Raw genomic sequence first — 55429 nt, 5'->3', positions numbered from 1 at the left:
CGGTGCCGACGGTGAGGAGTGTGCGGCCCGCGAGCGTGGTGCCGTGAGCATGTGAGTTCGCGGCACTCGCGATCTCGCTCGTTGCGCCGGTGAGCGGGTCGAGCCGCACCACGACCTCCCCCTGATAGGGCAGCAAGATGCTTCCGAAATTGGCCCCTGGCGTGGTGTCGACCGCGCCGTAGTGGGGTTTCTCCCACGAGGCCAGCCCGCCTTCGGTGCCGAACGGCGCCACCTCGTGCTGCGTCACGGCCAGAGTGTCCGCAGCGACCACGGAGACCGTGAAGCTGTCGTGGTCGACCGTCGCTGCCCAGGCGCCGTCTGGCGCAACGAGCACGTCGAAGGGGCGCAAACCAACGGGCGCCGATCCAATGAACTTCGCATCGGCAGTGTCAAAGGCCTCCAGAAAGAACGCGCCATCGCCGCTGGTCACCGCGACGTAGACCCGGCTGCCGTCGGGTGACACGGCGAGCCCGAGCCCGCCCGGGCGGTATTCGCCGGTCGCACGCTCACTCGTAGGGTGCAGGTATGGCACGAGGTCCGTGCGTACTCCCTGCACGAGGTCGACCACGGCGAGCCCCTCCGCGGTCGCAGCGTAACCGGTCGTCCCGTGCACCCCGACGCCCCAGGGGGCCGCGCCGACGGTGATCGTGCGGGCTGCCTGTTCTGTGGCGTTCTGCGCCGGATCGACAATCGCGATCTCATCGCCGCGCGCGAGCGAGACCAACAGCAGCGCTGCCGCTGGTGGCTCGACGGGTTCGGGAGCAGGGACGGGGGCGGGTTTCGGAGCCGTTTGCGGTGTGACCTGACTTTGCTTCGCCGCACACCCCGCGAGGCCCATCGCGATGAGCACAGGGAGCGCGAGGGCTGCCCGGCGACTCAACTGGGCGCGCTTCGCGTGAGTTGGAGGCTTCATCGCCCCAGTCTCGGGGGCGCGGCTGCGGTAACCCTGAGTCCCCAACAATGAACGGACAGCGCGCCGGAGGCATCCGTTGCCCCAAGCCACAGCGAGGCGCGGTAACTTAGGGGGGTGACTACTTCGAGGGTGTTTGTCGGGCGTCTCGCTGGCCGAGGCGTCTTTGATCCGGTGGGCGACCGAATCGGCAAGGTAAGAGACGTGCTGGTGGTCTTCCGCGCCTCCGGCGCACCCCGCGTCGTGGGGCTTATCGTCGAGATCCCCGGCAAACGCCGCGTGTTCGTGCCCATCAGTCGCGTCACCTCAATCGGCTCGGGCCAGGTCATCACGACCGGCCTCATCAACGTGCGCCGATTCGAGCAGCGGGGCGGCGAGACACGCATGATCGCGGAACTCATCGGCCGCGAGGTGCACCTGGGCGCCACGCGCCCGGGCGAGCCCGCCGCTCAGGCCCGCATCGAAGACGCGGCTATCGAGCGCAGCCGCACCGGCGAGTGGCTCGTCAGCGAGCTGTTCGTGAAACTGCACCGCGCCGCGACCCCGTTCGCGCGCGCCGAGTCGCGCATCGTGCAGTGGTCTGACGTACGCTTGCCGAGCGCAACCCCCGGCTCGCACTCCGCGGAGCTCCTGATCCAAACCCTGGTCGACCTCAAACCCGTTGACCTCGCCGAGGCGCTGCTCGAACTGCAGCAGCCCCGCATGCTCGAGGTGATCGGCGAACTCTCCGATGACCGTGTCGCAGATGCCCTCGAAGAGATGACCGAGCACGACCAGCTCGCGCTCCTCGCGCTCCTCCCCCAAGAGCGCACGGCCGACATCTTTGATCGCATGGAGCCCGACGACGCGGCAGACCTCATTGCGGCGCTCCCCACTGCCACCGGCATCGAGCTCCTCGATCTGATGGAGCCGGAGGAAGCCGAGGACGTGCGCCGGCTGCTCGAGTACGACGCCGACACTGCGGGTGGTCTCATGAGCCCGTCGCCCATCGTGCTGTCGGGTGAATCGAGCGTCGCCGAAGGGCTCGCCATGATTCGGCGGGCCGAGATTCCGCCGGCGATGGCCTCAGCCGTGTACGTGACCAACCCTCCCTACGAGACGCCCACGGGCGAGTATCTCGGCATGGCCCACTTCCAGCGCATGCTGCGGTTTCCGCCCCATGAGCGCCTGTCGGCCCTCATCGACACCGAGATTGAGGCGGTATCGGTGCACTCGAGCGCGGCCGAGGTGTCGCGTCGCTTGGCCAGCTACGACCTCGTCGCGATGCCAGTCGTCGACGACCAGGGTCGACTCGTCGGCGTCGTCACAGTCGACGATGTGCTCGATCACCTCCTCCCCGACGATTGGCGCCACGCGGACGACGAATCCGATACGCACAGCGCCTTCGGCTCGCCCGCGCAGAAGGGCCGTGCACTATGAGCTTCTTCAAGCGCCCCGGCGCGCTCGATGCGCCACGCTCCACCAGCGTGCGTACCCCGCGCGGCGGCTCCGGCAACGCCAGCACCAATGAACGCTTTGGCCGCTGGACCGAGAGCATTGCCCGCGGCATGGGAACTCCCTGGTTTCTCCTGTTCCTGACGCTCGTGTGTGTGGCCTGGCTCCTCTGGAACACGATTGGCCCCGAAGAGTTTCGGTTTGACTCAGCAGCGCTCGGGTTCACCGCACTCACCCTCATCCTGTCGCTGCAGGCCTCCTACGCAGCCCCGATGATCCTGCTCGCGCAGAACCGGCAAGACGACCGCGACCGCGTGCAGATCGAGCAGGATCGGCAGCGCGCCGAACGCAACCTGGCCGACACCGAGTTCCTCGCGCGCGAGGTCGTCGCGCTGCGGCTCGCGCTCAAGGACTTGCCGGATCGCGATTTCGTACGGGCGGAGCTCAAGGCGCTGCTCGCTGAACTGGCCGATGATCCGGATCAACACCCGAACCACGAACCACGAACTGCCCGCAAGGCCCCCGGCGCTTCAGCCGCAGAAGGAACCGATGTCGCACCCCACTAAGGACGCAATTCTCGAGTCGCTCGCGCGCGTGCAGGATCCCGAGATCCTGCGCCCCATCACGGAGCTCGGCATGGTGGGCGACATTGCCGTCGATGACGAGGGGCGTGCACGCGTCGCCATTAGCCTGACGATCGCGGGGTGCCCCGCCGCACGCCGAATTGAGGCCGACGTCACCGCCGCGGTGGCGGGAACCCCCGGGGTGACCGAGACGACCGTCGACGTGGGAGTCATGACCCCCACCGAGCGGCGTGCCTTCGTCGAGCTCGTGCGTGGCGACCGGGCGACCAAGCCCCAACAGTTTGGCCCCGACTCGCTCACGCGCGTGATTCTGGTGACGAGCGGCAAGGGTGGAGTGGGTAAGTCGTCCCTTACCGCGGGTCTCGCGGTGGCGCTCGCCGCGCAGGGGCTGCGCGTCGGGCTCGTGGACGCAGACGTGTTCGGCTTTTCGATCCCCGGCATCATGGGCTTGAGCCGTGACGGCCAGGTGGCACAGCCCAGCCGCGTCGACGACATGATCGTGCCGCCCGTGGCGCACGGCGTCAAGGTGATTTCCATTGGCATGTTCCTGGGCGACGCCGACCCACGCACCACCGCCGTGTCGTGGCGCGGGCCCATGCTGCACCGCACCATCGAGCAGTTCTTGCGCGATGTGTGGTTCGGCGACCTCGACGTGCTATTGCTCGATCTACCGCCTGGCACGGGCGACATCGCTATCAGCGTGGGGCAGTTGCTACCGCAGGCCGAAGTGCTCGTCGTGACGACGCCGCAGGAGGCCGCCGCCGACGTGGCCGTGCGCAGCGCTCTCGTGGCACGGCAGACCGGGCAGCGGGTCATCGGGGTCATCGAGAACATGGCTGGCCTCGTGCAGCCTGACGGGAGCATCATCGATGTGTTTGGGTCGGGCGGAGGCAAACTCGTTACCGAGCGGCTGCACGACGAAGCTCACCCGGCGGTGCCGCTGCTGGGAAGTGTACCGCTCAGCCCCGCATTTCGTGAGGCGGGCGATGCCGGGGAACCGGCGGTGCTCACCCTCCCAGAGGACCCCGCCGCGCGGGCGGTGCTCGAGATCGCGAAGGGACTCAGCGCTTCACCTCGCGGGCTTGCGGGCCGAAAGCTAGGCCTCAGCGTCCGGTAACATTCCGGCGAGGATCGGCTCCTCAATGGGCCGAGCGGGGGCGAACAAGAAGCCCTGAAACGCGTCGACCCCGATGACCCGCAACGTCTCAAATTGCGCCTCGGTTTCGACCCCCTCCGCGACGACCTGCAGCCCAAATGTACGTCCGAGATCGACGATGGTCCGCGTGACCGCAACTGCTCGCGGGTCGTTTGCCACACTCGAGACAAACGACCGGTCGATCTTGAGCTGCTGCACGGGCAGATCGCGCAGGTAGCTGAGCGACGAGTACCCCGTCCCAAAGTCATCGAGCGACGCCGTCACGCCGGCGCTGAGCAGTGACCGCAAGAGTTCGGCTGTCGATTCAACGTCTCGGTGCCAGGTGCTCTCGGTCAGCTCGACCTGCAGGCTACCGGGCGCGAGACCGTAGTGTTCGACGCGTTCGCGCAGCCGCTTGGCAAATCCCGCGGTGCGAATCTCGTGCTCGCTTAGGTTAACCGACAGGGTGATGCCAGCCGTGCTCGGGCATTTCTGCCATGCCTGGAGTGTTGCGCAAGCACGATCAAGCACCCACGCCCCGACATCGACAACGCGGCCCGACTGTTCGGCGAGCGGAATGAACTCGTCGGGCATCAGGAGCCCCCGCTCGGGATGCAGCCAGCGCACGAGCGCCTCTACGCCGACTACGCGGCGATCCGCGTCCACGATCGGCTGCGCGTGTAGGCGAAGCTGCCCCATTTTCACGGCCTGCCGCAGCTCGTGACCGAACTGCGCGCGGTCCTGCGCCTGCACCAGCATGGACTCAGTGAACTGCCTGACCCGGTGCAGTCCGCCAGCCCGCACTGCGCTCTTGCGTGCAACATCGGCTCGCTTGAGCACTTCATCCGCCTGCCCAGCGCCAAATATGCCCTGCGCAGCAAATACGTGACAGCTGAACACCACAAAACCAATACTGACCGAGACCTCAATACTTACCCCAGGTCCCAGGTCAATGGGCCCCGAGAAGGACTGCCGAATCCGCTCCGCTACCTCTGCGCAGGCGCGCGAGGCACACGCTTCTGAGCCGCCAGCGTCGGGCAACAGCACGCCGAAGGTGTGCGCGTCGACACGTCCAACGAGCGACTGATCCCCCGTAAGCGCGCGCAACCGCGCCGAGGCCACCGCCAACAGTTCGTCACCCACTGCGAATCCGAACGCGTCGTTGACTGTCGCGTGCTCGTCAATACTCACCGAAAGGAATCCACAGTTTTTCGGGGGCGAGCTTCGATCCGCAGATTCAAGGATGGTGCGCAGCAGCGCGCCACGGTTCGGCAGCCCCGTTACGGTATCGATGTGAGCGAGCCGATAGATCTCTCGCTCGTTCGCGGCGTGCCGCAGCGTTGGCTCGATCCGGATCGCGACGTAACGTTCGGGGAGCCCATCGGGCCCGATCGTGGGGACGATCGTGACATCCTCCCAGAACTCGCTGCCGTCCTTGGCGCGATTGCACATATTCGCCCGCCAGGTGCCGCCGCTGGCGAGGATCTCGCGCATCTCGGCAAAGAATGCGGGGTGGTGGATCCCCGATTCGAGCTTCTCGTGGGTTTCACCGATGAGCTCGGCGCGGGAGTAGCCGCTTCGCTCGCAGAAGCAATCGTTGACGAACGTGATGATTCCGTCGAGATCGGTGACCGAAACTCCCGTGCGGTCAGACACCACACTGCGCACAGCATCAACCACCGCTGCCTGGGCTTCCGGCGGTGTCTGCTGGGCATCGTCGCGCATTACTTCTGGATACTCCGGGTCATGTCGCTTCCTCGTCGTAGCGCAGGCTGCCATCGCCGGCGCGTGCCTCGCGTTCGCGACGGGCCTCGGCCACCCGCTCTTTGCGGGCTTCGGCCCGCGCTTCACGCTCGTCCTCGACGAGGGCGTCACGAATGATGCGACGGGGGTCATACTGACGGGGATCCAGCTGACGCCAATCGACCTCGTCAAACTCGGGGCCCATCTCGTCGCGCAGTCGATCCTTCGCGCCGTCGGCCATGTGTTTCACACCGCGTACGAGCTCGCCGAGCTTCTTGGCGTACCCGGGAATCCGCTCGGGGCCCAGCACAAACATGGCGATCACCATGATCACCAAAATCTTGTCAAATGTGAGGCCCAGCACCCTGCCATCGTAGCGCGCCGCGCCCGTGAGGAAGAATGCCACGCGCACATGTGCAGGAACCTCTACTCTAGAAACGAATGCACCTCCGCGCGCGACTCCGGGTCACGCGCCGTCACTCGGCGGTGCGAGAAAGAACCGGAGGGCCCCACGTGAGCAAGATCGTGCGCAACTGGCAGTTTGCCGAGCAGTACCCGGCAGAAACTGACGCAACCATCGCTGCGCGCCGCCTGTCGCTCGAGCTGGGGATCGAGCCGGTGAGCCGGTCAGTCGCGGCCCACCTCTCGGGCTATGCCACCGTAATGCAGGCGCGCGCGATCTGCGAGATCGGCACCGGAGTCGGGGTGAGTGGCCTATCGCTGCTTCGTCATGCACCCCAGGCGACCCTCACCTCTATCGAGATCGAGCCCGAGCACCTACGCGAGGCCCGCGCAACGTTTGCGAACGCCGGGGTCGCGGCTTCCAGGCTCCGCCTCATCGAGGGTGATGCGCGCCACGTGATGCCGCGCCTCAACCTCGCGGCATACGACATCGTGCTCGTCGACGCGAACCCCGCTCAGATCCTGGAGCATTTCGAGTACGCACTGGGCGTTGTGCGCCCGGGTGGGCTGGTGGCAGTTCCCAGCGCATTTGCGCACGGCCGCGTGCCGGATCCCGCCTCGCGTGATGCAGAGACACAGGCCATGCGTGACTTGCTCGCCATCGTGGCAGAGTCCCCCGCCATCGCCCCCGCGCTGTCACCCGCTGGCGACGGGCTGCTCACGCTCGTGCGGCTCGAAGGCTAGCCTCGGCGCGAGTCAGTCTCCGCAAACGAAAGGGCCCGGGATTCCACGAATCCCGGGCCCTTCGTTGTTCGCAGTACTAGCCGTCAAGCACTGCGGCGAGCACGTCACGCAGCTCGGCTGCTTCTTCATTGTTGACCGAGACTACAAGACGCCCTCCGCCTTCAAGTGGTACACGCACGACGATCAGTCGGCTCTCACGCACCGCTTCCATGGGTCCGTCCCCGGTCCTCGGTTTCATTGCAGCCATGACGCCTCCTCGCATTGTTGGTGGTTCGTACCCAGTTTATCGGGCACGCATGACATCGCCGAACCAACGGCGAGTCTATTTCGTAAAACTACGGTGTCGCCCGAGCAAGCGTGCCATAGAATTCCTCGCTTTAGCGGTCGAGGTGCCGCTCTGGCGACCCGATGTAGAGCTGCTGCGGTCGACCGATCTTCGTCTGGGGATCCAGGCGAGCCTCGCGCCACTGGGCGATCCAGCCGGGGAGCCGGCCGATCGCGAATAGCACCGTAAACATGCGAGTGGGGAAGCCCATCGCCTTATAGATCACACCGGTGTAGAAGTCGACGTTCGGGTAGAGCTTGCGCTCCTTGAAGTAGTCGTCCTCAAGGGCGATCTGCTCCAGCTCCTGCGCGAGTCCGAGCAGCGGATCGCTGACTCCCAGCTCCTCGAGGACCTTGCCAGCGCTCTCGCGCACGATGCGGGCACGGGGGTCGTAGTTCTTGTAGACGCGGTGCCCGAAGCCCATGAGCTTGACGCCGTCTTCCTTGCGCTTGACCTTCTCAACGAACGTCTCAACACTCTGACCCGAGTCGCGAATCTGTGCGAGCATGTCGAGCACGGCCTCGTTTGCGCCGCCGTGCAGCGGGCCCGAGAGCGCGTTAATGCCAGCCGACACCGACGAGAACATGTTGGCGCCGGTGGAACCCACCAGACGCACGGTCGACGTCGATGCATTCTGCTCGTGATCCGCGTGCAGAATGAGCAGCTTGTCGAGAGCGTCCACAAGCACGGGGTTCATCTCGTACTTCTCGGCCTTGTTGCCGAAGTTGAGGCGCAAGAAGTTTTCAACGAAGCTGAGCTCGTTGTCGGGGTACAAGAACGCCTGGCCCACCGACTTCTTGTGCGCGTATGCCGCGAGCACCGGTAGCTTCGCCAGCAGGCGAATCGTGTTGACCTCGACAAACTCGGGCACGTTCGTGTCGAGCGAGTCCTCGTAATAGGTCGACATCGTCTGCAAGCCGCCCGAGAGCACCGCCATCGGGTGTGCCGTGTGGGGCACCGCCTCGAAGTAGTACCGCATGTCCTCGTGCAGCAGCGTGTGCCGGCGAATCTCGGTGTTAAACGCCTCGAGCTCGGTCTCCGTCGGCAGCTCGCCGTAAATGAGCAGGTACGCGACCTCCATGAAAGTGGAGTGCCGGGCAAGCTCTTCAATCGGGTAACCGCGGTAGCGCAGAATGCCCTGCTCACCATCGATGTACGTGATCTCAGACTTGGTCGATGCGGTATTTACGAAGCCGTAGTCAAGCGCGGTCAGTCCGCTTTGCCGAGTGAGCGTCGTCACGTCAATCGCTGACGTCCCGCTTACCGATTTCACGATCGGCAGCTCGGCGGAACCGCCCGGGAACGTCAGCTTCGCTGCGGCCGCACCCTGGCCCTGAGTCGATTCGGTCACGTCGTCTCCTCGTGAGGTCTCATGTCGGCTCGCCGTCGGGTGTGACGGCGGCCTTGCTTACACACTATCGGTTCCCTGAAGAGCCGGTGGACACTGCTGGATACAGCCGGTCCGCACCCCAGGTTATCTTGACGTCAAACAAAATGCGATTTCGTGACGACGGCGGTGCGTCTGCACACACCGCCGTAACACGCGCTCTTCAGCGGGCTTTGCTTAGTCGCCCTGGGGTGGCAGTACTGCGATGACGGGGTGGTCAAACGCGTACGGCCCCACCTTTGCGGCGCCGCCAGGCGAGCCGATCTCGTCGAAGAACTCGACGTTTGCCTTGTAATAGTCGGCCCATTCGCTCGGCAGGTCGTCCTCGTAGTAGATGGCTTCGACCGGGCACACCGGCTCGCACGCGCCACAGTCCACGCACTCGTCGGGGTGAATGTACAACGCACGTTCGCCCTCGTAGATGCAGTCAACCGGGCACTCGTCTACACATGCGCGATCCTTGACGTCCACGCATGGAAGAGCGATTACATAGGTCATGGCGCCCGCCTTTCACTCGGAGCGCGGAGCCTTATCCGCGCGCTCGTCCATCCTACTCTTGGCGCTCCTCCGAGCCTGACCTCCCGGGGTGGCGCGTCGGAATCACGGTGGTTACGGCGGGCACCTCGGGCATGAGCGTCGCAATCACTCCGGTGTCCCCCTCGCGGGGCAGCATGCCAGCAGACAGTCCCGTGAACGGACCGAGGTTGGGCCCGTGGTCGGCGAGTCGAACCGATACGGGCGCACCAGGCGCGACCTGCACGGGCTCCCCGCGCACCTCCACCGTCACTGCAGCGTCGCCGCTGCGCACGGCAAACTCGATGTACTCCCGCGTCAGCGTCACCCGCAGCCGCGCGCCACGCCACGCGAGCGAGAACTCCAGGGCGTTCCAGTGCTGCGGCAGCCTCGGGTCAAAGGCGAGCTTTCGGCCCGCATCGCGCATTCCCGCGAATCCCTGCACCAGCATCATCCAGACCCCGCCCGTCGACGCAACATGCACGCCGTCCGCCGAGTTGTGATGCAGGTCGTCGAGATCGACACGGAGCGAATGATCGAAGTATCGGTAGGCCAGGTCGGGGTAGCCCACCTCGGCGGCCATGATGGACTGCACCACCCCCGACAGGGTCGAGTCCCCCGTGGTGAGGGCGTCATAGTATTCAAAGTCACGCTGCTTCTCAGCTCGCCCAAACTCGTCGCTCGCGAGCAGCAGTGCAAGCACAACATCGGCCTGCTTCAACACCTGGAATCGGTAGATCACGAGCGGGTGAAAATGCAGCAGCAGTGGCTTCTGCTCGGGCGGCGTCGCCGCGAGGTCCCACACCTCGCGCTCGAGGAAGTGGGCGTCCTGCGGATGAATGCGGCGTTCATCTGAGTAGGGAATGGACATTCCACGCGCGGCTTCCTCCCAATCTGACACCTCGAACGTTTCAATACCGAGCCTCGTCGCGAGCAGCGCATAGGCCTCGGGCGCTTCCGCCGCCAGGCTCCGCACGACCTCGGCCGCGTAGCGCAGGTTAAACCGCGCCATCGTATTGGTGAACAGGTTGTCGTTCACAACCGTCGTGTACTCATCGGGTCCGGTGACGCCGTGGATGTGAAACTTGGCTTCGCCGCCCGGGTCAGTGCGCCAGAAGCCGAGCGAGTGCCACAACCGGGCCGTTTCAATCGCAATGTCGCAGGCCCCCGTCACGAGGTATTCGAGGTCCTCTGTCGCTGCGATGTATCGTGCGAGCGCGAAGGTGATGTCGGCGTTGATGTGGTACTGCGCGGTACCCGCCGCATAGTAGGCGCTCGCTTCCTCACCGTTAATCGTGCGCCAGGGAAACAGTGCCCCGTCTTCGTTGAGCGTCGTCGCCCGCTTTCGAGCAAGCGGCAGCATCTGCTCGCGCGAGCGCAGTGCGTTGCGCGCCCACAACGGCGTCGTATACGTGAGAAACGGAAGCACGTAGATCTCTGAATCCCAGAAATAGTGCCCGCTGTATCCCGAGCCGCTCAGCCCCTTCGCCGCTATGCCCCGCCCATCGGCCCGAGCCGAGGCCTGAGCAAGCTGGAAGAGGTTCCAGCGCACCGCCTGCTGGATGCCCGGCTCGGCGTCAACACGCACGTCGCTACGGTCCCAGAAGTCATCGAGGAACTTCCGCTGGGCGTCCCACCGGTGCTCGGGATCCTCGGCTCGCGCCTGCGCCAGCGTGTGCGCGCATCGATCGACGAGCTCCGACAGGGCGGCTGTGTCCGAGGAATGGTAGGCCACCGTCTTCACCAGTTTTACAGTGGCGCCCGCGCGCGCCACCCCCTGAAACACGTGCCGCACACGATCCGGCGCACGCTCAACACTGCGCCGCCAGGCGTCCGCCTCCACGGGATCCCCGGGGTCAAACTCGTGGTCAACGCCCACGCCGAGCCCGATCCCCGACATGGCCGCCCGGTAGCTCACGATGCTCCGGTCGCCCACATGCTCGGCGGGGCCGGCGTGCAGAATTCGCTCGGTGAGGTGCTCGCTCTTGCGCGGATCCGTGATGCCCTCTGCTGGCTCGGGCTGCTCGGTGCGCACGCGCCCCAGATCATGCCGGTTGATGAGCAAGCTCGAGACCGTCAGCTCCGCGTCGGCGTCGAGCACGGTGATCCGCATCTCCAGGGTCATGAGGTGCCGGGAGGCAAACGACACCATGCGTCGGGTCTCGACCCGCACCCGTTTGCCAGTCGGCGTCAGCCACAGCAGCGAGCGGGTCAGCGTGCCCGAGCGGAGATCGAGAATGCGAGTGACGTCGAGGATGTCGGCCGACCGCAGGTTGAGCCGCTCATCGTCGACGTAGATGCGGATGGTCTTCGCGTCGGGGGCATTGATGATCGTCTGCCCCTGCTCCGCAAACCCGTAGGCATTCTCAGCGTGCTGAATCTGCCAGGTCTCATGAAACCCGTTAATGAACGTGCCGTGGCTGCCCAGCGGCAGCCCCTCCTCATGGTTGCCACGCACCCCGAGATACCCGTTGCCGAGCGCAAGCAGGGTTTCATCTTGGCCCGCGAGATCCGGATCAATACCGTGCAGCACGAGCCGCCACGGATCGTCCCCAAAATCGCGCCTCAGCTCATTGATCGGGCCCCCAAAGGTCTCCGCATTCATGCTGCAAGCTCCTCGAGATCGGCGACGACGACGTGGGCGCCCGCGCGTTCGAGCGCAGACCGGCCGGCCCCGCGATCCACCCCGACGACGAGACCGAAGTTGCCCGCACGGGCGGCCGTAACCCCCGATTCTGCGTCCTCGTACACCACGATCTGAGCCGGCGCGAAGCCGAGCAGCTCGGCCCCTCTCACGAACGTGTCGGGCGAGGGCTTGCCCGGCAGTCCCTCGGCGGCGGCCCGTTCACCGTCAACGATGGCGCCGAAACGCTCGTGGATGCCTGCGGCACGCAACACCTGCTCGGCGTTGCGAGAGCTCGAGACAATGCCAAGAGGCTTGCCGGCCAGGGCGAGCTGATGCAGCAGCACGAGCGAGCCGGGGTACGCCTCGATGCCGTCGCGCTCGAGCACCGCACCGAACCGCTCGTTCTTCAGGTTACCCAGCCCCATGATGCTGTGCAGGCCGGTGTCTCCCGGCTCGCCGTCGGGGAGCTCGATGCCGCGGGCGGCGAGCAGCGTCGCAACCCCCGCGAACCTGGGCAGACCGTCGAGGTACGAGAAGTACTCGTCCTCCCGATACGGTGCGAGCCCAAGCGTGTTGAAGAGTTCATTAAAGGTCTCACGCCAAGCGCGCCGGTGCAGCACGACCGTGGGCGTAATGACCCCGTCGAGATCGAAGAGGTGGGCATCAAACCGGTCAATCACAGAAGGTCCTCCTGAAGTCATTTTTGAGATCCAGCGAGCATGGCATTCACAAAGTAACGCTGAAACGCGAAGAACACGATGAGTGGAACGATCATTGACAGGAACGCCCCAGCCGAGAGCACGTCGATGTTCGCACCGAACTGCCGCAACTGCGATTGAATCGCCACGGTCAACGGTTGAGACTCCGAGTTCGTGAAGATCAGCGCCACGAGCATGTCGTTCCAGGTCCACAGAAACTGGAAGATGGCGAGCGACGCTATCGCGGGCAGCGCGAGCGGCAGCATGATGCGGCCAAAGATGACCCACTCGGGGGCCCCATCGATGCGAGCGGCCTCGAGTAGCTCGTCGGGCACTTGCGTAAAGAAGTTGCGCAGCAGAAATATCGCAAAGGGCAACCCGAAGGCGGTGTGAAACAGAACCACGCCGAGCACACTGCCGAAGATACCGAGCGAGCCAAAAAGCCTGGCGAGCGGAATCAGGGCGACCTGCACGGGCACTGCCAGCAGCACGATCACGGCGATAAACAGCCAGTCTCGACCCGGAAAGTGCAGCCAGGCGAACGCGTACGCCGCGAGCGCCCCGATCAGGACCACGAGAATCGTGGCGGGGACCGCGATGACGATCGTGTTCCAGAACGAGCCCGTGATCGTGGGGTTCTGCAGCAGGTTGGCGTAATTCTGGAGGGTGAGCTCTGCCGGCTTCGTCAGCACTGTCCACCACCCGCTCGAAGCGTTGTCGGCGCCGCTGCGAAATGACGTGAGCAGCAGCCCGAGAGTGGGCACGAGCCAGAACACGGCCACGAGCGCCAACACGATGTTTACGAAGCCCCGGCTCGCAGCGCCCGCGATGCGGGCACTGACCGAGCGTTTCTGAAGTGTCATCGCCTCCGCTCCTCCTTAAACCTGCGCACGTTGATAATCATCGACGGCAGCACGAGCACCAGCAGCAAGATCGCCAGCGCGGACCCGAGGCCCTGGTTGGCTCCTCCACCGAAGGAGACCGTCCACATCTCGACCGCAATCACGTTCGCGGCGGGTTTGGACGCGCCCGGCGGAATCACGTAGACCAGGTCAAAGATCTTGAGCACGTTGATGATGAGCGTGACGAGCACGACGACGAGCACCGGCGACAGAAGCGGCGCCGTGATGCGGCTAAACACCTGCCACTCGTTGGCGCCATCGGTGCGGGCCGCCTCCTGCAGTGACCGGTCAATGGCAGAGAGCCCCGAAGCGATCATCACCATAGCGAACCCGGCCCAGATCCAGATGTACGACATGATGACGACGACGTTGATGAACGTTGAGCTGAGCCACGAGACCCCCTGCGGGCCAGAGCTAAAGTTCGAGGCGGGCAGCGCCACGCGGTAGGACTCCCCCGCGGTGAGGCCCTCGATGACATACTCACCACCGGCGCCGGTCGTCGCGTAGCCCCGGATCGAGCCGTCCTCGGCCACGGCGTCGACGCGCACTCCCGGGAGCCCCTTCTTCCCCGGTTCGAGCGCACCGTCGGTGCCGCCGCCGCCGCGCACCACGTCGAGGAACACGGTGCCGGTGATCTGCGTATCCCCGGCCTGCGGGGCGGGCGTGGCATCGCTCGCCTGATCCGGTACCTCGCTCTGCTTGATCCCAGTGAGCGGAAAGTTCTGAGCGCCGCCAGCCGTGACAGCCGCCGTACCAAACACAATGCCACCGTCAACCTCGAGCCCCTGGTCTGGTCTGGGTTTGGCCCCGGGGTAGCTGGCGGTGTCGCTAAAGACGCTCTGGGCACCCACGATTGCGGCGTTGACGACGCCGAGCTGCGGGCTCTCCTGAAACATGCCGCGAAAGATCACTCCCGCGGCGAGCATGGAGATCGCCATCGGCATGAACACGATGAGCCGAAACGCGGTCTTCCATCCCAGCTTCTCGACCAGCACCGCCAGAATCAGGCCGATGATGGTGACCGTGACGGGCGCGACCAGCACCCACATGAGGTTGTTCCGAATGGCCGTGAACGTCGTGTCGTTGGTGAACATCGTGACGTAGTTGTTCCACCCCACGAACGCGGTGCCTCCCTTGTCATAGAAGGAACGCACCACCGTATAGACGATGGGATACGCAACGAAGGCCCCGAGAAACACGATTGCGGGGCCCAGAAACGAGGCGATGACGAGCCAACGCCCCCACCGGCCGCGGCCGTGCACGCTGCGTGCACGGCCGCGAACAGCGATGGGAACGGTTTGGGTGCGGCTCATGGCGCTGCTAGTACGCCGCCACGGCTGCCGCTTCGAGCCGATCCGCCGTGCCGTCAATGTCGGAGGGATCCTGGTAGAACTTGATCATCTCCTGCCAAAAGCCCTGACCGGGGGTGCCACCAAACGCACTCGGGGTGAGGTCAGACATGTCGAACCTGAAATCCTCGGCGCCGGTGAGCGCTTCGGCAATCTGGCGTGCGGTGTCGTCAGGGTACAGGGCCGTGTCGACCGAGTTGTTGGGCGAGGTGAGGCCTCCTAGCGGCACCCACACGTCGGCCGATTCGGGAGACGCGAGGAAGTTCATGAGCGAGGTCGTGGCCGCGCCATCATCGAACTGAATCGCGACGTCACCGCCGCCCACCACCGAGGGACCCGATCCGTTGATGGACGGGAAGTCGAAGAACAGGGCGTTCTCGCCGACGACTGAGTTTCCATCGGCCGTAATGTTACCCGCGACGAAGTCCCCCTCGTACACCGTCGAGGCCTTCGGGTCGGCCCCAAATACCTCGGTCACGCTGGTCGGGAAGTCCCGTTGATCGCCGCCCGGCTGCACCAGATCGGTGCCCCACAGGCTTGCGAGCACCTTCAGGGCCTCCTTCACCGAGTCGTCGGTCCAGGGGATCTCGTGATTGGTGAGCTGGTCATACTTCTCGGCCCCGGCGGTACGCAGGTACACGTTCTCGAACCAGTCCGTCAGCGGCCAGCCCACGTCTGCGCCGACTGACACACCGTAGAATCCCGCATCCGTCACCAGCTTCATCTGGTCGAGGAATCCGTCCCAGTCCTTGGGCGCGGTGGCACCGACCTCATCGTAAATGTCGGCGTTGTACCAAACGGTCGACTTGTTGGCCGCCTTAAACCACACACCGTAGAGGTCGCCATCGACCGTGCCGAGGTCAACCCACGACTTCGAGTAGTTTTCGCCCACGGTGTCGGCCACCGACTGGTCGACCGCCACGATGCTGCCGTCCTTTGCGAGCGACTGCATCAGCGCAGGCTGCCCGACGATAGCGACGTTGGGCGGCGCACCACCCTCAAGCTGACCGCTGATGTACGTGGGGCCGTTGTCGCCGAAGCTCGTGTAGTTGACCTTGGCGCCGGTCTCGTCTTCAAACGCCTTCAACACGGCCTCGAAGTTCTTCTGCTCGTCACCAGACCAGGCCGCCGCGACCTCCAACGTTTCACCAGCGAGCGCCTGATCACCCGACGACGCATCGCCACCGCCGGAATCACCGCCGCCAGAGGAACATCCGGTGATCAGAAGCGCAGCAGCGGCAACCCCCGCTGCCGCTCGCAAAGCACGCTTCGCCCCGCTCGTCCGGTAAGAAGTGAATCGCTGAGAACTCATCCTGCACTCCATTCATCCGATACTGCGTAGTCGCAGGCACGGCTCCCTGAGCCGTGCCCCTCGGGCGACGTCACTTGGCTGCGCGCGGGTGGAGCTTGCGCGGTGAAGCGTCGGCGCCTCTGATTGCGAGGCTACGCGCACGTCGGCGGGCCTTACAAGTCTTGTGCGATGCCCTGCAATGCGATACGGACGCTACTTAAGCCCCGGTCAACAACCCATTACTGGCGACCACGACCGCCACGACCGCGGCGGCCCAGCTCGCACCGAGCAGGATCGGGCCGAGCGGCACACTCGACCGGCGCCGCATCAGCGCGACGACTCCCGTGAGGGCGAGCGCGCCACAGACGAGCAGTGCGAATGCCACCGGACCGGCCACCGGATCCGCCCATACGGCGAGAAAGGCCGCCGCAGGCGTGAGTTTCACGTCGCCCCCGCCGACCGAGTTCGGGGCACACCACCAGGCGAACAGCATGACCCCGGTGAGGGCGGCAGTCGCCGCGAGGCTCCAGCCCAGCCGGGCGGCACTGCCCCACACGAGTGAGACCGCGGCGAGCGGCAGCACGAGCCCGAGCGTGGCGAGCGCGACGACCGGGTTCGGCAGGCGTCGCTCGCGCACATCGGTGAGGCAGAGCCATACCGTGCAGCCCCCAAAAATGGCCAGCGCGACCGCCATCGCGACGATACCCGCCAGCGGGGTGTGCAACCACGGGGGCGCTCCAAATTTCAGCACCGCTAACACCGGGGACAGCAGCAGGCCGCCCGCCGCGCCAAGCAGCACGAGCCGGGCGGCGCCTGGGCGCCGGTCGGTGAGCGCGGCCCACTCGGCCGCAAGCCCCCTCGATCCGGCCCCCAAGCGTTCTGCCCCGACCCGTGCTGACTACAGCGCTGCCGCTAGGGCGTGACTTCCGTGCCGATGCCGTGCTCCGTGAAGATCTCGAGCAGCACCGAGTGCGGTTCGCGGCCATCGATGATGGCCGCCTTCGAAACGCCCCCGCGCACCGCGTCGAGGCACGCGCGCATCTTCGGAATCATGCCCGATTCGAGGCTCGGCAGCATGTCCTCGAGCTCGGCCGTGCTGAGCGACGAGACGAGCGAGTCGCGGTCGGGCCAGTTGGCGTAGAGCCCCGCGACGTCGGTAAGAATGACGAGCTTCTCAGCTCCCAGCGCTGCCGCGAGCGCGCCAGCCGCCGCGTCGGCATTCACGTTGAGGGAGTCACCCGGGCGATCGCGGTCGGGCGCGATCGACGAGACCACGGGAATGAGCCCGGCATCGAGCAGCGCGAGCACCGGTTCGACGCGCACGTCGACGACGTCGCCCACAAGGCCGAGGTCGACCATCTCGCCGTCGACCAAGATCGGGTCGCGACGGCGGCCCACGAAGAGCCCCGCGTCCTCCCCCGTCGTGCCCGCGGCGAGCGGGCCGTGAGCATTGATCTCGTCGATGAGCTCGGGGTTCACCTTGCCAGTGAGCACCATGCGTACGACGTCCATCGCCTCGGGAGTAGTGACCCGGTAGCCACCCTTGAACTCACTCTCGATGCCGAGCCGTGCGAGCATCGCATTGATCTGCGGGCCGCCGCCGTGCACGATGACCGGGCGAATGCCCGTGTGCCGCAGGTAGACGACGTCTTCGGCGAACGCTTTGAGCAGCGCTTCGTCGACCATCGCGTTGCCGCCAAACTTGATGACCATGATGCGGTCACGAAACTTTTTCAGCCACGGCAGCGACTCAATGAGAACCTGCGCTTTGGCCTTCGCCTCGGCGTGATCCAGGGTGTGGGTAGTGGTGCTCATGCCGCTCCTAGCTCGAGTACGCGCTGTTTTCGTGCACGTACTCCTTGGTGAGGTCGTTCGTGCGAATCGTCGCGGTGGCGTCACCGGCGAACAGGTTGATCTCGACGTGTGTGCGACGCGGCGTGAGGTCACAGTCGGTGACGGGGCGGTCGGGGGCACCCGCGTGGCACAGACGCACACCATTGAACGAAACGTCAACCTGGTACGGGTCGAAGGCTGCCTCGGTGGTGCCGATTGCGGCGAGCACGCGGCCCCAGTTGGGATCGTTGCCAAAGATGGCGGTCTTGAACAGGTTGTTGCGGGCCACCGACCGGCCCACCTCGACGGCGTCTGCGACGCTCGCAGCGCCCAACACCTCAATGTCGATGTTGTGGCTTGCGCCCTCGGCATCGGCCTGCAGCTGCGCCGCGAGGCTGCTGCACACGTCGGCGACGGCCGCCGCGAACTCGGCTTCGTCGGGCGTCACGCCCGAGGCGCCGCTCGCGAGCAGGGTGACCTGGTCGTTGGTCGACATGCAGCCATCGGAGTCGAGGCGGTCAAAGCTCGACCCGGTCGCGCCGCGCAGCGCGCGGTCGAGTGCTGCGTCATCGAGCACCGCGTCGGTCGTGATCACGACGAGCATCGTCGCGAGCCCGGGGGCTAGCATGCCGGCCCCCTTGGCCATGGCGCCAATCGTCCAGCCCGTCCCCTCGTGCAGGGCGGTCTTCTCGACCGTGTCGGTCGTGAGGATCGCTGCGGGAGCGGTCGTGTCGTCTGCGGCGAGCGCGGCGGTAAGCTGCGGGACGTTCAGCACGATCTTGTCGCGGAACGCCTGGTCGCCCGTGCCGATGAGGCCGGTCGAGCACACGAGCACGTTTTCTGCGCCATCCACCGACCCGTCGAGCTCGCGCGCGACGGCCTCTGCGGTGAGGCGCGTCGTCTCATATCCGAAATCACCCGTAAAGCAGTTGGCGCCCCCCGAGTTCAAGACGATCGCGCGAGCGGGGCCGTTCTGGGCAACCTTGCGGCTCCAGAGAATGGGGTTGGCCTGCGCGCGGTTCGTGGTGAATACCACCGCGCTCGCGGGGGCGGGCCCATCGTTGACGACGAGCGCGAGGTCGGGCTTGCCGGTGCTCTTGAGGCCGACGGCGATGCCTGCCGAGCGGAAGCCCTTCGGGGTGGTGACGGTCACGATGCTTCTTTCTCTGAATGCTGCGAGGGTGCTGTTCTTCGGGGCGGCGGTGCCGGATCGGGGCCCGCGGCCCCGGGGTTCCTTACGGCGCGACGCCGTTGACGCCGAGCCCCGTGGTCTCGGGCAGGCCGAGCGCGATGTTCGCCGACTGGATCGCGGCACCGGCCGTGCCCTTGGCGAGGTTGTCGAGCGCCGCGACGACGACCACGCGGCCCGCGGCCTCATCGACGGCGACACCCATGAGGCAGGTGTTCGCCCCCAGGGTGTCGGCGGTGCGCGGGTACACGCCCTCGGGCAGCACGTGCACGAAGGGTTCGTCGGCGTAGGCCTCTTCCCACGCGGCGCGCACCTGTGCGGCGGTCGTGCCGGGGGTGAGCCGCGCGGTCGAGGTCGCGAGGATGCCGCGACTCATGGGCACGAGCACGGGCGTGAAGCTGATTGTCGGATCGACCCGGGCGCCGGCGTTGCGCAGTCCCTGCTGGATCTCGGGGATGTGGCGGTGCGTACCGCCGACTGCGTAGGGGTTGGCGGTGCCCATCAGCTCGGCACCGAGCAGGTGGGTCTTCGCTGCCTTGCCCGCTCCCGAGGGGCCGACCGCGAGCACCGAGACGATGTCCTCGGCCTCGATCACACCGGCCGCGATGCCGGGGGCAAGCGAGAGCGCGACGGTCGACGCGTTGCAGCCCGGGGCCGCGATGTGGGTCGCGCCTACGAGCAGGTCGCGCTGCTTGTGCTGCGCTCCCGCTGCGCCCGATGCGGGCTGCGCTGATCCGGATCGAAGGAGCTCGGGCACGCCGTAGCTCCACGCTTCGTGGTGTTCGCCGCCGTAGAACGCGGCCCAGTCGTCACTCGATTCGAGGCGGTGATCGGCCCCGCAGTCGACCGCGAGGCGCACGTTCTTGAGCTGCGCGGTGAGCGCGCCCGAGGCGCCATGGGGCAGCGCGAAGAACACGATGTCGTGGCCGTCGAGCACCTCGGGGGTCGTGGCCCCGAGCGTCAGGTGCGCGAGCGATCGCAGGTGCGGCTGCGACTCGATGAGCGGGTGCCCCGCGCTGGAGTGCCCGGTCACCGTCTTGATCTCGAACTCGGGATGGGCCGCGAGCAGTCGCAGCAGCTCGCCTCCCGCGTACCCCGAGGCTCCCGCAACCGCAACGCTGTAAGTCATCGACACACCCTTCGTTCTCGCGGGCTCTCAAGCGGCCCGCGCACACGCAACTCTCCCTATTCTGGCACTTCAGCGCCGTAAGGATAGAACCCGGGGCTCGATGGGCGAGCTACGGGCCGCGCCAAGCCATTGGGTGCGACGGGTCAAGATCCGGATCAATATGGCACCGGGGATACCGAAATGACGAGTCCACACGATAATTACGCGATTACCGTATGGACTCGTTATTTCGATATCACTTGAACCGCCGCGTGACCGACCGGACCACGCCTACCGGTGCTTAAAATCAGCAGCGCGCTTCTCGGCGAAGGCGCGCATGCCCTCCTTCTGGTCCTCCGTTGCGAACGACGCGGCGAAGGCCTGACGTTCGAAGCGCAGCCCCTCGCTCAGCGGCATTTCTTGCGCTGCCTGCAGCGCATCCTTCGCGGCGTACACCGCGGGCAGCGACTTCGAGGCAATCGTGTCGGCAACCTTTGCGGCCTCCACGAGCAGCTCGGCCGCCGGCACGACGCGCGACACGAGGCCCGAGCGTTCGGCCTCCTCGGCACCCATCATGCGCCCCGTGAGCACCATCTCGGCCGCCTTGTACTTGCCGATCGCGCGCGGTAGCCGCTGCGATCCGCCGAAGCCCGGCAGCACGCCGAGGTTAATCTCGGGCTGCCCAAACTTTGCGGTGTCGGCCGCCAGAATGATGTCGCACATCATCGCGAGCTCGCAGCCACCGCCGAGCGCGAAGCCCGAAACCGCTGCGATCACGGGGGTGCGCAGGCGCTCGAATCCGCCCCAAGACGGAAACGGGCCACCGAGGTACATGTCGGAGTAGCCCAACTCGGCCATCTCCTTGATGTCGGCGCCCGCGGCGAACGCGCGCTCCGATCCGGTAATCACGATCGCACCGATCTCGGGGTCTGCGTCGAATGCGAGCGCCGCCTCGATGAGCTCCCGCACCAGCTCACCGTTCAGCGCGTTGAGCGCCTCGGGGCGGTTCAGGGTGATGGTCGCGACGCGGCCTCGCGTTTCGGTAATGATGCTGGTGTAGTCAGTCATGTCGGTCCTCTCTGACGGCAGTCCGTTCTGCCCCAACGCTATCGTGCGTCACGCCCCGTCGACGTGCCGCTCATCCACACCGCTGTAGGCCGACAACGGCCTGATCAGAGCGTTCGACGCTGCCTGCTCCATGATGTGCGCCGTCCAGCCAGTGACACGCGAGGCAATGAACAGCGGCGTGAAGATCTCGGTGTCGAAGCCGAGCAGGTGGTAGGCGGGGCCCGACGGGTAGTCGAGGTTGGGGTAGATGCCCTTGCGAGACACGAACTCGCGCTCGAGTTCCGTGTAGAGCGCGGCGAGGTCGTCGCGGCCCGACTCCTTGAGCAGCACGTCGAGCGCCGCCTTCATTGTAGGTACCCGCGAGTCGCCGTGCTTGTAGACGCGGTGCCCAAAACCCATGATCTTTCGCTTCTCGGCGAGCGCCTGGTCCAGCCAGGGACCCACGCGGTCGGCCGAACCGATCTCGGTCATGATGTGCATCACGGCTTCGTTTGCGCCGCCGTGCAGCGGCCCCTTGAGCGCGCCGATTCCGCCCACGACTGCCGAGTACAGGTCGGAGGTGGTCGAGGCGATCACGCGCGCGGTGAATGTCGAGGCGTTGAACGAATGCTCGGCGTAGAGCACCATCGATACTCGAAACACGTCGATGGCAGCCTGCGATGGCAGCTCACCAAAGGTCATCCAGAGGAAGTTGGCCGAGTAGTCGAGGTCGTCGCGCGGTTCGATGAGCGCGAGCCCCCGCCTGCGCCGCTGCACCGCCGCCACAAGGGTGGGCAACTGCGCGAACAAATACATCGAACGCCCCAGGTCGAGGGTCTGGTCCGTCCAGCCGCCTGGCCGGTCGAGCGTGTCGTCGAATGTACCGAGCTGGCTGACCGCGGTGCGCACGATGTCCATCGGGTGCGCCGTCACCGGCATCGTGTCGAGCAGTGCGACCGTGCGCGCGTCGAGCGGGCGCAGCGCGCGCTCCCGCCGCTGGAACTCGGCGAGCTTCTCGGGCGTCGGCAACTCCCCCCACCACAGCAGGTAGGCGACGGCCTCGAAAGGTTGGCTCGCCGCCAGCTCCTGCACCGGGTAGCCCCGATACAGCAGGCTGTTGGTTTCGGGGTTGACCTTCGAGATCGCGGTGTAGTCGACAACAACACCCGCGAGGCCCTTGTGAATGTCTTGCGTGGTCTCGTCCATGATTGCTCCTTTGCAAAGGCGAGTGGGGCGAGTTTACCGCTGCACCTCGAAGTTGAACACGTTGGTGTCAAAGCTGTTGTACGACGCGTAGTCGACGAGGTCGTAGAGATCGGCGCGGTGCTGCATCTCGTCGAGCTTGCCGGTGAGGGTGCCCGCGCTGTTGAGCTCGTCGAGGGCACGATCGGTCGCGCCCATCGCGATGCGCAGCATCGATACCGGCCAGATGACGATGTTGATGCCCACGTCGGCGAGCTGTTGCACTGAGAACAGCTCGCTCTTGCCGAACTCGGTCATGTTCGCGAGGATCGGCACTTCGAGCGCATTTCGCATGGCCTCAAACTCGGCGAGCGTGCGCATGGCCTCGGGGAAGATCGAGTCGGCGCCGGCGTCGACGAGCGCCTTCGCACGGTCGATCGCCAGGCGCAGCCCGCCCTCCCCCGGTTCGGTCGCGCGAATGTCGGTGCGCGCCATGATGAGGAAGTTGGGGTCGCGGCGGGCGTCGACGGCGGCGCGAATGCGTTTCAACGCGGTGCCCTCGTCGACGACTGCCTTGCCGTCGAGGTGGCCACAGCGCTTGGGGTTGACCTGGTCTTCGATGTGGGCACCGGCGAGGCCCGCGTCCTCGAGCTCCTGGATCGTGCGGGCCACGTTCATCGGCTCACCGAAGCCGGTATCGGCGTCGATGATGGCGGGCAGATCGGTCATGCGCGCGATCTGCTTGCCGCGGCCGGCCACCTCGGTGAGTGTCGTGAGCCCAATGTCGGGCAGGCCGAGATCTGCCGACAGCACGGCGCCCGAGATGTAGACGCCATCGAAGCCCTTCTGCTCGATGAGGCGGGCCGATAGCGGGTTGAAGGCACCGGGGAGCCGCAGCAGTTCGCCGCTTGCGAGCCGTTCTCTGAGGGCGCGGCGCTTCGCCTCGGCGGTGGTGTGTGCGTACAGCATCAGAAGAGTCCCTTCGGGCCAGCCGACGGGTCGATGAGGCCCGGTCGCGCCACGATATTGAGTTCGCGTACCTCGTCGCTCGTCAGCTCGGGTAGGCGCTGCACGAGGTCGAGGAATCGTTTGGTCTCGGCGGGCTCGAGCACCGGCTCGGCGAGCAGGCGAAACTTCGCGATGTAGTGCTCGCGCACAAACGGCCGCGCTCCAAGCGGGTGTGCATCGGCAACAGCGATCTCATCGGTGATCGTTGATCCATCGACGAGGGTGATCTCGACGCGTCCGCCGAACGCCTTCTCTGCGGGGTCCTCGGAGTGGTATCGACGCGTCCATTCGAGATCCTCTGCCGTCGTGACCTTGTGCCACAGCGCGACCGTGTCGGCGCGCCCCGCTCGCTCGGGGGTGTAGGAATCGACGTGGTGCCAGCCGCCGTCTTGCAGCGCGACCGCGAAGATGTACGGGATCGAGTGGTCGAGGGTCTCGCGCGTGGCCGTCGGGTCATACTTCTGCGGATCGTTTGCCCCCGAACCGATCACGTTGTGCGTGTGGTGGCTCGTATGGATCACGATGCCGGCGACGTTTGTGGGGTCTACCAACTCGGGGTGGGCCCCGTGCAGCTTGCGGGCCAGGTCGATGAGCGCCTGGGCCTGGTACTCGGCCGAGTGCTCCTTCGTGTACGAATCGAGAATCGCGCGCTTCGCCTCGCCTGCCGCGGGCAGCGGCACGTCGTAGGAGGCGCCGGGCCCGTCGAGCAGCCACGCGATCACCCCGTCTTCCCCCTCGTAGATGGGGCTCGGCGAGGTCTGGCCGCGCATCGCGCGATCCACCGCCTCGACCGCCATCTTGCCCGCGAATGCCGGGGCGTGCGCCTTCCACGTCGAAATCTCGCCCTTGCGGCTCTGTCGCGTGGTCGTCGTCGTGTGCAGCCCCTGGCTCACGGCCTGGTAGATGGTCTCGACATCGAGCCCGAGCATGGTGCCGATGCCCGCCGCGGCGGACGGCCCGATGTGCGCGATGTGGTCGATCTTGTGCTTGTGCAGGCAGATCGACCGCACGAGGTCCATTTGGATCTCGTATCCCGTCGCGATGCCGCGCATGAGCGCGAGCCCGTCGGCCCCGACGTGCTGGGCGACCGCGAGGATCGGCGGAATGTTATCGGCCGGGTGCGAGTACTCGGCCGCAAGAAAGGTGTCGTGATAGTCCAGCTCGCGCACCGCGACGCCGTTGGTCCAGGCCGCCCACTCGGGGCTCGAGCGGTGAGCCTCCCGGGATCCATCGAGGCCAAAGATGGTTGATCCGGATCCCCCGCGCGAAATTGGGTGCGCGAGCGCCTGGGCGCGCGAAGCCACGATTGGCCCCCGGGCGAGCGAGGCCGCGGCAACCGCCGCGTTGTCGATGATGCGGTTGATGATCATGTCGGCGACGTCGGCGTCGACGGCCACGGGGTCGGCGGCGACCTCAGCGATCTTCCAGGCGAGCTGGTCTTCTTTGGCCAGGGGTTCCTCGCTCTTGTAGACCCGAACGTGGTGCAATACGGTCATTTCGTTCCTTCCGAGGGCGGGGATGGGACAGGCTGCGCGATCGAGCGCAGGATCGCGTCGAGAGCGTTGTGCAGGTGCACATGGGTCGCGTGTGCGGCAAGCTCAGCATTGCCCGCGGCGATGGCAGAGGCGATGAGCGCGTGCTCGCGCACCGAGGCGCTCAGCCGGTCGCGGTTGTCGCGGGCGAGGCTGCGGGCGCGCATAAGGTGGGTGCGCACGGTGCGCAGCGCCTGGGTGAGATAAGCGTTGTTCGCAGCGACGTCGAGCGCGGCGTCGAAGCGGGCGATGAGAGCATAATAGGCGTCGGTGTCGGAGCCCCCGGCCTCGGGCCGAGCGGTCTCGAAATCGGCCGCAAGCTCCGCAAATACTGCCGGATCGCCCCGCCGTGCCGCCGCGCGTGCAGCGGATTCCTCGAGGGCCCTGCGGGCTTCAAACAGGTCGCGAATGTCGTGGGCATCGAACCCCGCGACGACGAGCACGCGGGGTGACTGCTGGCGCACGAGGCCATCGGCGAGGAGCCGCGAGATCGCCTCGCGCATGGGCGTGCGGCTGACGCCGAGGCGTTCGGCCTGCTCCACCTCACCCACGACGGCGCCGGGCGCAAGCCCTCCCTGCTGGATCTGCTCCAGCAGGGAGGCATACGCCCGGTCACTGGCTCGCACGGGTGCACCACTCATACCGCTAGCGTATACATAAGGCGCAGAGTTTTGCAATCATTTCGCGAATCTTGCGCCCAATGCATACGTTACAGCTGGGCCCAGGCCAATCTATAGTTCTGCGATGATGATCTTCTTCATCTGCAGCATGCGCTCGAACGCGCCCTCGTGTTGCATCAGCTCCCCCATATTGGCGGGCACGATCTGCCAGCTCAAACCGAACTTGTCAGCGAGCCAGCCGCACTGTTCAGCTTCGGGCACGGCCGAGAGCACGCCCCACAACCGGTCAATCTCGGCCTGGTCGGCGCACCGCACCTCGAGCGAGACACCACAGGTGAATGAAAAGTCCTGCTCGACAGCGGAGTCCATGACCGCGAACCATTGATCACCGATGCGAAACTCACCAAACATGAGCGCACCCTCGGCCGCGGGCCCAGTGGCCTCGGGATAGGGGGCGGTCATGCCCGGAGCGGCGTCCTCAAACACCGAGGTGTAGTACGTAAGTGCCTCCGCGGCCTTGTCCTGCACGGGACCGCCAAACATGAGACACGGGACGACAAAGGGCCGCGGGTCGCCGTCGGGGTCGGTCAGTATGAGCTGCCAACTCACGCCATACCGGTCTTCGACCCAGCCGTAGCGCTGACTGAATGGGTACTCGTCAAGCGGCATCATGACTTTGCCGCCCACGCTGAGGGCATTCCAGGCCGCATCGAGTGCTGTAGATGCCGCGTCGGCACCGCCGAACAGCGCCGGGTCATAGTTCAGCATGAACGATACCGAGGGATTCGGGCTGAACTCATCGCCAGCATTCACCAGCACAATTCGCGTGGAGTTTCCCGCCGGATCCGGAATATCCACGGCCACGGTCAGCGCGGCCCCTGCGAAGTCACGCTGAAAGTCCAGCAGACCGGTTTCGGGGTAGCGGGATTCGACCTCCATTGAGGCCCCAGGAAAGGCGGCTGCATAAAAGTTGCCCGCCTCTTCGGCTAGGCGGGTGTTCCAGATATTTGCGACGATCTTTTGCATGATTCCTCCAGCAATCGGCTGTGTCTGCACGTCCATTCGCGAAGGCCTCGTCACCGTCGCGTCCGCTGCCCAGAATACTCTCGCGAGGCGCGGAAGAAAATCCCCTGTCCCCCTTGTCTCGGCGCGCATTCAGGCGCACACTGGGATGCATTTATTCTGCGCATACTGCAGTCCACGAAACGAAAGATGGGGAGTCATCATGACACTTCGCTTGAACCCGTACCTCAATTTTCACGGCCAGGCGCGTGCCGCCCTTGAGCATTATCACGGGGTGCTCGGAGGCAAACTCGAGATCATGCGCTACGACTCGATCCCGGGAATGATGGGGGCAGACGACGAGGGCGACAAGGTGATGCACGGCCAGCTAGAAACCAATGACGGGCTCACGCTCATGGCGGCCGATTACCCCGCGTCAATGGAGGCAGCCCCTGACGCCTCGGTGGGCGGGCATTCGGTGTGCGTATCGGGCGACGATCTGGGCCGTGTGCAGGCGATCTGGGACGGCCTCGTCGAGGGTGGAGAAGTTCGCGAGCCGCTTGCACAGGCGCCGTGGGGCGACACCTTTGGCATGCTTACCGACCGATTCGGGGTGCCGTGTATGTTTAGCTGCTCACCACCGGCGCCAGCGGAGTAGCCAGAGCCAGAGCCAGCGCTGGCTCGTGTCTTAGCGTGCCGCTTCTAGCCACGTCTCAAACGTCACATCGTCAAGCTGGGCCGCGGGGCCAGGCAGAATAGATCCGTCACGCAGTCCCCTGCCGAACCGACCAGGCAAGGGAAGCTCCAGCACTCGACGAGCGTCGGCGCGGGCACCCATGAGTTCACGCAGCAGGTCGGCGATCCCTCGCTCGTGCGGCCCAGCAATCTCGTGAACCCCGTGCGCCTCGTGATTGCCCGCCACCGCGGAGCGAGCCAGCCGCAGCAATTCGGCCGCCACCGACGCCGCCGCAATCGGTTGGGACCGGACCTTGGGCGCCACGACCCACGGCCCAAACGGCCGGGCGACCTGCTCGGCAAACTCAAAAAACTGGGTGGCCCGCAGGATCGTCCACTCGGCCATGGCCGCCGCCACCAGGTCTTCCTGGGCCCGTTTCCCCGCGTAGTACCCTGTGTTGATCTTCGCCGCCCCCACGATGGACAGCGCCACGTGGTGTCCCACCCCCGCGTCTTCCTCGGCGTTGAGCAGGTTGGTGGTGACCCGCTCAAAGAACGCGACGGGGCCGCCGTGGTCACCCTTGCCCGGGCCCGACACGTCGATCACCACGTCTACCGCGGCGAGGTTCAGCCCCTCACCGCTCACAAGGTCGATGCCGTGTGACCGTGCCAGGACAACCACGTCGTCGCCGGCCAGCCGCGCGAGCCGATCCACGTGACGCCCCACAACTCCGGTTCCACCCGCAATGGCGATTCTCATGCCCTCAGCGTACGCCCGCACGCGAGGCCGTCAAGAAATGCGGGAGCTCGGCAATGCTGATCCGGATCAAAAAGACCCGGGCGCCCCGCCCTGAATGATCAGAGAACGGGAGCGCCCGGGTCTTCAGCCGTGCGTTAGTCGCGCAGGTGCGCGCCGAACGCCATTTCGGCGGCAGCGACGCCCGCGAGCTTCGCCTCGCTGGCTTCTTCGGCCTTGAGCGTGCGATCGTTCGCGCGGAACAGCAGCGCGAAGGTGAGGGCCTTCTGGCCCTCCTCGACGCCCTGGCCGCGGTAATCGTCCACGATGTGGGCTTCCTCGAGCAGCTCACCCGCGCCTGCCGTCACCACGGCGAGCACGTCGCCCGCGGGCACGTCTACAGCCACGACGAGCGTGAGGTCCTGCGTTGCGGCCGGGTAGGTCGACAGCTGGGCAGTCTCGGGCACGCGCGGGGCGAGCTCGATGATGCGCTCAAGATTCAGCTCAAATGCGACGGCGCGACCGGGCAGGTGGTGTGCCGCGACGAGCTCGGGCAGCAGCTCACCGGCAACCCCAACGACCTCGAGGCCGCCGTCTTCGCCGTCGGCGTCACGGGTGACGCGCACAGCCAGCTCGGCGGTGCGACCCGGGTGGAACGCGCGATGCGTCCCCTGCGTCACCACGAGCTCCGCCGAAACCGACTGAGCAACCTCGCGGGCCGCATCGAGTGCGTCGGCCCAGTCGTACTCACGAGCAGCCTCGCCCGGCTGCTTCGCGATCACGTCGCCGAGCAGCAGCCCGGCGGCGCGGCGCGGCTGCGCCGGGATCGATGCGTTCAGCGCGGCCAGCGTCTCCTCCGAGGGGCGCTCACCCAGCGGCGGAACCGTCTCGGTGCCCAGCTCGGCATCGCCCGTCATCGGCTCGAACACCGAGCCGAACTCGACGAGCGCGAGGTCGGTGATGCCGCGTGACACGCTGCGCTGAGCTGCGGTGACGAGGCCGGGCAGCAGCGAACGGCGCAGGAACGGCGTCTGGCCGTCGAGCGGGTTGGCGAGCCGGATCGCGTCGACCGCGGCGGGCTCGGCAGCATCTGCGGCCGGGGCCTCTGCGCCGGCACCGAACGCCTCGAGCTGCGCGCGCGACACGAACGGGTAGCTCTGCACCTCGTTGAGGCCAGCAGCGGTGATCGTGTTCGCCGCGCGGCGGCGCAGGCGCTGCTCACGCGTGAGACCGCGGCCAGCCGGAGCGACGGGCAGCACCGAGGGGATGCGATCGTAGCCGACGATGCGGGCGATCTCCTCGATCAGGTCAGCGGGGCGCGTGAGGTCCGAGCGCCAGCTCGGCGCAGTGACGACGAGCTCGCGGTCGGCGGCACCGTCGGCGACCGTGCACCCGATGGTTTCGAGGGCCGCACGCGACTCCTCATCGGTGTAGTCGGCACCCATGAGACCATTCACGCGAGCGAGCGGCAGCATCACGGTGACGGGCTCCCACGGCGCGACGATGTCGCTGCCGAGGGTGTCGGCGGTACCGCCAGCGAGCGAGACGAGCAGGTCGACCATGCGCTGCGCAGCTGCTGCCGCCACGAGCGGGTCAACGCCGCGCTCGAAGCGCTTCGATGCCTCGCTCGGCAGCTTGTGGCGACGCGAGGTGCGGGCGATCGACACGGGGTCGAATGTGGCGGCCTCGATGAGGATGTCGGTCGTGTCGTCGGTTGTCTTGGTCGACTCGCCGCCCATGACGCCGGCCAGGCCAATGGCGCCCGACTCGTCAGCGATCACGAGGTCCTCAGCATGCAGCGTGCGCTCTTGCTCGTCGAGCGTGAGCAGCGTCTCGCCTGCGGCCGCGCGGCGCACTGTGATGCCGCCGGTGAGCTTCGCGAGGTCGTAGGAGTGCAGCGGCTGGCCGAGCTCCATCATCACGTAGTTCGAGATATCGACGGGCAGTGACAGCGCACGAACGCCGGCAAGCTGCAGGCGGGCCACCATCCATGCGGGCGTGGGGCGGGTCGCGTCGATGCCGCGCACGACGCGGGTGATGAAACCGGTGGCTCCGTCGCGGCCGCGAATCGGCGCCTCATCGGCGAGCGCAACGGGGAAGCCCGAGGCGGGGGTCACCGTTACGGCCCGAGCCGGGTCCGCGAACGCTGCGCCGGTCGAATGCGAGTACTCGCGGGCCACACCGCGCACCGAGAACGCGTAGCCGCGATCCGGAGTCACGTTGATCTCTACCGCCGTATCCGAGAGACCCAACAGCGCTTTGGCGTCGGTGCCGATCTCGGGGTCGAGGCCGAGCGCCCCGAGCACGATGATGCCGTCGTGCTCGTCGCCGAGCGACAGCTCGCGTGCCGAGGCGATCATGCCGTCGGACACGTGGCCGTACGTCTTGCGGGCCGAGATCTCGAAGCCGCCGGGCAGCACGGCGCCGGGCAGCGAGACGACGACCTTATCGCCGGGGCCAAAGTTGTGTGCGCCACAGACGATACCGCGCACGTCCTCGCCGCCATCAGCAGCGAGAGCGCCCGGGGCGGCAACGCGCACCTGGCACCAGTTGATCGTCTTGCCGTTCGAGTGTTCCTCGGGCTCTGCCGAGATCACCTCGCCCACGACGACGGGACCGGTCACGTCGAAGCGACGGATGGACTCCTCCTCGAAGCCCACGCGCACGAGATCCGCGTGTACCTGCTCGGGGGTGACGCCCTCGGGGAGCGTCGCGAACTCGCCGAGCCAGCTGAGTGGAACGCGCATTAGACCAGTCCTCCGAACTGACGGTTGAAGCGCACATCGCCCTCAACCATGTCTCTCATATCGTTAATGTCGTGGCGGAACTGGAGCGTACGCTCGATCCCCATGCCAAACGCAAAGCCCTGGTACTCCTCGGGATCGATGCCCGCGGCGGCCAACACCTTGGGGTCGACCATGCCGCAGCCACCCCACTCGACCCAGCGAGCGCCGCCCTTGGCGTTAGGCTGCCAAACGTCCATCTCGGCCGAAGGCTCGGTGAACGGGAAGAAGTTGGGGCGCAGACGAATCTTCGCCTCTTCGCCAAACATCTGGCGAGCGAAGTGCTCAAGCGTGCCGCGCAGGTGCGCCATCGTGAGGCCGCGATCAATAGCGATGCCCTCGATCTGGCTGAACACGGGCGTGTGGGTCGCGTCGAGCTCGTCGGTGCGGAACGTGCGGCCCGGGGCCACGACATACACGGGCAGCTCACGGCCCAGCAGCGACCGGATCTGCACGGGCGACGTGTGCGTGCGCATCAGCAGGTGGCGGTCTGCGGGCTCCACGAAGAACGTGTCCTGCATCGCGCGCGCCGGGTGATCGGGGTCAAAGCCGAGGGCATCAAAATTGAACCACTCGTGCTCGAGCTCGGGGCCCTCCGCGATCTCCCAACCCATGCCAATAAAGACATCGTTGGCTTCGTCCTGCAGCTGCGCAAGCGGGTGGCGGTTGCCGGTGCGGCGGCGCACAGGGGCGGCCGTCACGTCGACGGTCTCGGCAACGAGACGCGCTGCAGCCTCGGCCGCTGCGACCTCGGCCTCGCGGGCCTTGTACGCGCCCTCGACGCGGCCGCGGGCCTGGCCCATGACCTTGCCGGTTTCTGCCTTCTCTGCCTTCGGCACCTGACGCATGAGCGCGTTCAGCTGAGCGATGGCAGAGCCCTCGCCCGAGTGCTGCGCACGCGCTGCCTTCAGCTCTGCGACAGTGCCCGCCGCGGCAAACGCGGCGAGTGCTGCCTGGACGGCGGCGTCAGCCGCTTCCTGGGTGATCGGATTCGACTCCGCTGGCCTATTCGATTCGCTCTCTGACACGAGATCTCATCTTAGTCGGTGCGGCTGGGCCCCGCGGTCGGCAACGCGAGCCCGGGCGGTGCCTGCGCTCAGACCGGGGGCCGGATCGCCCGCACCAGATTCACTATCAGTTCGTCTGCGGCCTCGGCCAGGCTGGGCTGCGGGCGCTGCGGTTGCTCCGTCTCGTCCTCGCCCCACGCGCGGTCGAGTGCTGCGGCGAGCGCACCGGGGACCCGGATCGCGTGCCGCCGCCCGTCGATCTCCAGGGTGCACGGCACCCATGCGGGGCGCTCGGTGGTTTCGCGCGCGGCTTGCGACTGCGCTGCAGGCCACGCGCCATCGCGACCACCGGCGGCCTCGTGTACCCATTCAAATCTGACGGGATCGCCCGGGGCAAGCTGGCCGGCGAGGTCGAGGTCGGCGTCGACGACGACCCCGATGACCGGGTATCCGCCGGTGACGGGGTGGTCGGCGAGGAAGAGAACGGGTTGGCCGTCGGGCGGCACCTGCAGTGCACCGCGCACCATCCCCTCGCTCGGGAGTTCGGACTCCGAATGTTCGGTGTCGCGCTCAATCGCGGGCCCCGTCAGCCGCGCTCCCACCCGATCGGACTGCGCAGTCACCGTCCAGGCAGCTTGGCTGAGGGTGTGCAGCGCGTCGGGCGCGAACCAGTCGTCGCGCGGCCCCGGGAGCACGCGCAGCACCGTGGTGGTTGCTCCGGGATTCTGCAGTTCTGAGGTGTCGTTCACTTCGTCATGGGCGCCCGTGGCTGCCTCGTTCGCCGGAGCCGTTGGCCCGTCGATGTTGCCCACGTACAGCGCATCGCCCGTGGTAAGACGGCGCGGGCCGATGCCCGAGAGCGTGTCGGATGAACGGCTGCCCAGCCAGCTTCGTTGCGCGCTGAGGTTTGCTTGAGCACCAACGCCGAGCACCCCGCCGCGCACGGCGAGGTAGTCGCGCATCCCCGGGCCCGTGTGCGTCAGGACGATGCACTGCCCGGGCAATAGGTCGATGGCCGTGGCTGCAGGAACGCTCCTGTGCGCCTCCGCGTCGTGGATTTCGAGGGTCACCGCACTGCCAGCAACGGCGACGGTGACGGTGCGCTCCACGCGGAGCTCGAGCCCGCCCGCCACGACCTCAAGCGCGGCAAAGCCCGAGGCAGATCCCCCGGCAGCGTTCACGGACGGACCGGCTGATTCCCCGCCGACCGCTGTGTCCTGCGACGGAGGGTTACCCACCGCCGCGTTGGCGCGGGCATAGGCAGCCCGATCCATCGGTCCTGATGCGGTGACACCGACCGAACGATACCCGGCGCGGCCGTCGTCCTGGATCAGCGTCTGCAATCCGGGTCGTGTGACCGTGAGCGCCGGTTCTGCTGGTGTTGACCCTGCGTCGGCTGTGTCTGCGCCGCCGGTATCCCCTCCCGACGCGATCACGCTCGCGCTCCCGATGGCACGCACCTGCTCGCGCATGGCGCGAAACCGCACGGCGTCGCCGGGACGCACCAGGGCAGGCTCTTCTCGGTCGAGGTTCCACAGCTCAGCATTGGTGCGGCCGATCAGCTGCCACCCGCCGGGCGAGGCCGCCGGATACACCGCCGCAAACTCGCCCGCGAGGGCAACAGATCCCGCGGTAACCCGCTCACGCGGGGCGTCCAACCTGGGCAGCCGGTACGGCCAGTCCTCGGCCGACAGGTACATGAACCCGGGCGCGAACCCGCCGAACGCTGCCCGCCAGGCGGCCGCCCCGTGGGCCGCAACCACGGCTTCACGACTCATCCCGAGGAGCCCGGCAACCCGTGACAGGTCTTCGCCGTCGTAGGCCACATCAATGTCGACCGTGCGTGGCTGAGTCACCGCGCCGGGGCGGTGTGCGGGGATGGCACCGGGTTTGGTGATTTGTTCCACCTCGCCTACGCCGCGCTCCCGCACCCAGGTGAGCACGCTCTGCACGCCCAGCCAGTCGTCACTACACACGAGCACGGTGCGGGCGGCGGGCACCGTCTCGGTGACGCCGGTGAGCCGCCCCGCGGCGAGCGCGCCCTGAACCGCCCGGGCCACCGCGTTGATCTCACCGGGGCTCACACCGACACACTCGATTAACACGGCGCGGTCGCCCATCAGTCGGGCATGCATCGTGCCGAGCATCTCAAACCCGCGCATCTCTAGCCCCGGGCACGCACGGCAACGCCCGACGCGGCGAGGGCCGCGCGGATCTCACCCGCGAGTTCGACCGCACCCCGTGTGTCACCGTGCAGGCAGATACTCTCTGCGGCCACCGCAATCTCGGCTCCGCCCTCGGCGACGACCGTGCCCGTCGTGGCGATCCGGATCGCCTGCACGATCGCGTCGTCCCGGCCCAGCACCGCCCCGGCTTGGGACCGCGGCACCAAGGTGCCGTCGGCGCGATACTCGCGGTCGGCAAAGCCCTCGGCGATGGTGATGACGCCGGCCTCGCTCGCAAGCCTCGCGGCGAGCGATCCGGCCTGCACCATGAGGGGCAGCTCGGTGGCGACGGCCGCCCGTACGACCGCGCCCGCCTGCCCCGCGTGGTGCGCAAGCGCGTTGTACAGCGCACCGTGCGGTTTGATGTAGCGTACCTCGGTTCCGGCGGCTGCGGCGAGCGCACGCAGTGCCCCCACCTGGTAGATCGTTTCAGCCTCGAGCTCGGCAATGTCGTAGTCGATGAAGCGGCGGCCGAAGCCCGCGAGGTCACGGTACCCAGGGTGTGCGCCGATCGTGACGTTGTGCTTGGCAGCGATGCGGCAAGTCCGCAAGATCCCAGCGGGGTCACCGGCGTGAAAGCCGCAGGCTACATTGGCGCTCGTGACGTGCTCGAGGATCGCCTCATCGTCGCCCATCTTCCAGGCACCAAATGACTCGCCCAGATCGGCGTTCAGATCGATCGCGGGCATCACGCGCCTCCTTCATCGGTTTTCTCGAGGCTACCCCAACCTGTATCGCTCTCAGGTTTCTCGTCAGTAGGATGGATCACATGGAGAGCAAGGTGGCGCGGCGAACGGCCGCGCCCGCAATGGGCCGCGGCGTGCGCACGGCTCGTGGCGCGGCGATCTCCATCGCCGCCACGCTGCTTGCCGCTACGTCGCACGCGCTCGCCGGGGGTCAGGTCACCGTATTCTCGGTGTTCGCGACCGCCGTCTTTGCCCTGCCCCTGACCATGGCTCTGGTCGGGCGCAAACCCGCACTGTGGCGTTTGACCATCGCTGTGAGCGTCGCCCAGCTCGTCTACCACTGGTGCTTCGCAGGCCTCGGACTCTTCTCGGAGCGCGGAAATCTTTCGGCGCCCGCCCCGCTGCATGCAATGCATTTGGCTCAGCTCGAATCGTTTGTGCCGGATCTCGCCACGGCCGCCACCGCGAGCGCAGCAATGTGGCTCAGTCACGCCGCAGCAGCGGTGCTGACGATTGCCCTGCTTTATCGCGGCGAGGTCGCATACCGCCTGCTTGCGCAGATCATACGCCGGGTACTCCCCCGTCTGCGCTTCGCGGTTGTTGCCGTACCCCGACCGATCTCGATCCTCCCGGTCATCAGGGTTCTCGCCTCACCGCAGCTTGCACAGCTCACTCCGATCTCCCATCGCGGCCCGCCTGCAGTGTCTTTCACCTACTCCATCTAAGTAAGTAATTTCGGCGACCCCAGCGTCGCCACTGCAGAAAGACACTCATGCATACCCATGCGCAGGCAAACCCTTTTCGCTCCCGCGTAGTCGCGATCACCGTCGCGGTCGTCGCCTTCTGCGCAGTCATGTTGGGCGCGGCCACCCCCGCGTTCGCCCATGATCAGCTCGTTGGCACCGAGGTCATCTCGGGTACCGACGGCAAAGCACAGGCCGTACAACTCTCGTTCAACAACAAGCTGATCGAGCTGGGCGCCGAGTTTGTGATCGTCGATGCGGCTGGCACCAGCGTTACGGACGGCACCCCCGAGATCTCGGGCATGGACGTGCGGCAGGCGGTCCAGGCCGGACTCGCCCCCGGCGTGTACAACGTCGCGTGGCACGTGGTGTCGAGCGACGGCCACCCGATCGAGGGCGCGTTTGGCCTCGAGATTGCAGCCGACGGCTCGGGCATGGCCATCGACGCGGCCACCAATGAGCCCGATCCGCAGCACGCAGAAGACGAGAGCGTGACCGAGGGCAAGGCCCCGGCCGAGGGCCTCAGTACTGGCGCGATCATCGCGATCAGTGTGGGCGGCGTTCTGGTGCTGGTCGGCGCGATCGTCACGATCATTGTCGGGCAGCGCCGTCGCGCGCAGGGTATGCAGTAACTCCGAAAAGGACAGCAATGAACATCTTTACCCACAACAACTCTGCCCGTTTCTCGCGTTCGGCTCGCAATGTGGCCGCCACGGCAGGCATTCTGCTCGCGGCTCCCCTGCTGCTCACTGCGTGCTCGTCGGCGCCCTCAGCACCCGCCGCCGCAGAGCAGTCCTCGCAGCAACACCACGGCGAGGCTGGCGTACATCTTATGGATGGCTGGGCCAAGGCCGGCGAGATCGACGGCATGACGGGCTTCTTTGGCACCATCAGCAACCCGGGCGATACTGACCTCACCATTACGGGGCTTTCCTCTGACGCCGCTGGCGTTGCGGAACTACACGAGGTCACGTCGGCAGGCGTGATGCAGCAGATTGAGGGCGACGTGGTCGTTCCCGCGGGTGGTTCGTTTGAACTCGCACCGGGAGCAAACCACATCATGCTCATGGAGCTCAATCAGAACCTGCTCGCGGGCGACGAGGTGACGGTCACTGTCTCGTTTAACGACGGTTCAAGCGTCGACCTGACCGCCCTCGTAAAGGACTACTCGGGCGCAAACGAGGACTACGGCGACATTTCGCACGAGGGTCACGATGCAGAGGCCGATACCGGCGGCACGGAATCTCACGATGGCGGGCACTAACCTTCCCGAACCTCCGCAGGGCTCAGAGGCCCCACCTCGCCGCCTGGCCCGCCGCTCGCTTCTTGCGGGCGGCGGGCTCGGCCTGGGCCTTGGCGCGCTGCTCGGGGCCGGCGGGGCCTGGGGCGCGACTTCACTTCGTGCCACCCAGGCCGCAGCTGACGCTCCTGGCTCCGATGCTGCGCTTGAAGCTGTCCCGTCCCAGGGCATCGACGGGCACCTGCCCGGGTTCGGTGGCGAATCACTTCCCTGCCACGGTAACCACCAGGCAGGAATCACATCGGTCCCGTCGGCAAGCGTGCAGTACTCCGCATTCCGGCTGCGCCCCGAGACCGATGCTGCCGCACTCAAACGCATGTTCCGCGTGCTCACGGGCGACATTGAGGGCCTCACCTCGGGGTTCAGCCCCCTCGCTGATCCCGAGCCCGAGCTCGCGGCTCGCCCGGCGCGGCTGTCCGTGACCGTCGGTGTGGGCAGCAAGGTGGCGAAGCTCGCCGGGCGCGAGGCGCCCGAGTGGCTGGCCCCGCTGCCCAAGTTCACCCTCGATGAGCTCGGCGGTGGCTACGACGGCGGTGACCTGCTGATCGTGCTGCAAGCCGACGACCCCACGCCGATCTCGCACGCCGCGCGCATGCTCGGGCGCGATCTCGCGAGCTTCGTCGAGCCTCTCTGGGTGCAGCGCGGGTTCACTCGCGCGCGCGGAGCAGAGGCCGACGGCACGACCATGCGCAACCTCATGGGGCAGATCGATGGCACGGTCAACCCGGCTCCCGGCGCCGACGATTTCGACGGCCTCGTGTGGCTCGGTGAGGATGCGACGTGGCTCGCGGGCGGCAGCGCATTTGTGTTGCGTCGCATCAGGATGGAGCTCGATACCTGGGACATGGTCGACCGACCGGGTCGCGAGGCTTCGATGGGACGCAGGCTCGCCGATGGTTCGCCACTGAGCGCTCCCGCCGAGGGTGCCTCCGAGCACACTCCCGCCGATTTTGAGGCGAAGAATACGCTCGGACTCTCGAGCATCGGCATGGCGGCACACATTCGGCGCGCGCACTCCACCGATCCTGGGGAGCGCATCTACCGTCGCGCGTCAAACTACGATGACGGCACCGAAGCGGGTCTGCTCTTCGGCTGCTACCAGACTGACCCGCGCAAGCAGTTCGTCCCCATCCAGCAGCGCCTCGATGAGGCCGACCTGCTCAACGAGTGGGTCACCCACACCGGCTCGGCGGTATTTGCGATGTTGCCCGGGTTCTCCCCCGGCGGCATGCTGGGCGAGACACTGTTCACCTAGGCGAGGGCGGGTCCGGATCGTGTTGATCCGGCCCCGCCCTTCTTTCGACCTATCTAGGCCGCGATGCGGGCGTCTTCGTGCGCCGCCGCGATCCGTGCCCTGATTTCTGCGTCTTCGAATCTGCCACCGAAGATCTCGCTCCCGGGCTCCAGCTCAACCCCGAGCGCGAGCGGCGATGCCGCGGTTACATCGAAGCCGAAGCTCGTCACGATGTCGGCAACGACCTCGGCGGCGGCCGGGTCGTCTGACACCGCCGCGAGGCCGCGGCGATCGGGCGCCCCGATCAGCCGCGCATCCGCCTCCATCTCGTGGTACCCGATGTGATTGAGCGCCTTCACCACGCGTGCTCCCGTAAGTTGGCCCGCGACCACGGCGCTCGTCGAGGAACTCCCACCGAACACCTCGGGTAGCCCTCCGTCGGTGGGTTCCCAGTGGTTCATCGCGTCGACAACGATGCGCCCTTCAAACATCACCGGGTCAAGCGATTCGAGCTTCGGCAGTGGGATCGCTAGGATCACCAGGTCGCTTTCGGCTACGGCGTTTGCCGCGGTGTCGACGTGCGCCCCGGGTGCCATCACTTCGACGATGAACTGTACGGGTTCGGGTGATCCGGAACCCGCGAGCGTGACTTCATGACCGCCCGCCAGTGCGGCCCGCGCAATCGCGGTGCCGACCTTACCGACCCCCAGGATCGCGATCCGGCTCACGACTGCGCTCCGGTCGCACGCCCCGAATCCAGCGGGTTCGGCACGGCCTCGGGTTCGGCCCCGAGCGCGGCGTCGACGAGCGGCTTCACCCGAGTACCCAGTAGCTCGATCGACTTCAGCAGGTCCTTCTGCGCGAGGCCCAGGAAGTCCATCTGCAGGAACTGGCGCGTGTGGCCCATCGCGCTGTGCAGCCGGATGATGCGGTTCGCAATCTCCTCGGGGCCTCCCACAAACAGCGCCCCATGCTGTGCCTCGACCTCGTAGTGCTCGCGCTGCGGCGGTGCGAATCCTCGACGCTTACCAATATCGGACATGCTGCGGTGCCAGGTGGGCCAGAATGTGTCGCGCGCGGCCTCACTGGTTTCGTTGATGAAACCCGGGTTGGCAACCGAAATCATGGGCGTGCGATCTGTTGCCGGCCCAGCGTCCCAGGCCCGCCGGTACAGGTCAGCGAGAGCTTTGAAACGCACCGGGTCCCCGCCGATGATGCCATAGGACACGGGGAGCTGTAGCTGCCCGGCGCGCACGGTCGAGGCCGGGCTGCCGCCAGTGCCGAGCCAGATGGGCAGCGAGCCCCGGTCAGGGCGGGGCACCACGAGCTGTTCATCAAGCGGCGCACGCATGGTGCCATTCCAGGTCACCGTGGCCGAGCTATTGACCGCGAGCAGCAGCTCCAGCTTTTCGGCGTACAGCTGGTCGTAGTCTTCCAACTGGTAGCCAAACAGCGGGTATGACTCGATCGCAGAGCCACGCCCCGCGATAATCTCGGCCCGTCCCCCTGAGATTGCGTCAAGTGTGGCGTACTGCTGGAACACCCGAACCGGGTCGTCGGTACTCAACACGGTCACCGCACTGCCGAGGCGAATGCGCTTCGTGCGTGCGGCAGCGGCAGCGAGCAGGACGGACCCCGCGGAGGCGGGCATTTCTTGAGTGTGGTGCTCACCGATGCCAAAAAACTCGAGCCCTACCTGATCGGCGAGCTCGATCGCCTCAAGCAGATCACGCTGCGCCTGGGCGGTGGTGACGAAATCGTTCGTGGCCGGATCGATGGCCAGGTTTCCAAAGCTGTAGACACCAAGTTGCATGTGCTAATTCCTTCGAGAGTTTGGGTGATGGTTCTACTCTCTCGGGTGCCACACCGTCGGGCAACACGCAGGTAACTCACTTACCATTGGTTAGCATGAGCGCATCGTATTCCACCACCGCTACCGAGGTCCAAGCCCACTCGATTGACGATGCGGAGTGCCGCCTGTTTCGCGAGGCCGCCGAGCTCGCGGGCAAGAAGTGGACCGCCGCCATCCTGCTCGCCCTCGCACGCGGTGCCGAGCGGTTCTCCGAGATCGCCACAAGCATCGACGGCATCTCGGACCGGCTGCTTTCCGCCAGACTCCGAGAGCTTGAGACGCAGGGCCTCGTCGGGCGAATCGTCATCCCGACCACACCGGTGCAGATTCGCTATACGCTCACCCCGACGGGTTCAGACCTCATTCGCATCCTGCACCCGCTCGTGCAGTGGGCCAAGCGATCCGGCGCCCGCGCGGAGGCGTGAGACTCACTGTGCGCTGAACACGGGCGAGCGTTAGGCGCGCTGCGCGAACGCGGTCTCGTAGAGCAGCACGCTCGCGGCGGTCGCGAGATTTAGCGACTCTGCCGCGCCATAGATGGGCAGCTTGACCGCGCGCCCGATGAGCTCGCGATCCTGCTCCGTCAACCCACGCGCCTCATTGCCAAACACCCAGGCCACCGGGGCCGCCAGCACGCCCTCAGCCCGGGCCTCAAGCAGGTCGCCGCCGCGCACGTCAGCGGCGAGCGGGGTAACACCGGCCGCCTGGGCCGCCTCGATGACCTCATCGAGCGAGGCAGCCACTGCGACGGGAAGATGAAACAGCGACCCCGTAGTCGAGCGCACGACCTTGGGGTGGAACGGATCGATCGACTCCCCCGCGAACACAACCGCGTCGGCGCCCGCGGCATCGGCCGCCCGCAGCACCGCGCCCGCGTTGCCGGGGTCACGCACCTCGTGCATCACCGCGACAAGCTTCGCGCCCGAGAACGCCGTTTCGAGCGGGGTCTCCCAGGTGCGCGCAACGGCGACGACCCCCTGCGGGTGCACGGTCTCACACATGGCAGCCAGCACCGCGTCAGTGACGCGCTCGAGCGGAACGCCTCCGTCATACGAGAGCTCATCAATCTCGTCCTGCCAGGATTCGTATCCAGTCGTCGCATACACGACATCGGCGAGCTCAGGCCGGTGCGCGAGGAGCTCGCGCACCGCCTGAGGCCCCTCTACAACAAAGCGCCCCTGGGCAACCCGCTCCTTCTTGCGCGAGAGAGCCGCCGCACGCTTCACGCGGGTGGCTTTGACGTTAGACAGGATCTCTTCGTTCACCCGTCAAGCCTATGCCACCGTCGCCCGACTTTTCGTGCGAACGCCATCCCTCGCTACTGGACGGACCAGCCACCGTCAGACGGCAGAATCGCCCCGTTGATGTTCACCCCATCATCGCTCAGCAAGAACGTGATTGAGGCTGCCAGCTGCGCGGCGGTTGCGACCGTGGGGATCGCGGACTGGAAAGGGTGCAGCCGCGCGCTGCCCTCCTCGGAAACGTGCGCCGGGAACGGAATACCGGTCGCGACGCCACCCGGCGCCACCGCGTTGACCCGAATTCCCTGCTTGGCGTACATGAATGCGGCGCTTCGCGTGAGGCCCACGACGCCGTGCTTCGAGACGGTGTAGGCCTTACCCGAGGCGTTACCACGAATGCCCGCCTCCGAGGCGACGTTGACGATAGCCCCCTTCCCAGCCTCAAGCATGCCCGGAACGACCGCGCGGGTGAGCTTGAATACCCCAGTGAGGTTGATACCGATGACCCGATCCCAGATCGCGTCGCTTGTTTCGTGGATCGGAGAAAAGTCGTCGTTGACGCCGGCGACGTTCGCGAGGCCGTCGATCGGGCCACCCACTGCCGCAATCACCCGGTCAATGTCGCCCTCGTTCGTGACGTCCGCCGCCACAGGCACAACCGACCCTGCGGGAGCCTGCTGGGCGAAAGCCTCAAGCTTTTCGGCCGAGATGTCGACCGCGACCACCTTGCCGCCCTCGCGAGCGATGCGCGAGGCCGTCGCCTGGCCGATTCCGCTCGCGGCACCGGTGACCACAATGGTCTTTCCGTCGAAGCGCCCAACAACAATCGTCTCTTGCCAGCCGGTGGCCGCATCGTCCTCGGGAATTTCCCCGCCATTGACCGATCGCACCAACCCGTCGATGACCGACTGCGGCATTTCACCCTGGCTCAGCGCAACCATCTGCTGGAGTGGCAGCGCCCGAACGGGAGTCAGCGAACTCGGGTCGGAACCCGACGCCGCGAGCAGCCCACCCAGGGCTTCGGCCCCGCGGGGGTCATCCAGCCAGTCGCCAATGGTGCTGTTTGCAGTGAGTGAAGCCATGGTGTCTCCCTAACTCGGTGGCATCGAGCCTGTTCTCGAGGCCAATACACCCGCAGACTACTCCGACAGGTGTCGGAGAAGCTAGGCGTCCGAGTGCGCCCGGGGCGAACTGGCAGAATCAAAGCATGGATCCACGCGCAGAACACACTCGGGCTGCTCTCTTTGATGCCGTCCTAAGCCTCGCCGCCCGGCGCCCGATCAACGAAATTCCGGTTACCCAGATCGTGGCCGCGGCTGGCGTGAACCGGAGCAGCTTCTACCAGCACTTCCCTGATCGCGAGGAGCTACTCGCGAGCGCCCTCGAGAACCTCGAGACGAACGCGGCCCGCATTCAGGACCCGATTCGCACCGAGAACCCCACGGCGGGGCCTCCCGCAGAGCTCACTCGCTTCGCGAAGCACTTCGCGGATCATGCTGATCTCTACCGCCAGGCGCTCAGCCCGCACGGCTCGTCCCGCGTGGCTGGCCGCGTGCGGGCCCGCACCATCGCACTCGTGCGGGAGGGCATCGAGCTCTCGGGCCTGCAGACCGACAACCGAGTACCGCTCGACATCGAGGCCGCCGGAACTGCCGGCGCGCTCCTCGGAGTAATCGAGGCGTGGCTCGCGCAGGATCCTCGTGCATCCCACGAGACCGCCGCTGCATGGATGTGGCAGATTCTCGCCCCGCAGGCATCCGGATCCGACCCCGCGCAGTAACAGGACCGCGCCCGCGAAACACAAAAGAACCCCCGCACCCAAAGGTGCGGGGGTTCTTTCAGAAGTGCGAGTTACGCAGCCTTCGGCGCCGACGTGTCAGCGGGAAGAGCCTTCTTGGCAACCTCAACGAGGGTTGCGAACGTCTTGGGCTCGTTGGTAGCCAGCTCCGAGAGCATGCGGCGGTCAACGCCAACGCCAGCCAGCGCGAGGCCCTGGATGAAGCGGTTGTAGGTCAGGCCGTTTGCACGTGCACCAGCGTTGATGCGCTGGATCCACAGGCGACGGAAATCGCCCTTCTTCTTGCGGCGATCGTTGAACGCGTACTCGTATGAGTGAACGAGCTGTTCCTTGGCCTTGCGGTACAGGCGTGAACGCTGTCCGCGGTAGCCCTCGGCGCGCTCAAGGATTACGCGACGCTTCTTGTGGGCGTTGACGGCCCGCTTTACTCTTGCCATTTCAGTTCTTCCTTACAAAAATTCTCGGTAAAAGGTGTGCTCGTGTGGCTTAGTGGCCGAGGAGCTTCATTGCCTGCTTGGCGTCACCCTTGGAGAGCATCTGATCGGCTCCCAGCGCACGCTTCCGACGCGAGGACTTTACCTCGAGGTTGTGGCGCAGGCCGGCGCGCTGCTTCTTCAGCTTGCCCGATCCGGTCAGCTTGAAGCGCTTCTTGGCACCCGAGTGGGTCTTCTGCTTAGGCATCAATTTCTCCTTGATTGTGTGCGCGCCCGGGGGCCGCGTCTTTGTACGGCGTCAGAAACGCCGAAGCTTATTCGTCCGAAGACTTTTCGGCCTTACGAGTGGCCTTTTCCTCTGCACGGCGGGCGTTCTGCTCTGCCTTTGCTTCGGACTTGTTCTTGTGAGGCGCAATCACCATCACCATGTTGCGGCCGTCGATGCGGGGCGTCGATTCGACGACACCGAACTCGGCTACTGCCTCAGCGAACTGCTGCAGCAGACGAACACCCATCTCGGGGCGTGACTGCTCACGACCGCGGAACAGGATCATGGCCTTAACCTTGTCACCCTGCTCGAGGAAGCCGATAGCGCGCTTCGTCTTGGTTTCGTAGTCGTGCTTATCGATCTTCAAGCGGAAGCGAACTTCCTTGAGGACGGTGTTCGCCTGGTTGCGGCGAGCTTCCTTCTGCTTCTGGGCTGCCTCGTACTTGTACTTGCCGAAGTCCATGATCTTTGCCACGGGGGGCTTAGAGTTCGGGGCAACCTCGACGAGATCGAGATCGGCGTCGGCCGCTAGGCGTAGCGCAGTATCAATCGGCACGACACCGACCTGCTCGCCACTGGGACCAACCAGTCGCACCTCGGGGACGCGGATTCTGTCATTCGTACGGGGATCGCTGATCGCCGGCTCCTCTACTCTCGATGATGGGGACTTCGTCTGAAGCATCGGAGGAGGGTTCGGGGCAGCGCAAGCGCATTCCCACACCCTGATAGCTGCCGTGAACGGCGGGGTGCCAACTACCCGGTAACCTAGTAATGGTGCCGGGTGGGAGTATCTCCTCTTCCGATATCTCGGCGCAAGCCGAGAACCGAACCAATCGTAGCACAGAATTAGCTACACAGAACCAGCTTTGACAGTCAGGACAACATGAGCGAGCAGACCGCAGACCTTCCCCAGGGCGACGAGAATGTGGCACAGGCCACCCGTGACATCGCCGACGTCGCAGCCGTTGAGGTCATCACCACCGCATGCGTGCACCTGCTGAGTGCCGCTGCCGTCAAGGTGGGCCTCGCCGATGACCCCGAGTCGCAGATCGACCTTGATGAGGCACGCAAGCTGATCAACGCCCTTGCTGGCCTGATCACCGCAGCAGCCCCCGAGGTCAGCGACATGCACGCGCGCAGCCTGCGCGACGGCCTGCGCTCGGTACAGCTGGCGTTCCGTGAGGCTTCGGCAATCCCCGACCCGATCGGCAAGGGCCCGGGCGAGAAGTACACGGGCCCCGTCAACTAACCCCTCCAGCTCTATCCCCCCGCGCACTCGCGAGATCGGCACATGTCTCCGTCACACGATCCTTTACCGCGCCGCGCGGGCGCCGCGGCCGGCCTTCGAGATTCTCTCGGGGTCGGCCTCGGCATTTTCCCCTTGGGCATTGCCCTCGGAATTCTTGTCATTCAGGCGGGACTTCCCTGGTGGCTCGCCCCGGCCCTCTCGATTGGTATCTTCGCGGGATCTGTCGAGCTGCTCCTGGTCAGCATGCTCGCCGCCGCGACTCCGCTCGTGACGATCGCCGCGACCGTGTTCGCCGTGAACTTTCGGCACGTATTCTACGCGTTCTCGTTTCCGCTTTCGCGGGTGCGACCGGGTCTACCCCGGGCGTACTCCATCTACGCAATGATCGACGAGGCCTACGCCACCTATGTGCTGATGGATCCGGATCGCCTGAGCTCAGCCCGCATGGTAACCGGCCAGCTCGCGATGCAGCTCTATTGGGTGCTCGGCGGCTTCGTCGGCATCATGATTGCGAACGTGCTCCCTGCCCCCATTGAGGGCTTTGAGTTTGCACTCGTGGCGCTCTTCGTGGTGATGTCGATGGATGCGATTCGCGGCAAGCGCGAGCTCCCATCGGCCTTGCTGGCTTGCCTCGCTGTCACGGTTGCAATACTGGTCGCTGGCGACAATGCGCTGCTGGTCGCGCTTGCGCTGTACTCCGGGCTACTGGGGCTGCGCTATTTCCTCACCAAGCGAACCACGGACACTGCGGAGGAGGGCGAGCGTGCCTAGCACCGAATATCTAATCGCGGGCGTCGTCGTCGCGGGCCTCATCACCCTGGCGCTGCGCGCACTCCCGTTTGCGGCGCTCAAACCGCTGCGCAAATCTAAGCTCGTGCAGGCGCTCGGGCGCTGGATGCCCGCTGGCATCCTCGTTATCCTCGCCGTCGTCGTACTGCGCGATCAGCTCATATCGCAGCAGGGCCGGGTGTGGCCGGTGCTCGTCGCGACCGCGATCACGGCCCTCGCTCACTTGCTCTCAAAGCGACGCGCGCTCGTGAGCATCGCGGCTGGCACCGCCTGCTACGTGCTGCTGCTCAACTTTTTCTAGCCGGATCGACCCCAACCGCAGCATACATATGCTCGCCGGTTGCGGGCATGTCGACGCCTTCGAACGCCATCGGCAGCCCCTGCCCGGTCCACGGCGACGCGCGGTCCATGAGTTGCGCGTGCACGTGCGGTTCGGTGCTATTGCCTGAGTTGCCACAGCGCGCGATCAGCTGACCGGCTCGCACCCGGTCGCCGACGCGCACCGCGAGCGATCCGCGCTGCAGGTGCCCAACGACTGCGAATTCCCCGCCATCGCTCCGGATCGTGACATGGTTGCCGACAATGAACCCCGGGCCACCGATCTCACGAATGACCCCCTCACACATCAGATACAGGAGCGCAAGGATGTTCGACCGCGACCTGTGGTCGCGTCGCCAGTCGCTCGCACGCACGACTTCCCCCGACACCATGGCGCGCACGGGCTGCCCGAATGCAGGGAAGGTACTCGGCTCGCGCATCGCGGGCCTACCGCCAAATGGGGGCCGCACGATGCCGATGGATTCAGTGCCGTCACCCCCGCTCTCAGGTTCGTAAACGAGGTCAACCGCGTAGGCCTGGCCATACATTCTGACACCGTGACTCGGCACCTTGGTGGCGGGGCTATTCACCGCGAGCCAGCGGCCTGTGACCGGAGCGGTGAGTGTGACGGAATCACAGATAGGCACTAACCTCGCGCCGAAGAAGATCAGCGCGAGCGCGATGGCCCCGACAGTCAGCCCCGTGAACGCGAGTGCGCCGCGCGCGCCACTCAGCAACTCGCCGGCAGGAAGACGAGCGGTGAGCGCCACCGTCACCAGCATCGCTGCCGCGGCGAAATAGAGCAGACCCCGCAGTCGGTAGGCAACCAGCAGCGCAGCCTTCATTGCTCGATTCACCGTTCAACCCCCACTACGCAGGCGAGCAACGGCACGATGCGGGCAGCCGGGATCTCGTAGCTGCCGCGCCCACTCTGGCGCACCCAGCCGGCCGCGACGAGTTGGCGCAGATGGTGGTGCAGTTGACCTGTAGTACCGAGGCCGTCGATCGCAGCCAAGTCAGCCGTCGCTTGGACGCCGTTCAGCATATGGCGCAGCAGCTCGATGCGCACAGGGTGGGCAAGCGCACCAAACACCGCCGCGCGGTCACTCCAGTCGGCATCGAGCAGCCCGGCAGCGTCCGCGCCCTGCTGCCACGCGACAGGGGCACCGCCGGGCAACGTCAGCGACCCTATGAGCATTACCGCGCCGCCACTCTCAGAAGCGACATCCGCAAGCCTGGTTTGGAGCCCCTCAAGCGCCCAGAACGCCTCCTCGGGCAGCGCGCCGCGCTCGGGCGCCGCACGGGGGCGATCCAACACTTCCCCTGCGGCCCACCCCTCGAGCATCGCCACCCTCCCGGCGAGCGCTTGCAATTCGCGTCGCAACTGCGACAGTTCATCAGCCATACTCTGATTGTACGTTAGTACGCACTTTTAAACCAAGATCTCATGAGCCGCCGTCGGCTCCCCCGAGATGTGCTTACAGCATCAGGGGCACATCTCCACCCTGTCGCGCGCCGCGCCACAGGTCGACGTTGACGTCCAGCCCGTCGAGGATGCGCTCGATCTCGGCGATCTCGTCTGCGCTGAGCTCGAGCTTCTCGAGTGCCCGCCAGTTCTCGTCCAGCTGCGACACCCGGCTCGACCCGATCACGAGGCTCGATACGCGTGCGTCACGCAGCGCCCACACGAGCGCGAGCTGCGCGAGTGACTGGCCACGGTTCTCGGCCACCGCCGCGAGCGCACGCAGGCGGTCCCGCAGTTCGTCGGTCAATACCTCGTTGCTAAACGAGCTCGGGCCGGCGCCGCGCGCGCCCTCGGGCACGCCGTCGAGGTACTTGTTCGTGAGCATGCCCTGAGCGAGCGCGGTGAACCCGATGATGCCGAAGCCCTGATCCGCGGCGACGTCGAGCAGCCCCTCGGTCTCAATCCAACGGTTCAGCATGTTGTACGAGGGCTGGTGGATCGTGATGGGCGTACCCAGGTCTCGCATCAGCTGCGCCAGCTCGCGGCTCGCATCGGCGCCGTAGGAGGACATGCCGATGTAGTGTGCGCGCCCCGTGCGCACAATGTGGTCCAGAGCCCGGGCCGTTTCCTCGAGCGGCACCCGGGGATCCGGACGGTGCGTGTAGAACACATCGACGTTGTCGACCCCGAGCCGCTCGAGCGAGCGATCGAGGCTCGTGATCAGGTGCTTGCGGCTGGCACCGGCGCCGTGATGACCGGGCCACATGTCCCAGCCAGCCTTGGTCGAGATGAGAATCTCATCGCGGTGCGCCGCGAGATCGCTCGCGAGGATCTCGCCGAAGTTGCGCTCGGCCGAGCCGTAGGGCGGGCCGTAATTGTTGGCGAGGTCGAAGTGGAAGATTCCGCGGTCGAACGCTCCCGTGATGATCTCGCGCTGCGTTTCGCGCGGCCGGTCATCGCCGAAGTTCTGCCACAGGCCGAGCGACAACAGGGGTAGGTGCAGTCCGCTCTGGCCAACACGACGTACATCAGTCCGCTGGGGGTAGGGGCGGGGGTCATCAATCTGGCTCATGGGTTGAGCTTAGCCGAGCGGTGTGGGGCACTGCCATGCCATGCCATGCACCGCTCCGCCCCAGCTTGCCGCCCGCGTGCCGTTAGGCTTCGGCGGGTTCCCCCGGAGCATCCTCGCCGCCCTCCGGGTAATGCGCCACCTCGGTTTGCTTGGACAGGAAAATCGCGCTCGCGATCAGCCCACCCCAGATCACCGTGAGCGCAATGACCAAGAACGTAATCGCGATCGGAGTCATCGTGCACCACCTTCGGTCTCAGTCTTCGTGCCGACCGCGCGCTCGCCCGGCACTGGGGGCCAGGGCGTAAAGCGGTCGGGGTTGTAGCGCCAGGGACTCATTGTGAGCAGCACCGATGCGATGATCATCACCGCGACGGAGCCCCAGCCGACGATCAGCAGGTAGAGCTGGTCGTAGCCGCCGTAGGGCTCGTTGACGAGGCCTACGATCGTGGCGATGAGCATGTAGCCCAGCACGAGGGGCCCGAGCACCGACACGAAGAAAATCCAGCCGCGGCCGACCTTAAACGTCGACAGCGCGCTCAGGTGGCCCGACAGTTCGGTTCCCGCACGCCTGATCCACATCACCGTAATCGTCACGACGACGGCGGAAGCGACAATACCAATGTTGTTGGCCCAGTTATCGATGGTGTCGAGCGCGGTGAGCCCCGAGCTGGTGCCAAACATCACAATCGAGATGACTGCGAGCACACCGCCGAGGCCGTACACGGCCTGCTTGCGGGTGAGCCCGAACTTGTCGATCACGCCGGCGAGGATGACCTCCATGATCGAGATCATCGAGGTGAGGCCCGCGAGCACTAGCGCGCCGAAGAACAGCGCACCGAAGGCTTGTCCCCCCGGCATCTCGCTCGCGATCGCCGGGAAGGTCATGAAGGCGAGCCCCACCCCCGTGAGCCCCTCGAGCTGGTCGACCGCAACTCCCTGCTGATACGCGAAGAAGCCGAGCGTCGCGAACACACCAATGCCAGCGAGAATCTCGAACGATGAGTTCGCGAAGGCCACGACGAGGCCGGGTGCCGTCAAGTTTGAGCGACGCTTGCGGTAGGAGGAGTATGTCATCATGATGCCGAATGCGACCGACAGCGAGAAGAAGATCTGGCTGTAAGCGGCCACCCACACTCCAGGGTCCGCGAGGGCAGCAAAGTCGGGGGTGAACAGGGCGTTCAAGCCGTCCGCTGCGCCGGGCAGGAACAGCGCGCGCACGACGAGAGCAACAAAGCCCACGATGAGCAGCGGGATCGCGATCATGTTCAGACGCTGCACGCCCTTCACCACGCCGGCTCCCAGCACGATGAGTGCGATGATCCACATGAGCACGAGCGGAATGAGCACGGCCGGCACAAACTCGAGCGTGAACGGTGAGGCCGAGGTTTGCAGGTATTCACCGGTGAAGTAGCCTGCGGCGTCGTCGCCCCACTTCAGATCGAAGGAGAACACGAAGTAGCTCGATGCCCACGCGAGCACTGCGGCGTAGTAGATCGCGATAAAAACGCAGATCATCACCTGGAACCAGCCGATGCCCTCGCCAAGCTTGCCTGCGAGACGCCTCAGCGCGAGTGGTGCGGAGCCTCTGAATCGGTGTCCGATCGCGTAGTCGAGGAACAGGATGGGGATACCTGCGGTGAGCAGCGCCACGATGTAAGGGATGAGAAATGCGCCTCCGCCGTTCTCATACGCCACCCCGGGGAATCGCCAAATATTGCCGAGGCCCACCGCCGAGCCAATGGCTGAGACGATGAAGCCGATCTGGCCCGTCCATTCGGCGCGCTGCGGCGCCTGCGGAGTCGTTGAGGTTTGCGCCACGTATCTGCTCCTTACCGGATGATCCGGGTTTTGATATCACAAGATGGTAGCAGCCGCAAGAGGTCCTCAGGCGCGCGCAGCGCCGGGGAGGAGGGGGTGCACCCGAAGCGAATCGACGCGCTCGGCGATCACCCGTTCACTCGCCCACACCTGTTGGAGGCGCCCCAGGAGCGCGTCGAGCTCGGGTCGAGAGAGGTCACGCGCGATCCGGATCCTGACATCGACCTCGGGGGCGGCGAGCGTGCCTGCCAGATCGGCGGGGGCGATCCAGATGCGCACGACATCGACTTCTGCCTCTGCCGAGGATTCAAAGGCCGTGGCTACCTCAGGGTCGGCCCAGGCAGGCACGTAAGACTCCCCCAGTGCGAGGGCAGCGAGGGCCGGTCGACGTACGCCGTAAACGAGATCGGGGCTGCCGGCGTCGAGCACGATCATGTCGTGTTCCTCCTGCGCAGCCGCCACCGCCGCCTGCGGGGCGGGCACCGGAATGGGGCGTGCCGTGTCATTCCAGCCTGACATCGCGGCGACCGAGCTAAACACGGGCAGCACGCTGCGTCCATCGGGTGCGGCGACCGCAACGATCGAGAGTTCCTGTGACTTCTCGACGATCTTGCCGTCGGGTGTCATCCCCAGATCACCGGCTTCGGCGAGCATGGGAACGAGCACGCGCGAAGTGGCGAGCGCAGCGATCACCGCTGTGTGCGCGTTGGCGAGCCGAGCGACAGCATCCCAGTGTGCTTCGGCGGTGGGGGCCGCCGAAGCCTCCGCCGCAATAGCGCGCAGTGCGGCTACCGCGGCGGTCAGCTCTGCGGAGGCTTCGCCCGAGTCTCCCTCAAACGCGGTCTCGTGATGATCAAACGTGCGGCCAGCCCAGGGGAAACCCGCCGAGTCGGCCGCTCCCCCCGGTACCAGGCTCTCAGGGACGCCCGTAGAGCGCGGAGAGTCGCCGGTCGATGGAAGTCGCTTGATCGCCACGTCTAACGCCTAGTTCGAAGCGACGTCGAGGGCCGCGGGCAGCGTGAATGCGCCGTCGTACAACGCCTTGCCGATGATCGCACCCTCGACACCGTGCGACACGAGCTCGCGCAGCGCCGCGAGATCATCGAGGCTCGAGATACCGCCCGAGGCCACGACGGGACGATCGGTGTGACGGCAGACCTCGCGCAGCAGGTCAACGTTCGGGCCGCGCATCGTCCCATCCTTGGTGACGTCGGTGACGACGTAGCGGGAGCAACCGGCCTCCTCGAGGCGTGCGAGCACGTCCCAGATGTTACCCGCATCCTCAGTCCAGCCGCGCGTAGCGAGGATCTCGCCGCGCACGTCGAGGCCCACCGCGATCTGCTCGCCGTAGCGGGCAATGACCGCACGGGTCCACTCGGGGTTCTCGAGGGCGGCGGTGCCCAGGTTTACGCGGCGCGCACCCATCTCGAGCGCGGCTTCGAGACTTGCATCGTCTCGGATGCCGCCCGAGAACTCGATGTTCACGTTGCCCGCGCGACGAATGATCTTCTTCGCTACAGCAACGTTTGATCCGCGCCCAAAGGCCGCATCGAGGTCGACGAGGTGGATCCATTCGGCGCCCTGTTCGATCCAATCCATGGCGGCGTCAACGGGGCTGCCATAGTTGGTCTCGGTGCCAGCCTCGCCCTGGGTCAGGCGCACGGCCTTGCCGTCGACCATGTCGATCGCGGGTAGCAACTGCAGCTTCGGGCTCTCGGCCAACTCGATCATTTCGAAAACTCTCCTCGTGAGTGGTGTGGTGCCCGCGCATCATGGCGGGCGCGACTAGTTAGAGCGTCGCGATCCAGTTGCGCAGCAACTGAATGCCCGCTTCGCCCGACTTCTCGGGGTGAAACTGAGTGGTGGTCAGCGGGCCGTTCTCGACGGCCGCTACAAACCGTTCGCCATGCTCGGCCCAGGTCACGCGCGGACGTGTAGTCTCGCCGCGCCCTTCGATCGACCATTCGGTCGCGCCGCAGCTGTGCACGAAATAAAACCGCTCGTGGCGGATCCCGCGAAAGAGCACCGAATCCTCGGGGGCGTCAACCGTATTCCACCCCATGTGGGGCAGCACGTCGGCGCGCAGCTCGTGAACGGTCTCGGGCCACTGGCCGAGGCCTTCAGTGTCGTGTCCGCGCTCGATGCCCCGGGCAAACATGACCTGTTGACCGACGCAGATTCCGAGCACGGGCCGCCCGCCGGCGAGCCGCCGGTCGATCATCTCGTCGCCCCGCACCGCGCGGAGCTGCTCCATGACGGCGTCAAAGGCACCCACGCCGGGCACGAGCAGGCCATCAGCATTGGCCACGGCCGTGGCGTCGCGGGTAAGCGTAACCTCGGCTCCGGCCTTCGCGAGGGCCTTCACCGCCGAGTGCACATTGCCCGAGCCGTAGTCGAGAACGACGACGTGCTTGCGGCTCACAGAGCGCCCTTCGTGGACGGGATACCCAACACCAGCGGATCCTTGGCCTTTGCAACGCGGAATGCGCGCGCGAACGCCTTGAACTCTGCCTCGGCGATGTGGTGGGGATCACGGCCCTCGACGAGCTTAATGTGCGCGGTGAGGCGGGCGTTCAGCACGATTGCCTCGAAGAAGTGACGCACCATTGAGCCGGTGAAGTGACCACCGATGAGGTGAAATTCGAACCCCTGAGGCTCACCCGAGTGCACCAGGTACGGGCGACCCGAAATATCGATCACTGCCTGCGCGAGGGCCTCGTCGAGCGGCACCAGCGCGTCGCCGTAGCGTGAGATACCGCTCTTGTCTCCGAGCGCCTTCAGAAGCGCCTGACCCAGCAGAATGCCGGTGTCCTCGACGGTGTGGTGAATATCGATGTGCACGTCGCCCGTCGCGCGAACCGTCAGGTCCGTAAGCGAGTGTCGCGCGAAGGCGGTGAGCATGTGATCAAAGAATGGTACGCCGGTTTCGACATCGGCTTCACCGGTGCCATCGAGGTTGACTGAGAGACTAATCTGCGATTCGCTCGTGACACGCTCGAGCGACGCTGTTCGTGATGCTGCGGACATGGGTACCAGTCTACTCAGCTTCAGCTGCCTGACTGCGCAGAGCCCGGTTGTCTCGCCGCGTCACGACGACCGCGGCCCACACCCCCGCCAGCACGATGAACACGACGGCCACAAGCCAGTTGGGCACAGCCCCGGTCAGCCGGAGCACGTCGGCCTCAAGCTTTGCTTGTGTGGTGGCGCCAACCAGCCCACCGAGCGTCGTGGTGCCCCGGGTCACGAGCAGCACGACACCGATCGCGACCGTGAGCAGACCACCAATCACGTTGGTCCATGCGTTGCGCCACTTCCCGATCCTCAGTTCACGCGGTCGCACCAGTGCGCGCACCGCGGGGATCCGGTTCCAGAGGAACCCCAGCAACAGGAGCGGCAGCGTCATCCCGGCCGCAAAAACGAGCAGCACGATACCGCCAAAGACCGCGTTCGCGCCGAATGCGGCGAACGACAACGCTGCCCCCAGCAAGGGCCCTGCGCACACGCCGGCGAGTCCGTAGACGGCGCCGAGCGCAAACACCGCGATACCCGAGGCGTTCTCAGGGCCACGCTGACGCATCAACCCCGGCAGCGGAACGCCGCTCAGCAGCAGCAGGCCCAGCACAATCACGACGATTGACGCCACGGTGACGAGCTCAAAGCGGTTCTGACTCACCCAGGCGCCGACGGTGCCCGCCAGTAACCCTAACGGCACGAGCGCCGTCGCAAGGCCCAAGAAGAAGACTCCGGTACGGGCCAAAAGCGCGCCAGTGCTGGTGAACGCATAGGCAAAGAACGCGGGCAGCAGCATCACCGAGCAGGGGCTCAGCAATGTCAGCACGCCCCCAAGGAACGCTCCGGCAAGCGTGAGGTTCACGAGGCTTCCGTGACAGCCTGATCCAGGAATTCGCGGAAGGTATCGATGGGCTGAGCGCCGCTGATGCCCTGTCCATTCACCACGAAGAATGGAACTCCGCTCACGCCAAGCTTGCTGGCCTGTTCTGTCGCTTGGCTAGCCGCGGCCCGCAGGTCGTCACGCGCCATGTCTTTCTCGAAAAGCTCCATATCGGGCACTCCAGCGGTGCGTGCGTGACCCAGCAGTTCTTCGGTCGTAAGCTCGGCGTGACCTGACTCGGGGGCAGCCTCGTAGACAGCTTCAATGAACTCGAAGTAGCGGCCCTGCTCTGCCGCGGCGCGCGCAGCCGCGGACGCCCGGAGTGATTCTTCACCGAAGAAGGCGACGTCTTGCATTTCGATGCGCACCTTGCCCGAGTCAACGTACTCCTTGACGACATCGGGCAGCGTGTCTCGGGTGAACACTGCACAGTATGGGCAGCGAAGATCAACCCACTCCGTCATCACGATGGGTGCGTCAATGTCGCCGATCGCCATCGGGTCGCCCTCGACACGCCTCTCGAGCGAAGCTTGCTGCGGTGCACCGGCATCGCCAGCGCCCTCTGCCGTTTGCCCGGCCGCAGCCGCCTCGCCTAAAGAACCGCTTTGCGCCCACTGCACACCGCCGAACACCAGGCCGAGCGCGGCCACCACCGCGAGGATCACGTTCAGCAACCGTGACCGGCGAAGCTGACGTTCGAGCACGTGACGGGGCATAGCTTCAGGCGCACTAGTCATGGTCAAAGCCTACCGATGGACGACAGATGCAACCCTGAGAGCGCCGGTGCTAGCCCAACTCGGTGATGGCCTGGATCACTGCGCTCGTTTCGGCTTCGGTGCCTGCTGTGATGCGCAGGTGGCCGTCGATTCCCAGGTTGCGAATCAGAATGCCCCTCGCACGCAACGCTTCAAACATGCCGTCGGGGTCCGCGAAGCCGCCCACCAACACAAAGTTCGCGCCTGAGTCGTGCACCCGATAGCCCAGCGCCGTAAGGGCTGCGCCGAGCCGGTCCCGTTCGTTGCGGATATCTGCAACCGTCGCGAGCATGGTCGCGGAGTGCTTGATGGCCGTAGTGGCGGCAGCCTGAGTCAAGGCGGACAGGTGATAGGGCAGGCGCACGAGACGCAGTGCGTCGATCACAGCTGGGTCAGCGGCCAGATATCCGAGGCGCACGCCGGCGAAGGCGAACGCCTTGCTCATTGTGCGTGACACCATGAGGCGGGGGCGTCCCTCCAGCAGGGTCACTGCGCTCTCGCGTTCATCATCAAACTCGAAGTAGG

59 protein-coding genes (2 of these 59 running past the window's edge) are annotated in these 55429 nt (G+C 66.1%); 14 read left to right on the top strand and 45 right to left on the bottom strand.

Annotated elements, in window-relative coordinates; genetic code table 11:
* On the bottom strand, nucleotides 1-913 hold the 5' portion of the coding sequence (locus tag C795_RS15825) for a YncE family protein (protein WP_033349527.1). 269 nt of this gene lie to the left of the window's left edge; 913 of the gene's 1182 nt are visible here — the first part of the coding sequence; its start codon is at nucleotides 911-913; its stop codon lies beyond the left edge, outside the window.
* A 114-nt stretch (nucleotides 914-1027) separates the two neighbouring features.
* Between C795_RS15825 and C795_RS0110665 the strand changes: the two genes are divergently transcribed.
* From C795_RS0110665 to C795_RS0110655, 3 genes are read left to right on the top strand one after another with little or no spacing between them, the layout of a single operon-like run.
* Complete coding sequence (locus tag C795_RS0110665; RefSeq protein ID WP_033349525.1) at nucleotides 1028-2329, top strand: magnesium transporter MgtE N-terminal domain-containing protein; 1302 nt, start codon at nucleotides 1028-1030, stop codon at nucleotides 2327-2329.
* Nucleotides 2326-2910 (top strand): DUF1003 domain-containing protein, encoded by a 585-nt coding sequence (locus tag C795_RS0110660; RefSeq protein WP_017793750.1) that lies wholly within the window; start codon nucleotides 2326-2328, stop codon nucleotides 2908-2910. The genes C795_RS0110665 and C795_RS0110660 overlap by 4 nt, the downstream gene beginning before the upstream one ends.
* A complete protein-coding gene (locus C795_RS0110655; RefSeq protein ID WP_017793749.1) occupies nucleotides 2894-4045 on the top strand; it encodes an Mrp/NBP35 family ATP-binding protein in 1152 nt (383 codons plus the stop codon). Before C795_RS0110660 ends, C795_RS0110655 begins: the two co-directional genes overlap by 17 nt.
* Here the strand turns inward: C795_RS0110655 and C795_RS15820 are convergent.
* Together C795_RS15820 and C795_RS0110645 are read right to left on the bottom strand one after the other, a co-directional pair.
* Nucleotides 4025-5788, bottom strand: a complete 1764-nt coding sequence (locus C795_RS15820; RefSeq protein WP_017793748.1) for a putative bifunctional diguanylate cyclase/phosphodiesterase — start codon at nucleotides 5786-5788, stop codon at nucleotides 4025-4027. The genes C795_RS0110655 and C795_RS15820 overlap by 21 nt on opposite strands.
* Before the next feature lie 19 nt (nucleotides 5789-5807).
* Nucleotides 5808-6218 (bottom strand): twin-arginine translocase TatA/TatE family subunit, encoded by a 411-nt coding sequence (locus tag C795_RS0110645; protein ID WP_017793747.1) that lies wholly within the window; start codon nucleotides 6216-6218, stop codon nucleotides 5808-5810.
* 101 nt (nucleotides 6219-6319) lie between these two features.
* Between C795_RS0110645 and C795_RS0110640 the strand changes: the two genes are divergently transcribed.
* A complete protein-coding gene (locus C795_RS0110640; RefSeq protein ID WP_017793746.1) occupies nucleotides 6320-6952 on the top strand; it encodes an O-methyltransferase in 633 nt (210 codons plus the stop codon).
* A gap of 76 nt (nucleotides 6953-7028) precedes the next feature.
* Here the strand turns inward: C795_RS0110640 and C795_RS16965 are convergent, their stop codons facing one another.
* The 18 genes from C795_RS16965 to C795_RS0110550 form a co-directional block, all read right to left on the bottom strand.
* Nucleotides 7029-7199 (bottom strand): DUF3117 domain-containing protein, encoded by a 171-nt coding sequence (locus C795_RS16965; RefSeq protein ID WP_083879225.1) that lies wholly within the window; start codon nucleotides 7197-7199, stop codon nucleotides 7029-7031.
* A gap of 130 nt (nucleotides 7200-7329) precedes the next feature.
* Nucleotides 7330-8628, bottom strand: a complete 1299-nt coding sequence (locus C795_RS0110630; protein ID WP_017793744.1) for a citrate synthase — start codon at nucleotides 8626-8628, stop codon at nucleotides 7330-7332.
* A gap of 213 nt (nucleotides 8629-8841) precedes the next feature.
* Complete coding sequence (gene fdxA, locus C795_RS0110625; RefSeq protein ID WP_026139607.1) at nucleotides 8842-9162, bottom strand: ferredoxin; 321 nt, start codon at nucleotides 9160-9162, stop codon at nucleotides 8842-8844.
* A 52-nt stretch (nucleotides 9163-9214) separates the two neighbouring features.
* Nucleotides 9215-11782 (bottom strand): glycoside hydrolase family 65 protein, encoded by a 2568-nt coding sequence (locus tag C795_RS0110620; RefSeq protein WP_017793742.1) that lies wholly within the window; start codon nucleotides 11780-11782, stop codon nucleotides 9215-9217.
* Complete coding sequence (locus tag C795_RS0110615) at nucleotides 11779-12483, bottom strand: HAD family hydrolase (RefSeq protein WP_017793741.1); 705 nt, start codon at nucleotides 12481-12483, stop codon at nucleotides 11779-11781. The genes C795_RS0110620 and C795_RS0110615 overlap by 4 nt, the downstream gene beginning before the upstream one ends.
* A gap of 17 nt (nucleotides 12484-12500) precedes the next feature.
* On the bottom strand, nucleotides 12501-13364 hold the full coding sequence (locus C795_RS0110610) for a carbohydrate ABC transporter permease (protein WP_017793740.1): 864 nt from the start codon (nucleotides 13362-13364) through the stop codon (nucleotides 12501-12503).
* Nucleotides 13361-14716 carry an ABC transporter permease gene (locus tag C795_RS0110605; protein WP_017793739.1) on the bottom strand — a complete coding sequence of 452 codons (1356 nt, stop codon included), beginning with the start codon at nucleotides 14714-14716 and terminating at the stop codon, nucleotides 13361-13363. Before C795_RS0110605 ends, C795_RS0110610 begins: the two co-directional genes overlap by 4 nt.
* A gap of 7 nt (nucleotides 14717-14723) precedes the next feature.
* On the bottom strand, nucleotides 14724-16064 hold the full coding sequence (locus C795_RS0110600; RefSeq protein WP_017793738.1) for an ABC transporter substrate-binding protein: 1341 nt from the start codon (nucleotides 16062-16064) through the stop codon (nucleotides 14724-14726).
* 196 nt (nucleotides 16065-16260) lie between these two features.
* Nucleotides 16261-16917: a prepilin peptidase gene (locus C795_RS16650; RefSeq protein ID WP_017793737.1), complete on the bottom strand. Its 657-nt coding sequence runs from the start codon at nucleotides 16915-16917 to the stop codon at nucleotides 16261-16263.
* A 38-nt stretch (nucleotides 16918-16955) separates the two neighbouring features.
* The gene (argB, locus tag C795_RS0110590; protein ID WP_017793736.1) at nucleotides 16956-17858 is read right to left on the bottom strand and encodes an acetylglutamate kinase; all 903 of its coding nucleotides are present in this window, start codon (nucleotides 17856-17858) and stop codon (nucleotides 16956-16958) included.
* 7 nt (nucleotides 17859-17865) lie between these two features.
* Nucleotides 17866-19029: a bifunctional glutamate N-acetyltransferase/amino-acid acetyltransferase ArgJ gene (argJ, locus tag C795_RS0110585; protein ID WP_017793735.1), complete on the bottom strand. Its 1164-nt coding sequence runs from the start codon at nucleotides 19027-19029 to the stop codon at nucleotides 17866-17868.
* Between the two features lie 82 nt (nucleotides 19030-19111).
* Nucleotides 19112-20194, bottom strand: a complete 1083-nt coding sequence (argC, locus tag C795_RS0110580; protein WP_026139605.1) for an N-acetyl-gamma-glutamyl-phosphate reductase — start codon at nucleotides 20192-20194, stop codon at nucleotides 19112-19114.
* 270 nt (nucleotides 20195-20464) lie between these two features.
* Nucleotides 20465-21241: an enoyl-CoA hydratase gene (locus C795_RS0110575; protein WP_017793733.1), complete on the bottom strand. Its 777-nt coding sequence runs from the start codon at nucleotides 21239-21241 to the stop codon at nucleotides 20465-20467.
* 48 nt (nucleotides 21242-21289) lie between these two features.
* Nucleotides 21290-22426: a bifunctional 2-methylcitrate synthase/citrate synthase gene (locus C795_RS0110570; RefSeq protein WP_017793732.1), complete on the bottom strand. Its 1137-nt coding sequence runs from the start codon at nucleotides 22424-22426 to the stop codon at nucleotides 21290-21292.
* 33 nt (nucleotides 22427-22459) lie between these two features.
* Entirely contained in the window at nucleotides 22460-23371 is a 912-nt protein-coding gene (prpB, locus tag C795_RS0110565) for a methylisocitrate lyase (RefSeq protein WP_017793731.1), read from the bottom strand.
* Nucleotides 23371-24906, bottom strand: coding sequence for an MmgE/PrpD family protein (locus C795_RS0110560; protein ID WP_017793730.1), 1536 nt, complete (start codon nucleotides 24904-24906; stop codon nucleotides 23371-23373). Before C795_RS0110560 ends, prpB begins: the two co-directional genes overlap by 1 nt.
* Nucleotides 24903-25583, bottom strand: a complete 681-nt coding sequence (locus tag C795_RS15810) for a GntR family transcriptional regulator (RefSeq protein WP_051053792.1) — start codon at nucleotides 25581-25583, stop codon at nucleotides 24903-24905. The genes C795_RS0110560 and C795_RS15810 overlap by 4 nt, the downstream gene beginning before the upstream one ends.
* Nucleotides 25584-25673: 90 nt before the next feature.
* Nucleotides 25674-26588, bottom strand: a complete 915-nt coding sequence (locus C795_RS0110550) for a VOC family protein (RefSeq protein WP_026139604.1) — start codon at nucleotides 26586-26588, stop codon at nucleotides 25674-25676.
* Between the two features lie 199 nt (nucleotides 26589-26787).
* On the opposite strand from C795_RS0110550, the gene C795_RS0110545 reads away from it, so the two are divergent.
* Complete coding sequence (locus tag C795_RS0110545) at nucleotides 26788-27222, top strand: VOC family protein (RefSeq protein ID WP_017793727.1); 435 nt, start codon at nucleotides 26788-26790, stop codon at nucleotides 27220-27222.
* A 30-nt stretch (nucleotides 27223-27252) separates the two neighbouring features.
* On the opposite strand, the gene C795_RS15805 is transcribed toward C795_RS0110545, so the two are convergent.
* The 5 genes from C795_RS15805 to C795_RS0110515 all read right to left on the bottom strand — a co-directional run bounded on the left by C795_RS15805 (nucleotide 27253) and on the right by C795_RS0110515 (nucleotide 34679).
* Nucleotides 27253-27999 (bottom strand): SDR family oxidoreductase, encoded by a 747-nt coding sequence (locus C795_RS15805; protein WP_033349642.1) that lies wholly within the window; start codon nucleotides 27997-27999, stop codon nucleotides 27253-27255.
* A gap of 134 nt (nucleotides 28000-28133) precedes the next feature.
* Complete coding sequence (gene pheT, locus C795_RS0110535; protein ID WP_017793725.1) at nucleotides 28134-30722, bottom strand: phenylalanine--tRNA ligase subunit beta; 2589 nt, start codon at nucleotides 30720-30722, stop codon at nucleotides 28134-28136.
* Nucleotides 30722-31786, bottom strand: a complete 1065-nt coding sequence (pheS, locus tag C795_RS0110530; protein ID WP_017793724.1) for a phenylalanine--tRNA ligase subunit alpha — start codon at nucleotides 31784-31786, stop codon at nucleotides 30722-30724. The genes pheT and pheS overlap by 1 nt, the downstream gene beginning before the upstream one ends.
* A gap of 68 nt (nucleotides 31787-31854) precedes the next feature.
* On the bottom strand, nucleotides 31855-33900 hold the full coding sequence (locus C795_RS15800; RefSeq protein WP_198008461.1) for a 5-oxoprolinase subunit B/C family protein: 2046 nt from the start codon (nucleotides 33898-33900) through the stop codon (nucleotides 31855-31857).
* 29 nt (nucleotides 33901-33929) lie between these two features.
* Nucleotides 33930-34679, bottom strand: coding sequence for a LamB/YcsF family protein (locus C795_RS0110515; protein WP_017793722.1), 750 nt, complete (start codon nucleotides 34677-34679; stop codon nucleotides 33930-33932).
* 80 nt (nucleotides 34680-34759) lie between these two features.
* Between C795_RS0110515 and C795_RS0110510 the strand changes: the two genes are divergently transcribed.
* Genes C795_RS0110510 through C795_RS0110495 form a run of 4 tightly spaced genes read left to right on the top strand, consistent with a single transcriptional unit; the run spans nucleotide 34760 to nucleotide 37974 of the window.
* Nucleotides 34760-35401 carry a hypothetical protein gene (locus C795_RS0110510; protein WP_017793721.1) on the top strand — a complete coding sequence of 214 codons (642 nt, stop codon included), beginning with the start codon at nucleotides 34760-34762 and terminating at the stop codon, nucleotides 35399-35401.
* A 47-nt stretch (nucleotides 35402-35448) separates the two neighbouring features.
* Entirely contained in the window at nucleotides 35449-36051 is a 603-nt protein-coding gene (locus C795_RS15795; protein ID WP_017793720.1) for a copper resistance CopC family protein, read from the top strand.
* 17 nt (nucleotides 36052-36068) lie between these two features.
* A complete protein-coding gene (locus C795_RS0110500) occupies nucleotides 36069-36683 on the top strand; it encodes a copper chaperone PCu(A)C (RefSeq protein ID WP_017793719.1) in 615 nt (204 codons plus the stop codon).
* A complete protein-coding gene (locus C795_RS0110495) occupies nucleotides 36670-37974 on the top strand; it encodes a Dyp-type peroxidase (RefSeq protein WP_017793718.1) in 1305 nt (434 codons plus the stop codon). The genes C795_RS0110500 and C795_RS0110495 overlap by 14 nt, the downstream gene beginning before the upstream one ends.
* Before the next feature lie 53 nt (nucleotides 37975-38027).
* Here C795_RS0110495 and C795_RS15790 read toward each other — a convergent pair whose 3' ends face one another.
* Together C795_RS15790 and C795_RS15785 are read right to left on the bottom strand one after the other, a co-directional pair.
* Nucleotides 38028-38681 (bottom strand): NADPH-dependent F420 reductase, encoded by a 654-nt coding sequence (locus tag C795_RS15790; RefSeq protein ID WP_017793717.1) that lies wholly within the window; start codon nucleotides 38679-38681, stop codon nucleotides 38028-38030.
* Nucleotides 38678-39766, bottom strand: a complete 1089-nt coding sequence (locus C795_RS15785) for an LLM class flavin-dependent oxidoreductase (protein WP_017793716.1) — start codon at nucleotides 39764-39766, stop codon at nucleotides 38678-38680. Before C795_RS15785 ends, C795_RS15790 begins: the two co-directional genes overlap by 4 nt.
* 95 nt (nucleotides 39767-39861) lie before the next feature.
* Here C795_RS15785 and C795_RS0110480 point away from each other — a divergent pair, with 95 nt between their 5' ends.
* Entirely contained in the window at nucleotides 39862-40230 is a 369-nt protein-coding gene (locus C795_RS0110480; protein WP_017793715.1) for a winged helix-turn-helix transcriptional regulator, read from the top strand.
* Between the two features lie 30 nt (nucleotides 40231-40260).
* On the opposite strand, the gene C795_RS0110475 is transcribed toward C795_RS0110480, so the two are convergent.
* On the bottom strand, nucleotides 40261-41070 hold the full coding sequence (locus tag C795_RS0110475) for a TrmH family RNA methyltransferase (RefSeq protein WP_017793714.1): 810 nt from the start codon (nucleotides 41068-41070) through the stop codon (nucleotides 40261-40263).
* Between the two features lie 53 nt (nucleotides 41071-41123).
* Entirely contained in the window at nucleotides 41124-42128 is a 1005-nt protein-coding gene (locus tag C795_RS0110470; RefSeq protein ID WP_017793713.1) for an SDR family NAD(P)-dependent oxidoreductase, read from the bottom strand.
* Nucleotides 42129-42253: 125 nt separating this feature from the next.
* Between C795_RS0110470 and C795_RS15780 the strand changes: the two genes are divergently transcribed.
* Entirely contained in the window at nucleotides 42254-42826 is a 573-nt protein-coding gene (locus C795_RS15780) for a TetR/AcrR family transcriptional regulator (RefSeq protein ID WP_017793712.1), read from the top strand.
* A gap of 71 nt (nucleotides 42827-42897) precedes the next feature.
* On the opposite strand, the gene rplT is transcribed toward C795_RS15780, so the two are convergent.
* The 3 genes from rplT to infC form a co-directional block, all read right to left on the bottom strand.
* Nucleotides 42898-43281, bottom strand: coding sequence for a 50S ribosomal protein L20 (gene rplT / locus C795_RS0110460; protein WP_017793711.1), 384 nt, complete (start codon nucleotides 43279-43281; stop codon nucleotides 42898-42900).
* A gap of 49 nt (nucleotides 43282-43330) precedes the next feature.
* Nucleotides 43331-43525 carry a 50S ribosomal protein L35 gene (rpmI, locus tag C795_RS0110455; RefSeq protein ID WP_017793710.1) on the bottom strand — a complete coding sequence of 65 codons (195 nt, stop codon included), beginning with the start codon at nucleotides 43523-43525 and terminating at the stop codon, nucleotides 43331-43333.
* 67 nt (nucleotides 43526-43592) lie between these two features.
* Nucleotides 43593-44228, bottom strand: a complete 636-nt coding sequence (gene infC, locus C795_RS0110450; RefSeq protein ID WP_083879223.1) for a translation initiation factor IF-3 — start codon at nucleotides 44226-44228, stop codon at nucleotides 43593-43595.
* A 201-nt stretch (nucleotides 44229-44429) separates the two neighbouring features.
* Between infC and C795_RS0110445 the strand changes: the two genes are divergently transcribed.
* From C795_RS0110445 to C795_RS0110435, 3 genes are read left to right on the top strand one after another with little or no spacing between them, the layout of a single operon-like run.
* Nucleotides 44430-44795 carry a DUF1844 domain-containing protein gene (locus C795_RS0110445; protein WP_017793708.1) on the top strand — a complete coding sequence of 122 codons (366 nt, stop codon included), beginning with the start codon at nucleotides 44430-44432 and terminating at the stop codon, nucleotides 44793-44795.
* Nucleotides 44796-44837: 42 nt separating this feature from the next.
* A complete protein-coding gene (locus C795_RS0110440; protein ID WP_026139602.1) occupies nucleotides 44838-45566 on the top strand; it encodes an AzlC family ABC transporter permease in 729 nt (242 codons plus the stop codon).
* A complete protein-coding gene (locus C795_RS0110435) occupies nucleotides 45559-45885 on the top strand; it encodes a branched-chain amino acid transporter permease (RefSeq protein WP_017793706.1) in 327 nt (108 codons plus the stop codon). The genes C795_RS0110440 and C795_RS0110435 overlap by 8 nt, the downstream gene beginning before the upstream one ends.
* Here the strand turns inward: C795_RS0110435 and C795_RS15775 are convergent.
* The 12 genes from C795_RS15775 to C795_RS0110375 all read right to left on the bottom strand — a co-directional run.
* Nucleotides 45872-46747 (bottom strand): M23 family metallopeptidase, encoded by an 876-nt coding sequence (locus tag C795_RS15775; protein WP_017793705.1) that lies wholly within the window; start codon nucleotides 46745-46747, stop codon nucleotides 45872-45874. The genes C795_RS0110435 and C795_RS15775 overlap by 14 nt on opposite strands.
* A gap of 8 nt (nucleotides 46748-46755) precedes the next feature.
* Entirely contained in the window at nucleotides 46756-47307 is a 552-nt protein-coding gene (locus C795_RS0110425) for an ArsR/SmtB family transcription factor (protein ID WP_017793704.1), read from the bottom strand.
* A 73-nt stretch (nucleotides 47308-47380) separates the two neighbouring features.
* A complete protein-coding gene (locus tag C795_RS0110420; RefSeq protein ID WP_017793703.1) occupies nucleotides 47381-48439 on the bottom strand; it encodes an aldo/keto reductase in 1059 nt (352 codons plus the stop codon).
* A gap of 82 nt (nucleotides 48440-48521) precedes the next feature.
* Nucleotides 48522-48674: a MetS family NSS transporter small subunit gene (locus C795_RS17245; protein WP_017793702.1), complete on the bottom strand. Its 153-nt coding sequence runs from the start codon at nucleotides 48672-48674 to the stop codon at nucleotides 48522-48524.
* Nucleotides 48671-50257 carry a sodium-dependent transporter gene (locus tag C795_RS0110410; RefSeq protein ID WP_017793701.1) on the bottom strand — a complete coding sequence of 529 codons (1587 nt, stop codon included), beginning with the start codon at nucleotides 50255-50257 and terminating at the stop codon, nucleotides 48671-48673. Before C795_RS0110410 ends, C795_RS17245 begins: the two co-directional genes overlap by 4 nt.
* A gap of 66 nt (nucleotides 50258-50323) precedes the next feature.
* On the bottom strand, nucleotides 50324-51232 hold the full coding sequence (locus C795_RS0110405; protein ID WP_017793700.1) for an SseB family protein: 909 nt from the start codon (nucleotides 51230-51232) through the stop codon (nucleotides 50324-50326).
* 9 nt (nucleotides 51233-51241) lie between these two features.
* The gene (gene priA / locus C795_RS0110400) at nucleotides 51242-51988 is read right to left on the bottom strand and encodes a bifunctional 1-(5-phosphoribosyl)-5-((5-phosphoribosylamino)methylideneamino)imidazole-4-carboxamide isomerase/phosphoribosylanthranilate isomerase PriA (RefSeq protein ID WP_017793699.1); all 747 of its coding nucleotides are present in this window, start codon (nucleotides 51986-51988) and stop codon (nucleotides 51242-51244) included.
* Between the two features lie 58 nt (nucleotides 51989-52046).
* Nucleotides 52047-52679 carry an imidazole glycerol phosphate synthase subunit HisH gene (hisH, locus tag C795_RS0110395; protein ID WP_017793698.1) on the bottom strand — a complete coding sequence of 211 codons (633 nt, stop codon included), beginning with the start codon at nucleotides 52677-52679 and terminating at the stop codon, nucleotides 52047-52049.
* The gene (hisB, locus tag C795_RS0110390) at nucleotides 52676-53284 is read right to left on the bottom strand and encodes an imidazoleglycerol-phosphate dehydratase HisB (RefSeq protein WP_017793697.1); all 609 of its coding nucleotides are present in this window, start codon (nucleotides 53282-53284) and stop codon (nucleotides 52676-52678) included. The genes hisH and hisB overlap by 4 nt, the downstream gene beginning before the upstream one ends.
* Nucleotides 53285-53294: 10 nt before the next feature.
* Complete coding sequence (locus C795_RS0110385) at nucleotides 53295-54131, bottom strand: cytochrome c biogenesis CcdA family protein (protein ID WP_017793696.1); 837 nt, start codon at nucleotides 54129-54131, stop codon at nucleotides 53295-53297.
* Nucleotides 54128-54886 (bottom strand): DsbA family protein, encoded by a 759-nt coding sequence (locus C795_RS0110380; protein ID WP_157487071.1) that lies wholly within the window; start codon nucleotides 54884-54886, stop codon nucleotides 54128-54130. The genes C795_RS0110385 and C795_RS0110380 overlap by 4 nt, the downstream gene beginning before the upstream one ends.
* Before the next feature lie 49 nt (nucleotides 54887-54935).
* Nucleotides 54936-55429 carry the 3' end of a histidinol-phosphate transaminase gene (locus C795_RS0110375; protein WP_026139600.1) on the bottom strand. 577 nt of this gene lie beyond the right edge of the window, so the window shows 494 of its 1071 coding nt (coding positions 578-1071); its start codon lies beyond the right edge, outside the window; the stop codon is at nucleotides 54936-54938.

This window comes from Leucobacter salsicius M1-8 (genome assembly GCF_000350525.1).
In the GTDB taxonomy this organism is placed as follows: Bacteria; Actinomycetota; Actinomycetes; order Actinomycetales; family Microbacteriaceae; genus Leucobacter; species Leucobacter salsicius.
The sequence above is the reverse complement of the archived record's forward strand: the minus strand, read 5'-3'. Positions and strand labels throughout refer to the sequence as shown.

Bases quoted from the DNA above. Each gene is read 5' to 3' on its own strand.
- C795_RS0110660 (WP_017793750.1), top strand. From the start codon at position 2,326: ATGAGCTTCTTCAAGCGCCCCGGCGCGCTCGATGCGCCACGCTCCACC.
- C795_RS0110655 (WP_017793749.1), top strand. From the start codon at position 2,894: ATGTCGCACCCCACTAAGGACGCAATTCTCGAGTCGCTCGCGCGCGTG.
- C795_RS15820 (WP_017793748.1), bottom strand. From the start codon at position 5,788: ATGCGCGACGATGCCCAGCAGACACCGCCGGAAGCCCAGGCAGCGGTG.
- C795_RS16965 (WP_083879225.1), bottom strand. From the start codon at position 7,199: ATGGCTGCAATGAAACCGAGGACCGGGGACGGACCCATGGAAGCGGTG.
- fdxA (WP_026139607.1), bottom strand. From the start codon at position 9,162: ATGACCTATGTAATCGCTCTTCCATGCGTGGACGTCAAGGATCGCGCA.
- C795_RS0110620 (WP_017793742.1), bottom strand. From the start codon at position 11,782: ATGAATGCGGAGACCTTTGGGGGCCCGATCAATGAGCTGAGGCGCGAT.
- C795_RS0110610 (WP_017793740.1), bottom strand. From the start codon at position 13,364: ATGACACTTCAGAAACGCTCGGTCAGTGCCCGCATCGCGGGCGCTGCG.
- C795_RS0110605 (WP_017793739.1), bottom strand. From the start codon at position 14,716: ATGAGCCGCACCCAAACCGTTCCCATCGCTGTTCGCGGCCGTGCACGC.
- C795_RS0110600 (WP_017793738.1), bottom strand. From the start codon at position 16,064: ATGAGTTCTCAGCGATTCACTTCTTACCGGACGAGCGGGGCGAAGCGT.
- argB (WP_017793736.1), bottom strand. From the start codon at position 17,858: ATGAGCACCACTACCCACACCCTGGATCACGCCGAGGCGAAGGCCAAA.
- argC (WP_026139605.1), bottom strand. From the start codon at position 20,194: ATGACTTACAGCGTTGCGGTTGCGGGAGCCTCGGGGTACGCGGGAGGC.
- C795_RS0110575 (WP_017793733.1), bottom strand. From the start codon at position 21,241: ATGACTGACTACACCAGCATCATTACCGAAACGCGAGGCCGCGTCGCG.
- C795_RS0110570 (WP_017793732.1), bottom strand. From the start codon at position 22,426: ATGGACGAGACCACGCAAGACATTCACAAGGGCCTCGCGGGTGTTGTT.
- prpB (WP_017793731.1), bottom strand. From the start codon at position 23,371: ATGCTGTACGCACACACCACCGCCGAGGCGAAGCGCCGCGCCCTCAGA.
- C795_RS0110560 (WP_017793730.1), bottom strand. From the start codon at position 24,906: ATGACCGTATTGCACCACGTTCGGGTCTACAAGAGCGAGGAACCCCTG.
- C795_RS15810 (WP_051053792.1), bottom strand. From the start codon at position 25,583: ATGAGTGGTGCACCCGTGCGAGCCAGTGACCGGGCGTATGCCTCCCTG.
- C795_RS0110550 (WP_026139604.1), bottom strand. From the start codon at position 26,588: ATGCAAAAGATCGTCGCAAATATCTGGAACACCCGCCTAGCCGAAGAG.
- C795_RS0110545 (WP_017793727.1), top strand. From the start codon at position 26,788: ATGACACTTCGCTTGAACCCGTACCTCAATTTTCACGGCCAGGCGCGT.
- C795_RS15805 (WP_033349642.1), bottom strand. From the start codon at position 27,999: ATGAGAATCGCCATTGCGGGTGGAACCGGAGTTGTGGGGCGTCACGTG.
- pheT (WP_017793725.1), bottom strand. From the start codon at position 30,722: ATGCGCGTTCCACTCAGCTGGCTCGGCGAGTTCGCGACGCTCCCCGAG.
- C795_RS15800 (WP_198008461.1), bottom strand. From the start codon at position 33,900: ATGCATGCCCGACTGATGGGCGACCGCGCCGTGTTAATCGAGTGTGTC.
- C795_RS0110515 (WP_017793722.1), bottom strand. From the start codon at position 34,679: ATGCCCGCGATCGATCTGAACGCCGATCTGGGCGAGTCATTTGGTGCC.
- C795_RS0110510 (WP_017793721.1), top strand. From the start codon at position 34,760: ATGGAGAGCAAGGTGGCGCGGCGAACGGCCGCGCCCGCAATGGGCCGC.
- C795_RS15795 (WP_017793720.1), top strand. From the start codon at position 35,449: ATGCATACCCATGCGCAGGCAAACCCTTTTCGCTCCCGCGTAGTCGCG.
- C795_RS0110500 (WP_017793719.1), top strand. From the start codon at position 36,069: ATGAACATCTTTACCCACAACAACTCTGCCCGTTTCTCGCGTTCGGCT.
- C795_RS0110495 (WP_017793718.1), top strand. From the start codon at position 36,670: ATGGCGGGCACTAACCTTCCCGAACCTCCGCAGGGCTCAGAGGCCCCA.
- C795_RS15785 (WP_017793716.1), bottom strand. From the start codon at position 39,766: ATGCAACTTGGTGTCTACAGCTTTGGAAACCTGGCCATCGATCCGGCC.
- C795_RS0110480 (WP_017793715.1), top strand. From the start codon at position 39,862: ATGAGCGCATCGTATTCCACCACCGCTACCGAGGTCCAAGCCCACTCG.
- C795_RS0110470 (WP_017793713.1), bottom strand. From the start codon at position 42,128: ATGGCTTCACTCACTGCAAACAGCACCATTGGCGACTGGCTGGATGAC.
- C795_RS15780 (WP_017793712.1), top strand. From the start codon at position 42,254: ATGGATCCACGCGCAGAACACACTCGGGCTGCTCTCTTTGATGCCGTC.
- rplT (WP_017793711.1), bottom strand. From the start codon at position 43,281: ATGGCAAGAGTAAAGCGGGCCGTCAACGCCCACAAGAAGCGTCGCGTA.
- rpmI (WP_017793710.1), bottom strand. From the start codon at position 43,525: ATGCCTAAGCAGAAGACCCACTCGGGTGCCAAGAAGCGCTTCAAGCTG.
- infC (WP_083879223.1), bottom strand. From the start codon at position 44,228: ATGCTTCAGACGAAGTCCCCATCATCGAGAGTAGAGGAGCCGGCGATC.
- C795_RS0110445 (WP_017793708.1), top strand. From the start codon at position 44,430: ATGAGCGAGCAGACCGCAGACCTTCCCCAGGGCGACGAGAATGTGGCA.
- C795_RS0110440 (WP_026139602.1), top strand. From the start codon at position 44,838: ATGTCTCCGTCACACGATCCTTTACCGCGCCGCGCGGGCGCCGCGGCC.
- C795_RS15775 (WP_017793705.1), bottom strand. From the start codon at position 46,747: ATGAAGGCTGCGCTGCTGGTTGCCTACCGACTGCGGGGTCTGCTCTAT.
- C795_RS0110425 (WP_017793704.1), bottom strand. From the start codon at position 47,307: ATGGCTGATGAACTGTCGCAGTTGCGACGCGAATTGCAAGCGCTCGCC.
- C795_RS0110420 (WP_017793703.1), bottom strand. From the start codon at position 48,439: ATGAGCCAGATTGATGACCCCCGCCCCTACCCCCAGCGGACTGATGTA.
- C795_RS17245 (WP_017793702.1), bottom strand. From the start codon at position 48,674: ATGACTCCGATCGCGATTACGTTCTTGGTCATTGCGCTCACGGTGATC.
- priA (WP_017793699.1), bottom strand. From the start codon at position 51,988: ATGATCGAGTTGGCCGAGAGCCCGAAGCTGCAGTTGCTACCCGCGATC.
- hisB (WP_017793697.1), bottom strand. From the start codon at position 53,284: ATGTCCGCAGCATCACGAACAGCGTCGCTCGAGCGTGTCACGAGCGAA.
- C795_RS0110380 (WP_157487071.1), bottom strand. From the start codon at position 54,886: ATGACTAGTGCGCCTGAAGCTATGCCCCGTCACGTGCTCGAACGTCAG.